This window comes from Kitasatospora sp. NPDC028961 (assembly GCF_055564815.1).
Genome location: NZ_JBVHVO010000008.1, coordinates 128,854 through 186,524 on the forward strand (window position 1 = coordinate 128,854; position 57,671 = coordinate 186,524).

Here is a 57,671-nt window from a genome sequence, read left to right on the forward strand (position 1 = left end):
CCTCCTCTTCTTATATCCCTCACCCTCTCCTCTTTCCCTCCCCCCCCCCCCCTCCTTCCCCCCCCCCCCCCCCCCCCCCCCCCCCCGCCGGGGGGACTACGGGACCAGGACGGCCTTGCCGAGGGTGGTGCGCTCCTCGAACGCGCGGTGCGCGGCGGCGGCCTCGGCCAGCGGGAACACCTGGCCGACGACCGGCTTCAGCGAGCCGGCCGCGGCGAGGTCGAAGGCCGTCTGGCGCAGCCGGGCCCCGTACTCGGGCTGCAGGAAGACCCGCGGGCCGAAGCCGGAGACCGAGACGCCGCGGACGTACAGCATCTCGGGGTCGAACTGCGGGGCGGTGCCGCCGGCGGTGCCGTAGACGACCAGCCGGCCGAAGCCCATCGCCAGCAGGTCGAACGAGGCCTTGGAGATCTCGCCGCCGACGCCGTCGAAGGCGACCTGGACGCCGCCGGGGGCGAGGTCGCGGACGCGCTGCTCCCAGCCCTCCTCGGTGTAGTCGAGGACGTGGTCCGCCCCGAGCTCCCGGGCCAGGGTGAGCTTCTTCTCGCCGCGGGCCAGCGCGATCACCTCGGCGCCGGCGTTCTTGGCCAGCTGGACCAGCAGGCTGCCGACACCGCCGGCGGCGGACTGGACCAGCACGACGTCCTTGGGCTGGATCGCGGCGACCTCGGCCACGCCGACGGCGACCACGCCCTGGCCGAAGAGCGCCAGCGCCTCGTGCTCCCCCAGCCCGTCGGGGATCGCCTGGACGGCGCCGGCGGGCAGGACGGCCAGCTCGGAGTAGCCACCGGCGGTCGGGGCGGCGCCGACGACCTTCCGGCCGACCCACTCGTCACCGACACCGGCGCCGACCCGCACGACCGTGCCCGCGACCTCGAAGCCGGGGGCGTACGGCAGCGGCGGGTCCGGGAACCAGGCGAACTGCTGCATCAGGCCGGACCGGATCTGGGTCTCGGCGTAGCTGATCCCGGCCGCGCTCACCCGGACCAGCAGCTGGCCCTCGCCCGGCTCCGGGTCCGGGACCTCGTCGACCTTGAGGACCTCGGGCGAACCGTACTCGTGGAACCGAACAGAACGCATGGGTGCGTCTCCTTGACTCAGCTGCCGTGAACTTCACCATAAGCGGACCGGCGGTCCGCTTGGTTGCGATAGCGTAGCCCCGGATCACCGCTGGATGTCAAGGGAGCTCATGTGGCCGTCAGGGAGCGCGCGGACGCCGCGCACAACCGGCGCAAGATCCTGGCCACAGCCCAGCAGTTGTTCCGGGACGGCGGCGTCGAGCACGTCTCGATGGAGGAGATCGCCGAGGCGGCCGGGGTCGGCAAGGGCACCCTGTTCCGGCGCTTCGGGAACCGCGAGGGCCTCATCGGCGCCCTGTTCGACCAGCTCACGGAGGACTGGCAGGACGGCGCGCTCGACCGGCTGGCCGACCCGGAGGTGCCCGCCCGGGAGCGCGTGCTGCGCTTCGTCGGCGAGCTCTTCGACGAGGTCGTGGTGCCCGGCGGCCCCCTGCTGCGCGCCCTGGAGAACGCCTCCCGCTCGCACGCCAACGTGGGCCGGTACCTGCTCTGGCACGACGCCCTCGCCCGGGCGATCGCCGAGGCGCGGCCGGACGTGGACGCCGGGTTCATGGCCCACGCCGTCCTGGGCGTGCCGCGCGCGGAGTTCGTCGACCTGCTGGTCGGCACCGGGATGACCATGGACGCCGTCCGCGCCGGGGTGCTGGCGCTCACCGACTCGGTGCTCACCGCCCCCGGCTGAGACCGCCGGCCGGGCCGGCGGGAACGCGGCCACCGCCCGCGTCACCAGGCCGGCGGGAACGCGTCCACCACCTGGCCGGAGACGTGCGAGGACTCGGCGGAGAGCAGGAAGCGGGCGAGCGGCAGGTTGTCCCGCACCGCCGGCAGCGCGGGGTACGGGGTCTCGCGCCCCAGGGCGTCCGCCTTGCGGGTGAGGAAGTCGCGGGAGAGCGCCGTCTCCGCGACGATGCCCAGCGCGTTGGCCCGCACGCCCGACCCGGTGAGCTCCTTGGCGAGCGTGCGCACGTAGTGCTCCAGCGCCGCCTTGGCCGAGGCGTACGCGCCGAGCATGTCGACCGGCACCCGGGCGCTGTGCGAGCCGAGGGCCAGCACGCTGCCCCGCCCGGCCGCGCGCATCGGCGGCACCGCGTAGCGCAGACAGCGGACGAACCCGAAGAACGTGGCGTCGAAGACCCGGTTCAGCTCGTCGGGGCCGACCTCCCAGCCGTACCCGACCGCCGAGGCGTCGCCCGCGCTGTAGACCAGGCCGTACGGGGCCGGCGAGACCTCCGCCACCTGGGCGAAGAACGCCGCGACGCTCTCCTCCTCGGTCACGTCGACCTGCCGGTACAGCAAGCCGCCACCGGACGGGCGGGCGCTGCGGGCGCCCGCGATCACCGTCCGGCCGGCGCCGGCGAGGTCCTCGGCCAGCGCGGCGCCGAAGCCGCTGCTCGCCCCGACTATGACGACTGCGGACTCTTCCACGTCAGACTCCCGGGCTGCGGTGGTGGTACCCCTGCGGCCATTTCCGTCGAACACGGCCGATCGCTATTCTGCCCACCGCTCCCGTTCCTTTCCGCGGGAAATAGGCCCGGTAGGGGTTGTTTAGGGGCTGCCGGTACCGCGACACCCCGGTTATGCTACTGTCCGCCGCCTTCCGCGCAGGATTTCCGGAAGTCCCGGCATTTCCTCGAATCACCCGTCCGAGCCCGCCGGGAGCAGGTTTCCGTGATATTCGACGACCTTTATCTGGACGGCATCGCCGCCGTCGTCCCGGACTTCGTCACCGTCGCCGACGCGGCCGCCCGGGGGCTCTGCGACGAGGAGCTGGCGACCGGGACGGACTGGCTCTCGGTGGCCGTCGCCGGTGACGTCTCCGCACCCGACATGGCCGCCCGGGCCGGGCGGGACGCGCTGGCGATGTCCCACCACGACGCGGCGGACATCGCCGTGCTGATGCACGCCAGCGCCGGGCACCAGGGCCCCGACATCTGGTCCCCGGCGCACTACGTCCAGCGGCACACCATCGGCGGGTACGGCCCCGCGCTGGAGGTCCGGCAGGGTTGCAGCGGCATGGTCGCCGCCCTGGAACTGGCCGGCTGCTACCTCACCGCCGCCCCGGACCGCGGCGCCGCCCTCGTCACCGCCTCCGACAACTGGGCGCATCCGCTCATGGACCGCTGGCGCGGCACCAAGTGGGCGCTGTTCGGGGACGCCGCCTCGGCCCTCGTCCTCTCCCGCCGGCAGGGCTTCGCCCGGGTGGTGAACGTCTGCGCCTCCTCGCTGCCGGACCTGGAGGAACTGAACCGCGGCGGGGAGGCGCTCTTCCCGCCCGGGGCCACCATCGGACACCGGGTCAGGCTGCGCGAGCGGGTCGAGGCGTTCCAGGGCGACCAGGCCGAGATGGCGAGGCTCATCGGGCAGGCCGAGGCCGGGCTGATCCGCCGCACGCTCGACGAGGCCGGTCTGAAGCCCGGCGACATCAGCCGGGTGACCCACCAGAGCGCCGGGCGCAGGAGCATCGTCGAGCACATCCTGGAGCCCTTCGACGGCGATCTGCGGCTCGGCATGTGGGAGTTCGGCCGCCGGCTCGGCCACACCGGCGCCAGCGACCAGGTCTGCGGCCTCTACCAGCTGCTCGCCGGGCGGGAGGTCCACCCGGGCGACCACGTCATGCTGCTGGGCACGGGTGTGGGCATGGCGTTCGCCTGCGCGATCGTGCAGGTCCTGGACGAACTGCCCGCCACGGCGGCCCCGATCCCGCTGCCCTGACGCCACCCGCCGGGAACGCCCGGGGGCCCGTCGTTCGACTGCCGCAGGCAGTGGTCGAACGACGGGCCCCCGCCGCGATCCGGCTCACCCCAGCTTCCTGCGCAGCTCGCTCCGGCCGGCCACCCGCAGCTTGCGGTAGGTACGGGTCAGGTGCTGTTCCACCGTGCTGACCGTGATCGACAGGGAGCGCGCGATCCGCTGGTTGGTCTCGCCCTGGGCGGCCAGCAGGGCCACCCGCTGCTCCGACGGGCTGAGCTGGTCCAGGAACCCCGCGTAGCGGTCCGTCACCTTGTAGCGGGCGACCCGGTGCGGGGCGGCGCCGGGCAGCTCGCCCCACTGCAGGGCCCGCAGCGAGGAGAGGAACCCGGGCCGCCCCGAGGTGTCCTGGAGGGTGGCGAACAGTTCCTCGCGCAGCTCCTGCCGGCGCCGGCCGCGGGCCGTCGCCCGGCCGAACACCCGGGACCGGTCGCCGGCCGGCACCGCCCGGTCCAGCTGGGAGTCGACCATGGTGAGCGCGTTGTCGTGGTCGCCGACGCCCAGGTAGGCCGCGGCGGCCGCGAGCCGCCAGGCGTAGAGGTCCGGGTCCAGCCCCCAGGACGCCAGCAGCCGGCCGCAGCTCATGAAGTCGGCCAGCGCGGACCGGTGCTCGCCGGCGGCGAGGTGGAAGTGCCCGCGGGCGTACAGGTAGCCGAGGCAGTGCCGGGTCTCGTACATCGGCGCGGGCACCGGGCGGCGCACCCACTCCTTCGCGGCGCCGGGCTCCGCGAGGTCGGTGTACCCGGCGACCAGGCAGGCCAGCGGCCCGCCGATCCAGGCACCCCGGCGCTGCGGCGGGACCATGTCCAGCACGGCCTCGGCGCGGGCCAGCCCGACCAGGACGTCGCCCCGGTGCAGCGAGGCCTCCGCGCGGGCCGCCAGCAGCCGGGGCGCCCAGGTGTCGGCGGCGAGCCGGACGGCGTCCGGCAGCACCGCGTCGCACCAGGAGATCGCCGCCTCCGGCCGGTTGCTGTGCACCAGGGCCGTGACCGCCGCGAGCACCGCCGAGGCGGTGTCCTCGCGGAAGGCGCAGGCGGAGAGCGCGGAGGCCGCGCCGTCCGCCGGATCCGGCAGGCCCGGGTCGCCGAGCAGCCGGCTCGCCAGGGCCCAGGCCGCCCGGTGCCGGACCGGGCCGCTGTCCTCCTCCCCGCCCGCACCGGCCGCCGGGCCGCCGGGCGGGACGCGCTCCGCGTCCGCGGCCACCGCACGCAGTAGGCTCGGGAACTCACAGGCGACGAGCAGCCGGTCGGCCGCCGCGTCGAGGCGCCGCTGGTCGTTCCGGGCGCCGCCGCCCGCGTCGCGCCGCCGCTCCAGCACCGCCAGCAGGTCCTTCGCCTGCCAGAGCAACTCGGGGGCCGTCTCGGGTCGTTCGACAAGATTCATCGGTGGTTCGCATCCCTCCGGGACCACGGGCCGCATGGTCCGGTCATGGCGCGGGCACGGCCGGAGCACAGGCTCGGCCCGGCGCGCAGGGGCAGGCATGGGTGACGTACGGGCGGGGGCGGGGTGCGGCACGGAGCCCGCCGTCCGGCGCGAAGGCGTCCGGAAGCGGCGGTCGTCCGGCGGTCGGCCCGCCGATCGGGGTGAAGGGACGAGGGAGGACGCTCCCAGGACGGCCCCAGGACGCCCCGGGACGGCGCCTCGGGTGCCGCGACGCGGACGTCGGGCCGCCGGGCCGGGCCACGGGTGGCCGGGAGCGGAAGGAAGGACGGCCGCGGACGGACCGGGCGGGCGCGGCCGACGGACGCCGGGCGCACGGGCACCGGGCCGAACGGGCCGAACGTGCCGGGCGGGCCTGCCGTGCGGTACCGGGCCGGTCAGGCCGGGCGGCGGCGCGCGGTCACGAGGCCTGCGGCCACGGCGGCGGGTTCGCGCCCGGGCGGCCGAACGGCCGGCCTTCCGCGGTGTCGGGCGGTCGTGAAGTCTCGGTCATGTGGCGGCCCCCGTCGTCACTGGTCCCTGTCTACCTCTACGGACGCTCATCATGGCCGATGCCGTCCTCCGGCCGTCCTCCGGCCGTCCCCGCGCGGTCCTCCCCCCGAGCCGGTGCGATCCGATCGTTCGGACGGAAACTCCGGGACCGTCCGGCGCGTTGGTCCGAGGGCCCGGCAGCCCGGCCGCACGCCCGCGCCGGCAGGCCCGAAGCGGGCCGGTGGTGTCCGAACCGGCCCCGCGCCCGTGCCGGAGCCGCGGCTGTCGACCGTGGAATATGGCATTCGAAGATCCGTTTGAATCCAAGTAGCATCGTGGCGAACAGCCCGCGACGGACTTGGTGACGGCGCGTCAGAACGGGGGAGGCTGAGTGAAATTCCGCATTCTCGGACCGCTGGAGGTCGGGGCGAACCACCGCAAGGTGCCCCTGGCGGGCCCCCGGCAACACCTGGTGCTCGCCCTCCTCCTGCTGAAGGCCAATCAGAGCGTGCCGCTCGGCGAGCTCGTCGACGCGCTCTGGGACGATCCGCCCCGGACGGCCGAGAAGCAGGTCCGCAACGCGGTCTCCATGCTGCGCGGCCTGCTCAAGTCCGCCGGGGTCACCACCCTGCCGACCGCCGTCGGCGCCACCGGCTACCGCCTCGACGTCCCCGACGACCAGCTCGACGCGGCCGCGTTCGCCCACGCGCTCGCGGCGGCCCGGCACCACGCCGCCGCCGGGCAGTTCGCCGCGGCGGTCGAGGAGTTCCGGGCCGGGCTCGCCCTGTGGCGCGGACCGGCCCTGGCCGGCCTGGACAACTCGGCCCTGCAGCCGCACACCTCGCGACTGGAGGAGCAGCGGCTCACCGCGATCGAGGAGTGCGTCGACCTCGAACTCGCGCAGGGCCACCACCAGGCCGTCGTCCCCGAGCTGACCGACTGGCTCAGCGCCCACCCGCTGCGCGAGCGGCTGGCCGGCCAGCTCATGCTCGCCCTCTACCTCTCCGGCCGCCAGTCGCACGCGCTCACCGTGTACGAGTCCACCCGGCGGCGGCTCGCGGACGCGCTCGGCCTCGAACCGGTCCCGGAGCTGCGCGAGTTACGCCAGCGCATCCTCACCAACGACGCGGCCCTCGGCCGCCCCCGGACCTTCACGTTCGCGCCGCCCGCCCCGCACAGCCTGCCCAAGGACATCAGCCACTTCACCGGGCGGGAGCAGGAGCTGCACACCCTCGCCGACCGGGTGACCGGCCACCACGACCAGGTGGCGCCCAGCAACGTCCTGCTCGCCGCCGTGGACGGCATGGCCGGGGTCGGCAAGACCTCGCTCGCCGTCCACCTGGCCCACCGGATGACCGGGCGCTACCCCGACGCCCAGCTCTACCTCGACCTGCACGCGCACTCCCCCGGCCTGGCCCCCCTCGATCCGGGGGCGGCACTGGAGAAGCTGCTGCGCTCGGTGGACGTCACGGGAGCCGCCGTCCCCGAGGACCTGGAGGAGCGGGCCGCGCTGTGGCGCACCAGGCTGGCCGGCCTGCGGGCGGTCCTCGTCCTGGACGACGCGGCCAGCTCCGCCCAGATCCGGCCGCTGCTGCCGGGGACGGCCGACTGCCTGATCCTGGTCACCAGCCGAAGCCGGCTCACCGACCTGGACGCCGCCGCGGTGCTCTCGCTGGACCCGCTCCCGCCGGCCGACGCGGGGCGCCTGCTCGACCGGATCGTGGGCGACCGGCGGGTGGCCGCCGAGCCCAAGGGCGTCGCCGAGCTGCTCCGGCTCTGCGGCTACCTGCCGCTGGCCATCCACGTCACGGCGGCCCGGCTGCGCCACCGGCCCGCCTGGACCGTCGCCTACCTCACCTCCCGGCTGCGCAGCCACCGGCGCCGGCTCGGCGAGCTGCAGACCGCCGAGAGCGGCATCGCCGCCGCCTTCGACCTCTCCTACCGCCGGCTCGGACCCGAACCGCGGCACCTCTTCCGCCTGCTGGGCGTGCTCCCGGGGACGGACTTCGACGCCGACGCGGCGGCGGCCGCCGCCGGGATCGACCGACGGGCCGCGGACCGCGTGCTGGAGGAACTGCTCGACGTGCACCTGGTCCAGCAGCCGCGCGAGGAGCAGTACCGGCTGCACCCGCTGCTCCGCGCCTACACGGTGCACCTGGCCGCCACCGAGGCCGGTGAGGCCGAGCGGCAGGCGGCGCTGACCCGGTTGTTCGACCACTACCGCCGCACCGCGGCGGTGGCCATGGACATCGTCTCCCCGCCGTGGCGGTGCGACCGCCCGCCGCTGCTCCTCCCCGGCGGGCCCGCGGCCTCGCCGGCCGGACTCGACCAGGCCACCGAGTGGTTGGAGGCGCAGTGGCCGAACCTGCTGTCGGCGGCGGAGACGGCCCGGCGCGGCTGGCCGGAGCAGAGCGCCGACCTGTTCTGCGTGCTGCGCCACTACCTGCACCTGCGCGGCCAGCACGCCGAGGCGCTCTCGTTGCACAGCCGCACCGTCGCCCTGGCCCGCGACACCGACGACCGGGAGCTGGAGAACCTCGCCCGGTACGGTCTGGGCCTGGCCAACCAGCGGCTCGGCCGCTACGACACCGCCCTCACGCACTTCCGCCAGGCCCTCGACGTCGCCCGCGAGCTCGGCGACCACGTGACGCACGCCCGCACGCTCAGCAACATGGGCCTGGTGCTCCACCGGCTCGGCCGCTACGAGAGCGCCCTCACGCACTTCGCCCAGGCCCTCGACCTGGCCCGCGACACCGGCACCCCGAGCGCGGAGTGCTACGCGCTGTGCGGTCTGGGCCTCGTCCACGAGCGCCTGGGCCGCTCGACCACCGCCGTCATCCACCTGCGCCAGGCCCTGGTGATCGCCCAGCGGATCGACGACCGCGACATCCAGGGCTACGCGCTGAGCAACCTCGGCCGGGTGCAGTGCGGCCCCGGCCACTACGAGCAGGCCTGCGACGACCTGCGCAGGGCCCTGGCCCTGGCCCGCGAGACCGGCGCCCGCGACCTCGAAGGCCACACCCTCTGCGGGCTCGGACTCGTGCACCAGCGCCTCGGCGACTTCGACACCGCCCTGACCCACCTCCACCAGGCGCTCGCGCTCGCCCGCGAGACCGGCACCCGCGACCTCGAAGGCCACGCGCTCTGCGGCCTCGGGCTCGTCCACGAACGCCTCGGCCACCACGCCCTCGCGCTGGCCCACCTGCACGAGGCGCTCGGCCTCGCCCGCGACACCAGCACCCGCGACCTCGAAGGCCACGCGCTCTGCGGCCTCGGGCTCGTCCACGAACGCCTCGGCGACCACGACACCGCCCTGACCCACCTCCACCAGGCGCTCGCGCTCGCCCGCGAGACCGGCACCCGCGACCTCGAAGGGCAGGCGCTCGGCGGGCTCGGCGAGGTCGCCTGCCGGCGGGGCGACCCGGCCGCGGCGCTGGACCTGCACGGCCGGGCCCTGGCCATCAGTCAGGAGACCGGCGACCGCCACCGCCAGGGCCGGGCGCACCGCGGCCTCGCCGCGGCCCACCGGGCGCTCGGCGCGCCGGACGCCGCCCATGAGCACGACCGGCTGGCCGACCAGCTCCAGCGGCACTCCGGCGGGTGGCGCCCGGCCGGGCCGGACCGACGGCGCGGCCCGGCCGAGCGCCCGGCCCCGAGGGACCTGGGGCGGGTCTGAGCGGGCCCGGGGCCGGTCCGACCGTTCGCGTCACATCGTCGCGCGGCGGGAACGGCCGGACCGGCGGACCTTAGGGAGTGCGTGGAAAGTCCCGCCGGGTCCGCGACGCAGCGTTGCGAACACCGCCCCTAGAGCGGGCGGACCGACAGTGCGTGGTGGAAGATGTCGCGCGGGTCCCGGGCGGCCTTGATCTGCTGCAGCCGCGCGTAGTTGTCCTTGTAGTAGATCGTCGACCAGGGGGCGGACGAGGTGTTCCAGGCCGGGTCGGCGAGGTCGACGTCGGGCCAGTTGACGTAGTTCCCGTCGGTGACGCCGTTGGGCACCGGCACGCCGCCGGTGGTCGCGTAGACGTCCCGGTAGAGCTCCCGGACCCACTGCAGCTGGCGGGTCTCGTCCGCGGCGTCGGACCAGTAGTTGGAGAAGGAGGCGAGCATCACCGAATCGCGGTGCGGCACCGCGGTCGTGGTCGGGGAGAAGGAGTTGACCTTCCCGCCGAAGGAGAAGAGGCCCATCAGACCGGAGGCGTACGGGTAGGAGGGGCTGGTCAGGTAGCGGTAGACGGTGCGCAGCTGGTCGGGGGTGTACCCCTTCTTGTGGTAGGCGCCCTTGGTCTTCGAGCGCAGCAGCAGGCTCGGGATGCCGAACACGCCGGCCACCTCGGAGGCGCTGGTGGTCGTGGTGTAGAGCCACGGCAGGTTGCCCGTGGTGCTCGCCGCCGGGGCCGCGGCGACGTTCCTCGTCATCGCGGCGGCGAAGTCGGTCAGCATCTGCTGGGTGCCGGTGACGGTCGGGTCGACCTGGGCCCGGACGATGACGCCGCCCTTGCCCTGGCGGATCGCGATGAGCGAGGCCCAGAGCTGGTTGGCGGCGGCGCCCGGTGCGCTGTTCTGCTCGTGCCAGGTGCCGAAGTTGGTGACGAGCGTGGTGAACGCCGCCTCGTCCAGCTGGGACCAGTCCCAGAACAGCGTGGTGATCATGATGCCGCCCGGGGTCGGGGGCAGCAGCTTGGTCGGATCGGTGCCGGTCGCGCCGGGCGAGCGCAGCCAGAACCGGGTGACGATGCCGAAGTTCCCGCCGCCGCCGCCCGCGTGGGCCCACCAGAGGTCCCGGTTGGGGTCGTTCGCCGAGGAGGTGGCGATCACCGAGCGGGCCATGCCGAAGGCGTCCACCACGACGACCTCGACGGCGTAGAGGTTGTCCGCGACCAGGCCGTAGAGGCGGGACAGCACGCCGTAGCCGCCCCCGGTGATGTGGCCGCCGACGCCGACGCTGGGGCAGGAGCCGCCGGGTATCGTCACGCCCCAGCCGAGGTCGAGGGTGCGGTAGACCTGCGAGAGGATCGCGCCGCCCTCGACCGCGAAGGCGTTCATCGTCGCGTCGAAGTACACCGCGCGCATCTCGGACAGGTCGATGACCACCCGGACGTCCGGGTCGTCGACGAAGTTCTCCAGGCAGTGGCCGCCGCCCCGCACGGTGACCCGCTTGCCCGCCGCCACGGCCTCGTTGACGGCCTGCACGACCTGGCTCGTGGAGCCGACCAGCTTCACCGCGTCGGGGTTGCCGGTGAAGCGGCGGTTGTACCCGCGCAGCAGCAGGTCCGGGTAGCGCCGGTCGCCGGGCGCGACACTGACCGGGCCGAAGCCCGGGGTCAGGAACGGCCACGACTGGTCGGCGCCGGCGTCCGGCACCGGCGCGGCCGCCGCGACCCCGCCGCCCACGACGAGATCCGTCGCGGCGATCCCGAGTCCGGCCGCCCCGAGTCCGGCCAATGTAAAGCGTCGACGAGACAACTCCGCCATGAAATCCCCCTGCTGGCACCAGCACGCATCCGAATGTCACGAGAAGGCCCGAAGTCGAATTCCGGCCACCTCGTTCGGCCAAATGATGCTACGTCCGGCGGACCCGTCAACCGGCCCCCTAAGAACCCCCTATCCCGCCCCCGCGAAGGCGTCCGGAACACCACCCTTCTGGGAGGCTGACCTCACGGTATGTCCGCGCGTGGCAAGAGAGTTGGATTGACATGACCACTTACCTCATCACCGTGCTGAGCAACGTGCACGAGGGTCGGGAGAAGGACTTCCACGACTGGTACGAGAACACCCACATTCCGGAGATTCTCGAAGTTCCGGGAGTTCTTTCGATCCGCCGGCTGGTGCTCAACGACGAACAGATCGGCGCCGACAAAGGGCACTCGCAGGCCCACTACCGCCATCTGACGCTGATCGAGATCGAGACCGACGACTTCGACGCCTCGCTCGCCGCCATCAGCACCCTGGACGGCAGCCGGGCCGAGGAGCTCCTGGTCCCGGGCCAGGTACTGGCCTCGCTGTACCGGGACCCGAAGGTGTACACCCGGCCCTGACCCGGCGCGGGGCCTCGGCGGGGGCGGGCGCCCCGCCCGGCCGGGTCCGCCCGCGCCGGCCGTGACCACCGCGCCCCGCCCCGCCCCGCCCCGCCGTGACACCCCACCGCGCCGTGACGCCTCCGGCGCGACGCCCTCGACGTGACGCCCCCGTCGAGCGGCCCGCCGACGCCCCGCGCGCACCCTCCCCCGCCCTCCCCCGCCCGCCGGCCGCCCGCCGGCCGGAGGCCGTCCGACGCCCGTGGGGCCCGCCTCCCCCGGGCTCCGCAGCGGCCGCGGACTCCGCCGGGGAGCGGGCTTGAGATGCCCTTGACACGTTTATAGGTCTATACCATGCTGCGAGCGGCGCCCCGGCGGCGGGGCGAACTCCGCTTCCGCAGCGGGACTTCGGCACAGGTGACAGCTTCATACGGGGGAGATCGTTGTGCTCGTGCATGTCCTGGGACCGCTTCGTGTCGACGTCGACGGAACCGCCGTGGCCCTCGGTGGCAGGCGGTCGCAGATCGTCCTGGCGACCCTCGCCCTGACCCCGAACTGGGTCGTGCCGCTCGACCGGCTGGTGGACACCGTCTGGGGCCCCGCGCCACCCGCCAGCGCCCGGACCCAGATCCGGATCTGCGTCTCCCAGCTGCGCCGGGCCTTCGCCGAGGCGGGTGCGCCGACCGTGATCGAGACCCATCCGAACGGGTACCGACTCCGGGTCGGCCCGGGCGAGTTGGACGCCTCGGCGTTCAACGAGGAGGTCGCCCGGGCCCGGCTGCTGGCCGCCCAGGGCGCGCCGGAGGAGGCCGTCACCGGCCTGCGCCGGGCCCTCGCCCGGTGGACCGGCCCGGCGATGGCCGGCCTCGCCTGCCCGCCCGTGGAGGCCTGGGCCCGCCGGCTGGAGGAGAGCCGGCTGCGCGCCGTCGAGGAGCGGATCCGGCTGGAGCTCGGGCTGGGCCGGCACCAGGACCTGGTCGGCGAGCTGGAGCAGCTGGTCTGCGCGCACCCGTTCCGCGAGCACCTGCACGGCCGGCTGATGCTCGCCCTGCACCGGTCGGGCCGCACGGCCGAGGCGCTGGCGGTGTACCGCAGGCTCCGGACCGCCCTGATCGAGGAGCTGGGCATCGAGCCGGGGCCCGAACTGCGTTCGCTGGAACGGGAGATCCTGCTCGGCGTGGCCGCGGCGCCGCCCCCCGGGGAGCCGGCGGTGCGGCGCCGGACCAGGGCGGGCGACGCCGTCCACTCCTCCTGGTGCCCGGTGTAGCCGCACCGCCGCGCGGGCCGGACGGGGGCTCAGCCCCGGTGGCGCCACCAGAACGAGCCCGGCTCGTAGTGGTCCCGGACGCCGAGGGCGCGCCAGAGCGGTTCGGCGATCCTCCGCAGCTCCGGGTCGGCGTGCACGAAGGCGTCGGGCAGCTCCAGGTCGAAGCGGTCCGGGGCGGCCGTCAGCAGGGCGGCGAGCAGGTACTGCTCGGAGTAGTGCCGCCAGCGCCAGGAGTACGGGTAGTCCGCGGGCAGCATGATGTCGTGGACGTGCACGATCACCCCGGGCTTGAGCCTGGGCAGCACCTCGAAGAAGAACACCGCCACGTCCGACCCCATGTGCAGCCGGTGCGAACCGTCGAAGAAGACGATGTCGCCGGGCTCCAGATCGGCGAAGACCCCGAGGTCCGCGTGTTGCAGCGGGGTGCGGATGACCTCGTCGCAGAGCCGGTCCACGGTGGCGCGCGGCGCGGGGTCGATCGAGGTGATCCGGGTCGCCAGCCCGAGGTCCTCGATCGCCCGGCGGGCGAACTTGGTGGAGTTGCCGGAGCCGATCTCCAGGTACCGGGCCGGGCGCTCCTCGGCCAGGAAGCCGTAGAGCGAGAGCGCGTCCAGCGGAGGCAGCCAACCGTTGTTCCAGTACGGGGTGGAGCCTGCGGCGGTGCCGCTCAGCGGGATCCCCCGGAGCAGCTCGGTCAGCTCCAGGAAGCCGGTCAGCCGCTGCGCGTAGCGCTCCCGGTTCTTCTCCACCAGGGCACGCACCTCGGTGAGTTCGGCGCGCGGCTCGGGGGTGACGACGTGGTCCCAGAAGAGCGGCTTGCGCAGCCCGAACGCCCAGAGCGTCAGGCCGTGCAGGACGGGCCGCTCCGCCAGCCAGTCGACCGGCCGGCGCAGCACGGGCAGCCGCTCCAGCAGTTCGACGCCGGAGGCGGTCCGGACGGCGGTCCGCAGATCCTTGAGCACCATCGTTGTTCCTTTCAGAGGGAGAGCCACAGGTCCTGCAGCCGGTGTTCGGAGATGCCGTCGGTCGGCCGGAAGTCGTAGCGGTGCACCCGGACCGGGCCGGCGGTGAAGCTCCAGTCCAGCCGCCAGAACGGGAAGGAGCGGTTGACCGCGCTGTCCCAGTCGAAGCCGGCCGGCGCGGAGAACTTCCAACTCAGCGGCAGGAAGTCGTTGTTGGCCCGGATCGCGTCGTCCGCCCGGTCGCGCAGGCCGTCCAGGTCGCGCATCGACGCGCTGGCGTTGAAGTCGCCCGACACGAGCACCTGGTGGGGGTTGCCGGCGAGGTCCCGCTCCAGGCCGCGGATCTCCGCCCGGCGCCAGTCGAACTTGCGCCGGAAGTAGGACTCGAAGTCGAAGTCCGAGAACGGGTCGAGGTCGGGCGCGAGCGGCACGGTGACGTGCACGTTGTAGACGCTGAACACCTTCGACCCGACCTGGAGGTCGGTGCGCAGCACCTTGTCCCGGGCGAAGACCGTGCCGAACGGGGCGTCCGGTGCCAGCTCGGCGCCGGTCCCGACGGCCGGCTGGGCGACGATCGGGTACCGGGAGACGGTGAGCAGCTCGCCCCGCCGGGCGATGTGGTAGCCGGGGAACTCGGCGGCCAGCCGCGCGTCGTCGTCCAGCCGCAGATAGCCGTCCTCGCCGCGGCCGGCCTGCCAGACCACGTGCTCCTGGAACAGGTAGACGTCCGCGTCCTGGCGGTGGACCAGGTCGTACAGCCGGTTCACATCGGTGGCGGCGGCCCAGTACTGGGTGTTGAAGGAGACCACGTGCAGGGCGCCGGGCGGCACCGGGCGCCCGCCGTGCCAGAGGGCGGGCCAGTTCAGCCCGGAGCCGGTGAGGAGGGCGAGCAGCAGCGGGGGCAGCGCGAGGGCGGCGGCCCAGCGGCGGCGCGGGCCGCAGGCGGCGGCACTGGCGGCCAGGAGCACCAGCGGGACCGCCACCAGGAACACCGGCGGGGTGGCGTCCAGCAGGATGGCCCAGTGCCAGCGGCCGCTGACCGACCGGCGCAGCACGGCGTAGCAGAGCCAGAGCCCGGCCAGGGCGATCAGGGCCCACCCGTACCAGGTGCGCAGCCGCCGGGCGATCCGGCGGGCCCGGCTCGGCGGGTCCGGGTCCGTCGCCCCCCGGTCGCCGTCGGCGCTCCCGCCGGCTCCGTCGTCGCGGTCCGGCGCGGCGGCCACGGCGTCCGCGGCGGCCACGGCGTACATCCGGCGGAACCGGCGGCTGACGGCGAACTGGGCCAGCCCGGCAACCAGTCCGGCCAGCACGACGGCGTTCACCAGCAGGTGCGCCAGGGTGAAGAAGGCCAGGAAGCCGAGCCCGCGCTCCTGCCGGACGAACCGGTACTGGCCGAGGTCGGTCAGCACGAAGCCGGCCACCGCCAGGGCCGTGACCAGCGCCGTCAGCGGCTGCCAGGCGATCAGCGGCAGGCTCGCCACCGCCAGCCCGGCCAGCGCCGAGGCGACCGCCCGGCCGGGGGTCTCCATCCCCTGCATCGCCCGGCCCCGGCCCAGGTAGAACGGCACCCGCAGCCGGCTGCGGACGAAGGCCTTCCGGAGCAGCGGCCGCATCCGGCTCTCGTCGGAGAGCCGGCCCCGGACCCGGGAGGTGAGCACCATCGGGTGGAGCGCGGCGAGCCGCTCGGCGTGGTCGATCTCCTCGGTCTGCCGGAGCGCGCCGTTGAACCAGCCGGCCTCCAGGAAGGCCGACCGGCGGACCGCCCCGAGCGCGTAGAAGCCGCCGCTGACCAGGCCCTCGGCGCTCTTGCGCCAGTAGTGGTACTGGAGGATCCGGTACTGCCCGACGGCGCCCTCGGGGAACAGCGGCTCCTTGTCGGGAACGCCGAACACCGCGCCGTACTCGGGGTGTTCGGTGAAGATCCGCACCGCCTCGGCGACGGCGTCCGGGTGCATGGTCAGATCGGCGTCCAGGAAGAAGAGGATCTCGCCGGCGGCGTGCCGGACGCCGAGGTTGCGCGAGCCGCCCGGGCCGCCGTTGCGCTCGGCCCGCACCAGGGTGACGGGGTGGGCGGCGGCCAGGTCGGCGGAGCCGTCGGTGCTGGCGTCGTCCACGACGATCACTTCGACGGCCGGGTAGCTCTGCTCCAGGATCGAGCGCAGACAGAGGTCGACGGTGCGGCTGTCGTTGTACATCGGGACGACCACCGACACGAGAGGTGGGGGTGTGGGCATGGGACCTCGTTCGGAGTTCGGGGTTCGGGGTTCGCACGTCGGGATCCGGCGGCCGCTGCCTGATGGCGCGTCAGAGCAGCTGGAAGGCGAGCAGCAGGCCGGCCCAGAGCGAGGAGTTGGTGAGCATCACGCCATCCCTCAGCAGGGTCCGGACGGGGTTGCCGCCCTCGCTCTGCACCACCACGATCTGCAGGTAGCGGAAGAGCGCGAGCAGGGCGCAGGGCGCGGTGAGCAGCGCCCCGGTCGCGTAGCCGGACTCGGTGCGCAGGAAGAGCAGATAGCCGACCACGGTCAGCCCGGAGCAGAGCACCAGGACGAGGTCCAGGAAGTGCGCCGAGTAGCCGACCAGGGCAGGCCGGTGGCCGCTGCCGGAGACGCCCAGTTCGTGCCGCCGCTTGCCCACGATCAGGACCAGGCAGAGCGTCAGCACGGTGAACACCAGCCAGGCGGCGACCGGGCGGCCGCCGGCGCCGTAGCCGCCGAACAGCCGCAGGACGAACCCGGTGGCGACGATGAACACGTCCAGCAGCGGCAGGTGCTTGAGCTTCCAGCTGTAGGCGGCGTTCACCACCAGGTAGAGCAGGACCGGCCAGACCGCGGCGGGCCGGGAGAGCAGCAGGACGGGGGCGAGCAGCCCGGCCAGCAGCAGGATCAGCGCCACGGCCGTGCGCCGACCCACCCGGCCGGCGGCCAGGGGGCGGTGGCGCTTGACCGGGTGGCGCCGGTCCCGTTCGATGTCGGCGATGTCGTTGACCACGTACACCAGCGACGAGGCGAGCACGAAGGCGCAGGTGGTGACGGCGACCCGGGCCACCATGCCCCAGTCCAGGTCGGCGCCGAGCAGGGAAAGCGGCACCACCAGGAGGTTCTTCGGCCACTGGCCCGGGCGGAGCAGCTCCAGCGATGCCGGCAGCCGGGAGGTGGGGCCGCGCCGGAGCGGCTCCGTCTGTTCACTCAGGAAGGTCATCGCGCACTCCCTCAGAAGAAGATCTTCACGGCGGACAACAGGCCCTGGCTCCACGGGTCCCGGCTGGTCCGGCCGGTCGGGCTGCCCGCCGGACGGTCGTGGCGGGCGGTGCGCCACCAGTCGTAGGTGCGCAGGATCGCGTCCCGGTTGGACAGCCTGGGCGCGAAGCCGAGCCGCTCCCCGGCCTTGTCGATGCTGACGTAGGAGTCCTCCATCAGCTTGTGCAACAGCCGCCCGTAGACCGGCGAGAGCCTGGCCTTCTGCAGGGTGCTCAGCACGGTCAGGGCGGGCCGGGCGGGCAGTGCGACGACCCGCTTGCCGTGGCCGGCCGCGTCCAGGACGGCCTGGAAGTCCTGACGCAGGGTGCCGAACTCGGCGGCCGCCAGGTTGTAGGTGTCGTTGGCGACGTCCTCGGGCGCGGTGAGCACGGTGACCACGGCGTCCACCAGGTCGTCGATGCCGAACATCTGGATCCGTACGTCGCCGCGGCCGAGCACGGGGAAGTTCCGGCCCTCCTCCGCCCACTCGAACAGCATCGAGAACAGGCCCATCCGGCCCGGGCCGACGAAGGTCTTGGGCCGCAGGATCGGCACGCACATCCCGGCGGCGCGGTGGCGCTCGGCGATCTCCTCGGCGGCGGCCTTGGCCCGGCTGTAGGTGTCGACCGGCTCGCGCGGGTACGTCTCCGGCGTCGGGACGACCTTGGGCAGGCCGTACACGGCGGTCGAGGAGATGTGCACCACCCGGGGGGTGCCGGCGGCGCGCGCGGCGGCGAACACGTTCTCGGTGCCGCCGACGATGATCGAGCGGATCTGCTCGTCCGGGTAGCTGGGCAGCGCGGCCGCCGCGTGGACCAGCACCTCGGCGCCGTCCAGCGCCCGGGCCATCACGGCCGGGTCGCGGATGTCGCCGACCACCGCCACGCCGGGGCCGGGCCGCAGGTCGACCCCGCGGACGTCCTTGCCGTCCGCGAGCAGCCGTTCGGCGAGCCGCGAGCCGAGCATGCCCGCGGCGCCGGTGATCGCGATCACCACTGGGACCCCACCTTCTGCTTGATGAAGCGCGTCACCAGGTGCCCGAGCCCCTTGCCGAGCACCTCGCCGAGCGCCTCGACCGTGCGCTCCACGTCGGCCGGGTCGGTGACCAGCGAGGGGCCGATGACCAGCGGGTTGAGCCCGTTGAGGGTGTAGTAGGCGAAGATGTCGTGGTCCTGGTACAGGGCGTTGATCACCGCGCAGGTGACCAGCTTGGTCTTGAACCTCGGGTCGCGGGCCATCCCGCCCGGCGCCAGCCTGGCGACCAGGTCGAGGATCTTCGGCCCGCCCTCGATGAAGACTCCCCAGAGCGCCCCGGCGCCCGTCACCCGGCCGACCGCCTCCGGGTACTCCTTGGCCAGCCGGGCCAGCCCGGGCTCCAGGACGGCGCCGATCGCCCGGGCCCGCGCCGGGTAGTCGTCCTCGATGGCGATGTTGACGGCCTCCAGCGCGGTGGCGCACTCCTCGCCGAAGCCGTAGTACGTCGTCGAGGTGGACTGCAGCAGCGCGTCGCCGAGGTTGTCGTAGGCCTTGCGGAAGACCGGTTCGCGGGCGACGAACGCCGAGATCGAGGACTTGCCGCCGCCGAAGGACTTGGATGTGGTGAGGACGTCCGGGATCAGGCCCGGGTAGCGCATGAAGTGGAACAGGGTGCCGGTCTTGCCCCAGCCGGTGTAGATCTCGTCGAAGATCAGCACGATCTTCTTCCGGGTGCACAGCTCGCGCAGCCCGCGCAGGAACTCCTCGGAGCAGGCCTGCACGGTGGAGGCGCTGAACGGCTCGATCAGGATCGCGTAGACGTCGTCCGGGTGGGCGTCGACGGCGCGGCGGACCGAGTCGAGGTCGTTGTAGGCGAAGGTGTCGATGCCCGGGATGGTGGGGAAGGCGAACTGGCTCTGGCCGGTCAGGCCGCCGGAGCCGAGCAGCTTGCCGTGGAAGGCGCAGTCGGCGCGCAGCACCGTCCCGCGCCTGCCGCCGTGGTACTTGTACGCCAGCTTGACGGCCCCTTCCACCGCCTCGGCGCCGGAGTTGGGCAGGAAGGACATCGAGAGGTCGCCGGGCAGCACCTCGGCCAGGTTGTGGCCGAGCGCGGCGAGGTAGGGCGAGAAGTACGTCTTGTGGACCTCCATCCGGCCGGCCCGGGCGAACCGCTCGCGGGCGGCCAGGATCCGCGGGTGGTTGTGGCCGTGGTTGAGCACGCCGACCCCGCCGGTGACGTCCAGGATCCGGCGGCCGTCGGTGAGGGTCAGATGGGCGCCCCGGGCCTCGGCGACCAGCTCCCGGCCGAAGCCGAAGGAGGTCATCAGCGAGACCTGGCTCTTGTTCACGTACCGCCGGTACAGGTCGTGCACCTCACGGACCTGGAACCGTTCGGCGTCGTCAAGGGTGTACACGGGCTTCCTCTCGCATCGGGGTGGACCTGAGCCGGGCCCAGGTCAGGACGACGGCCGAGCTTCCGAGCTCGGCCAGCACGCAGACGACCCGGCTGGCGATCGCCGCGGTGGCCGCGACGCCTCCGGGCAGCACGGTGGCGAGCGCGGCCGTGATGGTCAGCTCGCGCACCCCCCAGCCGTCCGGCACGATCACGGCCAGGCTGCTGACCACGGTGGCGAGCGCGAAGGCGCCGACCGCCGGGCCGAGCGAGGCCCCGGCCGACCCGCCCAACGCCAGGGCCAGGAACCAGAGGTGCAGTCCGGAGACCAGCCAGGAGGCGATCGCCAGCAGGACGGCCCGGCGGACGGCGGCGTCCGGCGGCGCCTCGACCGGCCGCCGCAGCAGCCGGGCCGCGGCCGCGACCGGCCGGGTGGCCAGGGCCGGGCGGACGACGCAGGCCAGGAAGGCCGCGGCCGGCAGGCAGAGCCAGACCCACTGCCCCGGCAGCGCGGCCGGCGCCGCCAGCAGCCCGACGCCCGCGCCGGTGAGGAGGGTCAGCGCCAGGCTGAGCAGGTAGGCGGAGGTCATCTGGGCGGCCGGCACCCCGGCCGCCCGGCCGTGCGTGACATGGGTGAGCACGCCCCAGACCCGGCCCGGCAGGTACTTGCTGAGCTGCCCGAGGAAGTAGATCCGGGCGGCGTGGACCCCCCGGACCGCGTGGTCGCCGGGGATCAGTACCCGCCAGGCGTGCACCGCGAGCACCAGGCCGGCCACGTTGGCGGCGAGCGAGGCGGCGAGCGGCGGCAGGGCGTCCGCCCGGGCGAACGCCCGTACGGCGACCGGGCCTTCGTGGCGGAGCAGCAGGCCGAGGCCGACCAGGGCGGCGAGCACGATCAGCGGGGTGAGCACCTTGCGCAGCCGGTCCAGCATCACCGGGCCGCCCCGGTTCCGGGTGCGGTGCCGGGCTCGGCCGCCGTCGCCGGGGCCGCCCCGGCGCCGTCGGCACGGTCCGGGAGCAGCATCCGGACCGTGCCGACGGCGGCGCCGCTCACCAGGGCGGTGATGACCAGGAAGTGGACGCCGGTGAAGAACGGCACGAAACCCGGGCCCCGGTGGCCCGCGACGAACCGCAGCAACCGGCCGTTGGCGGCGCAGAACCCGAGCGCCCCGAGGGCCGGCAGCACCGGGTACCAGGGCGCCAGCGGCAGGGTGGCCAGGGTGAGGGCGGCGGCGGCGACCGACGCCGGACTGTTGGCGGTCAGGTTGCGCCGTCCGCCCCGGCGCGCCGAGGCCAGTGCGGGCACCAGCACCAGCGCCCGCCGGAAGGTCTCGGCCAGCAGTGGCCGGAGCCGGTGCTCCTCGTCGTGCAGGGCGACCACCCGGTCGGTGAGGACGATCCGGTGGTGCGGCGCCAGTCGGTCGCTGAACTCCAGGTCCTCGGAGTCCCGCAGCCGCTCGTCGAAGCCGCCGAGGCGCTCGAAGACCTCGCGGCGCACGGCCGCCTGGGCGAAGAAGGCGGTCTCCACGACGCCCGCGCCGCGCACCCGCCACCAGTGCGCGTGCAGCACCCGGTAGCGCTCCACCGGACCGTCGTCGAACAGCGGATCCGGTGCGATCACTCCGTGTACGCAGCCGCACTCCGGGTCGGCCGCCAGGATTTCCAGCGCGTTGGCCACCGAATCGGGCGTCAGCGCCTCGTCGGAATCGAGGAAGAACAGAATGTCACCGGTCGCCGCGGCGATTCCGGCATTTCGCGCGGCGGACACTCCGCGGTTCGGAGTGCGCCGGATCAGGGTGCACGGATAGCCCTCGGCCACCTCGGCGGTCCGGTCGGTGGAGCCGTCGTCCACCACGATGACCTCGTGGACGGGGGCGGTCTGGGCGTACACCGAGTCGAGACAGGCACCCAGGGTACGAGCGGAGTTGTGGGCCGGTATGACGACCGATACGGAAAACGTCATGCCGCCATTTCAGGCGGGCCGCGTATCGGCCGGGTATCGTCTCGGTATTGGAATGCGGCCGGGTGAAATCCGGGGCGCCGCCGCCCTGCTACTCTCCGCGCCATGGATTCCGCTCGCCCGCGTTCGCTCGGGCCCCGGTCGCTGGTCGCCGTCACGGCCTGCTGGGGTGTTTTCCTCCTCCTCGACCGCCTGCTGAGCGGCCGCTGGTGGTTCTGGCTGATACCGGACCTCGCGCCGCCGCTGCTCTTCCTGGCGGTGCCGGTGCTGCTGCTGGCCCTGGCGGTGGTCACCCGGCCGTCGCGGCGGTGGCTCGTGCCGGTGGTGGTCGCCCTGCTGCTGGCCGGCCTGCCGCGCACCGGGCTCAACCCCGCGGCGCTGCTGCCCGGCCGGGACCGCGCGCCCGGCCCGGCGTTCACGGTGTTCTCCTGGAACACCGAGTACTGGGACACCACCGACGACCCGGACGCCTTCTACCGCTACCTCCGGAGCAGGGACGCGGACGTCTACCTGCTCCAGGAGTACCTGGCCTGGGTCCAGGAGACGCCGACCCGGATCGACCGGCTCGACCGGATCCGGCAGGAGTTCCCCGGCTACCGGGTGGCGGTGCTCGGCGAGTTGGTCACGCTCTCGCGGTTCCCGGTGCTCGCCACCCCGGCGGTCGGCGCGGCGCTGCCGGCCGGTACGCCGTGGGAGGTGACCTTCGCCAGGAAGAAGGTCCTCCGCACCGATGTGGACGTCCACGGCCGGGCGGTGTCCCTCTACAACGTGCACATCCCGGTCCAGGTGGACACCCGGCAGTCGGTGTTCGGCGGCGACTTCTACCGCACCGTCCGCGCGGCCGACGCCGCACGCCGGGAGCAGTACACGGCACTGGAGTCGGACGCCGCCGCCAACCACCACCCGCTGCTGATCGCCGGGGACTTCAACACCACCCCGGCGATGGGCGACCTGAGCGGCCTGCGCGCCCGCTTCCGCGACGCCCGCTCGGCCTCCGGGGACCTCTACCCGGGCAGTTGGGGCGGCCTGCTGGGCAGCGACCTGTGGCGGCTGGACTGGGCGTTCACCGACCGCCGGGTCGCGGTGGAGCGGTACTCCTTCGCGGACCAGCGGGGGATGTCGGACCACCGGGGGCAGCAGCTGCGTGTGGCGCTGCGGCCGTGACACCGGCCGGGCGGGACGGCCGCCCGGCCGTCAGTCCTTCGGCGCCGGGCCGGAACGGCTCAGGGTGAAGGTGAGGTTGGGCCGCTCGGCCTTCGGTGCGGAGATCCGCATCGTCGTGTAGTCGCCGCCGGTCAGACCGCCCAGGGTCACCGTCGCGGGGACGGCGGCCACGCCGCCGGCCGCGTTCTTCTCCCAGAGCCGGCCCGTGGCGGTGGGGCTCAGCCCGCCCCACGCCGTCCAGACCAGCCCGTCCAGCATCGACGCGCCCTTGTCGCAGGCCAGTTCCAGGGACTTCGGCGAGATGAGCGGCTGCCCGTCGCACCCGTAGACGGAGCCGGGTGCCTCGGACGGCTCCGGCGGCGTCCCGGGGGCCGAGGCGGACGGCACGGCGGCGGGCGGGGACGGGACCGCGGACGTGGCCGTCGGCGTCGGCGTGGGCGTGGCGGGCTCCGTGGGCCGGACCGACGGCGCGGCGGCGGACGGCGCGGCGGCCGTCCCGCTGCTCGAACAGCCGGCGACCGCGAGCAGCAGCGCGAGCGCTCCGACGGCGAGGCCCGCCGTACCGCGCCGCCGCCCCGCGGCCGTTCGTCTGGCCTGACCTGCCATGGTCCCCCCATTTGCCCGGTGCCGGTCGATCCGCACGTCCGGAAGTCCGCCCAGGCTACCGGTCCCTGAACCCCTGTCAGTACCCCGGGGGCGGAACGGCCGCCGCGGGGCCCGTGTCGAAATTCGCTTGCCCCGGCCGCGGGTCGGCGTTCCAATGTGGCCGGGCACCACGAGCCGTGGTGCCGGTGCGCGAGGAGGCGGCGGCGACCATGGAGATCCGTTCCACGACCGACGAGGACCACGACGTCTTCGTCGACACCCTGCTCGCCCCGTTCGGGCTCTTCCGGGAGACCACGGCCGAGGACGGCGGCGGGGCCTGGTGGTCGGCGCTCGAAATGGACCGCGGCCTGCTCGCCGTGTCGGACGACGGGAGGCCCGTCGGCACCGCCGGTGCGTACTCCTTCGAGCTCACCCTGCCCGGCGGGGCGCTCGTCCCGGTCCCCGGGGTGACGGCCGTCGGCGTCCTGCCCTCCCACCGGCGCCGGGGCGTGCTGACCGCGCTGATGCGCCACCAGCTCGCCGGGTTCCGGGCCCGCGGGGAGTTCCTCGCCGTCCTGCTCGCCTCCGAGGCCACGATCTACGGCAGGTTCGGCTACGGACCGGCGACGTACACGGCGCGGCTGACGGTGCCGCACCACCGGGCCGCCCTCGCCGCCCCCCGGGCCCGCCGGGCCGAGGCCGCCACGGCCGACGTGACCGCCCCGGACAGCGGCACGGTCGAGGTGCTGCGGCACGCCGACTGCGGCGAGCTCCTGGAGCAGGTCTACGACCGGTACCGCCGCACCCAGCCCGGCGCGCTGTCCCGGCCGCACCGCTGGTGGGCCCTGCGCGCCGGACAGCCCCCGATCGCGCCGACACCGCGCTACATCGCCCTGCACCGCGACGCCGACGGCGTCCCGGACGGGTACGCCTGCTATGCCAAGGACAAGCCCGACAGCCTGACGGTCGACGAGGTCATCGCCGCCGACGACCTCGTCTTCACCGCCCTGGCCCGCTTCGTCCTCGAACACGACCTGGTCGACCGGGTCGTCTTCAAGCACGTCCCGCCCGACCACCCGCTGCGCTGGCGGCTCACCGACTTCCGTGCCGGCGAGGTGCACCAGGACACCGACTGGCTCTGGGTGCGGCTGCTGGACGTGCCGCGGGCGCTGACCGCGCGCGGCTGGTGCGCGGACGGCGAGCTCGTCCTCGACGTCGAGGACCCGTTCCTCGGCGAGCACGACCGCTATCTGCTGACCGTGCGGAACGGCAGGGCCGACTGCGTCCCGACGGACCGGGAGCCCGACCTGTCCCTGGACGTCCGCGACCTGGGCTCGCTCTACCTCGGCGGCACCGCCCCGAGCACGCTCGTCCGGGCCGGCCACGTCCTCGCCCACCATCCGGGGGCGGCCGCCCGCGCCGACGCCCTCTTCCGGGGCGAGCGCTCCCCGCACTGCCTGCACTGGTTCTGACCGCGCGCCCGCCGGGCGGCCGTACCGCGAACGGCACGGCCACCCGGCGGCCCCGACTGCCCTACCGGCGCCGCCGGGTCCGGCCGGTGGTCAGCGCACGGCCGGTGGTCAGTGCACCGCCGGTGGTCAGAGCGCGGCCTCGTCGAGGCGCCGGCGCTGCTCGGCGGAGAGGGTGACGGCCAGGGCACCCAGCGCCTCGTCCAGTTGGGCGATCCTGCTGACGCCGACCAGCGGCACGATCTGCGGGTCGTGGTCCAGCAGCCAGCTGAGCGCGACCTGGTTCTTGGTCACCCCCAGCTCCTCGGCCACCGCGCCGAGCGCCGCCAGCCGCCTGGGCGTGCCCGGGTGGTCGTAGGCGGCCGGGATCTCGACGTCCTCGCGGGTGTAGCCGCCGGAGAGGATCGGGCTGTAGACCCAGAGCCGGATGTCCCCCTCGGAGCGTACGTAGTCCAGCAGTTCACCGGTCACGTGGACGTGGGCCGAGGAGGGCAGCGGGATGTCGAAGCGGGGCTGGAGGTAGGAGTAGCGGTACTGCATGTGGGTGTACCGGGCCCGGTCCCCCGCGAGCGCCCGGGCCCGCTCGACCCGCCAGACGGCGTGGTTGCTGGCCCCGACCTCGCCGGCCTTCCCGGCGGCCACCAGGTCGGCCAGGGTGTCGACCGTCTCGGCGAGCGGCACCGACCGGTCCTCGATGTGCGTCCAGTAGACCTCGACCCGGTCGGTGCCGAGCCGGCGCAGGCTGCCCTCCAGCGCCGTCCGGACGGCCTTGTCCGAGAGGCCCTCGGCGGTCTCCAGGCCGGTCCCCGGGACGGTCGGTCGGGCCCCGACCTTGGTGCTGATCACCACGCGGTCGCGGGCACCCCGGCTGGCCAGCCAGCGTCCGATCACCTCCTCGCTCTCGTCGCCGGTGGCGCCGTCCAGCCAGAACGCGTAGTTGTTCGCGGTGTCGAGCACGGTGCCGCCCGACTCCACGAAGTGGTCCAGGATCTCGAACGAAGTCCGCTCGTCGACGATCGTGCCGAAGCCCAAGGTGCCGAGGGCGATGGTGCGTTGTGGAATGGCCATAGGTCTTCCCCTCCCGTGTGGTCTGGACCATTCAAGTCGCATCCCGCCCCGCACGCAACAGAGCGCCACCGGATCACCACCCGCCGTCGGCGCGACCGTGGCCCACCCGCGCGACCGGACCGGCGGACGACCAGCTGCGCGGGCGACCGGCCTCAGACGGTCAACGGCTTGGCCCAGCGGGTCCACTGCGGCTGCGGCCGGTAGCCGGCCGTCCGCCAGGTGCGCTGCCCCTCGGCGTTGTCGTCGAGCACCATCGCGTCGGCCCGGCGGCCGCCGAGGGCGGTGAAGCGGTCCTCCGCCGCCGCCAGCAGGGCCGCGCCGATCCCCCGGCGGCGGTACCGCGGGTCGACGGCGAGGCGGTAGAGGTGACAGCGCCACCCGTCCCAGCCGGCGATCACGGTGCCGACGAGGGCCGCCGGATCGCCGGCCGGGGTGGCGACGATCAGGCACTCCGGGTCGCGCGCGAGCAGGGCCGCCACCCCGTCGGCGTCGTCCGTGATGCTCGTCCCCTTGGCGGCGCGCGCCCAGAGCGCGAGCAGGGCGGGGATCTCGTCGGGGGTGGCGGTGCGCAGCACGATGTCGGCGGTCATGCCGGTCTGTCTACCAGGACCTCCGGCCGCGCCGCCGGGAATTCCGCACCGCGGGACCGGCCCCGGCCCCGCCTCAGCGGGCCGGTGCGGCGAGCTCCCAGACGGTGGTGGTCTTGAGCGCGGCGTCCTCCAGGTCCGCCACCACCGGCACCCGGTACGCGGCCAGCTCCGTGAAGTGCCCGCGCGGCAGGTACGCCCGCCCCGGGTCGCCGACGATCACCACCGCGCCGCGCGCCCGGGCCCGCTCCAGGAAGGGCAGGAACCGCGCGGCCATCGCCCGCTCGTAGAAGACGTCCCCGGCCAGCACCACGTCGGCCGGAGCGCCGTCCCCGTCCAGCAGGTCCTCCACCGCGGCCGCCACCCGGACGCCGTTGGCCTCCGCGTTGAGGCCGATGGCCGCCACCGCGTACGCGTCGATCTCGGCGGCGCGCACCGACTCCGCCCCGCGCATCGCCGCCGCGATCGCCACCAGCCCGGACCCGGCCGCCAGGTCCAGCACCGTCCGCCCGGCCACCACCTCGGGGTGGTCGAGCACATAGCGCGCCACCCCGACCCCGCCCGCCCAGGCGAACGCCCAGAACGGCGGCGCCAGCCCCACCTCGCCGCGCGCCGACTCGGTGGTCTCCCAGAGTTCGATGGCGTCGTCGGCCATCCGCAGGCTGATCTCGGGGACGAAGGGCACGGGCGCCGGGCTGGTCGCGTTCCGCACGAACTCCCGGTCGGACAGTGCCGTCGCAGCCGGGCGAGCGTCGTGCGTCTCGTTCAACATGCCCGCAGCATAGAGGCTCCCCGACCGCCCGGAGCGCCACCGGAGCACGCTCCCCGACCGCCCGGCCGGCCCCGGGAGCGGGCCCGCGCGAGCGCCCCGGGACGCGAGGCAACCCCGGGTCACGCACCGCCACCCGATGCGTACCATTTCGATACCGAAGCCGGGATGAGCTGCGGAGATGCTCGCCCGCCGGCCCCGGGCCCGGGTAGCATCCGGCACGTGCCCTCCGGGCCCGGCGCAGGCTGCCCAGCGCTGCCGCGCCGCGTTCCGGGTGGCGGACTCTCGCGGGACATTCGGTGGTCTCCGCGCACTCGGCACCGCGCGCCAGAGCTGTCGCGCGAACGGCGAAGGGCAGCATCTTGGCGGATCGGCTCACCGGAGGAGACTCCTCGCTGCTGCGGCGCATCAATGCGGCGGTCACGCTTCGGGCGCTGCGGGCCGGCCACTCGGTGACCCTCACTCAGCTGGTCGGGGACACCGGGCTGTCCCGGCCCACGGTGGAGGGCGTGATCGAGGGCCTGGTCGAGACCGGCCTGGTCGCCGAGGTGGACCAGCCCCAGAACGGCGGCCAGCCGGGCGGCGGGCGGCGCGGGCGACCGGCCCGCTGGTTCCGGTTCCGCGCCGAGGCCGGACACATCCTCGGCGTCGAGATCGGCGTGCACGACCTGCGGGTCGTGCTGGCCGACCTCACCGGCCAGGTGGTGGGCAGTCACTTCCGCCCGATCGAGGAGACCCTGGACGCGGAGGAGCGGCTGAGCGCCGTCCGCACCGCGGTCGCGGAGGTGCTGCGCAAGGCCGGCGTCTCCCGCGACAACCTGTGGGCGGTCGGCGTCGGCACCCCCGGCATCGTCGACCGCGACGGCACCATCCAGCTCGGCACCGCCATGCCCGGCTGGACCGGCCTGGACCTGGGCGCCCGGCTCCGCCGGTCCTTCCGCTGCCCGGTCATGATCGAGAACGATGCCAACCTGGCCGCCATCGCCGAGCACTGGCAGGGCGCGGCGGTCGGCGCGGACGACGTCGTCTTCGTGATGGCCGGTCTGAGCCCGGGCGCCGGCTCGCTCATCAACGGCCGGCTGCACCGCGGGTACGGCGGCGCGGCCGGCGAGATCGGCGCGCTGCACCTGCTCGGCCAGGAGGTCACCCCCGAGCGGCTGCTCTCCACCACCGGCAAGCCGCTCAATCCGCTGGACGAGGCGGCCGTGGCCCGGGTGCTGAGGCTCGCCCGCGAGGGCGACGAGGTGGCGAAGGTCGCCATGGACCGCTTCCTGACCCGCCTGGTGCAGAGCGTGGCCGCCCTGGTGCTGGCGATCGACCCCCAACTGGTGGTCGTCGGCGGCTGGGCCGCCGGCCTCGACGGCGTGCTGGAGCCACTGCGCGAGCGCCTCGCCCAGTTCACCCTGCGCGCGCCCGAGGTGGCGCTGGCGGCGCTCGGCTCGGAGGTCGTCGCGATGGGTGCCCTGCGGGTGGCGCTGGACCAGGTGGAGGAGCAGCTCTTCGCCGTCGACCCGCCGACCGGCGCCGCCGCCCGGGCCTGAGACACCCGGACTTGGCTCCCGGGCGTGGCTCCCGGTCCTGGCACCTCGGCGTGACACCCGGCCCGGGTGCGGAGCCGGGCGGATCCGCACCCGGCGCCCAGGTCCGACCGGGGGCCGGCGTCGCCGGGAACGACTCAGGCCCGGCTGCCTGCGGGGGCGTCCGGGCCTGGGCCTGAGGGTGTGCGACAGGTGGTTCAGGAGGCGGTGCGCACCTCGGTGCCGGCGCTGACGGGGGTGACCTCCACCAGACCGGTCTCGCCGAAGGTGAGCTTGCAGGTGTCCGCGCGGTAGGTGGAGACGGCCAGCGCGACCAGCCGGCCGGCGGCCGCGTACTGGGTGGTCATCACCAGCACCGGCGAGCCCGGCGGGCGCTCCAGCAGGGCGGCCTGCTCGGCCTCGGCGACGCCCAGCTCGACCGAGCGGGACTCGCCGTCGACCTCCAGGCGCTCCAGCTGGCGCAGCACCGAGCGGGCCCGGTCGCTCTCGGCGCGGAAGCCGGGCAGGTGCGGCAGGGCGGAGGCCGGCACGTGCAGCGACTCGGTGGCGACGTTCTTGCCCTGGACCATCCGGACCCGGCGCACGGTGTGCACGGTGGCGCCCTCGGCGATGCCGAGGCCCTTGGCGAGCTGCGCGGTGGCGGGGGCGGTGGTGCAGTCGACGGTGCGCCAGGCCTGGCTGCGGGCGGTACCCGGCCAGCCCTCCTCGTGGCGGTTGACCGGAACGCCGACCCGGGGGGCGGCGATCAGGGTGCCGATGCCCCGGCGGCGGACCAGCCGGCCCTCCAGCTCCAGCTGGTCGAGCGCCTGGCGCAGGGTGGCCCGGGCGACGCCGAAGCGGGCCGAGAGCTCACGCTCGTTGGGGAGGACCTGCCCGGTGGAGAACTCCGTGTCGATCGCGCGGAGCAGCACCGTGCGCAGGTGCCAGTACTTCGGTTCCGGTACCGCCGTGAGCTGCCCTGTCGTTCCCACCGTGGCCTCCACCCTGCTCTGTCCGCCCTGCCGAAAGGAGGGCGGACCCGGCCCGCTGTCCGCTGTTGCGGCAGGTGGGAGAGCGGGCTTTATCCGTCCTTCTTTATTAAAGGTCTTTGCAGTAAGTGACCCTAGGGGCTGTGTCGGGAGATGGTCAAGACCAATGACGGCGGTTGGTGCCGATGTCGCGCGGATTCATGCCGCGTTCACGACAGGCCGACAAACGGACGGCGCCCCACCGCGTCGGGCGCCGGGCCGGGCACCGGGCTCGGTAGGCTGCCCGGGTGATCGTGGTGACGAGTGTGAACGTGAACGGAATCCGGGCGGCGGCCAAGAAGGGCTTCATCGAGTGGCTGGCGGCCACCGAGGCGGACGTGATCTGCCTGCAGGAGGTGCGCTCCGAGCCCGGGCAGCTGCCCGTGGAACTGCGCGACCTGGAGGGGTGGCACGCGGTCTGGGCACCGTCCTCCGCCAAGGGCCGCGCGGGAGTGGCCGTGCTGTCGCGGCAGCAGCCGGAGCGCACGGTGGTCGGATTCGAATCGGCGGAATTCGACAATTCGGGCAGGTATGTAGAAATCGACCTGCCGGGGCTCACCCTGGCCAGTCTCTATCTCCCCTCCGGTGAAGTCGGCACCGAACGCCAGGAGGAGAAGGAACGCTTCATGGCGGAGTTCCTGGTGCACCTCGGCAAACTCCGCACCCGCGCCGCCGCCGAGGGCCGTGAGGTCGTGGTGTGCGGCGACTGGAACATCGCCCACCGCCCCGAGGACCTCAAGAACTGGAAGGCCAACCAGAAGTCGGCCGGATTCCTCCCCGAGGAGCGCGCCTGGCTCACCCGGGTCTACGAGGAGGCCGGCTACGTCGACGTCGTCCGCCGCCTCCACCCCGACCGCACCGGCCCCTACTCCTGGTGGTCCTACCGCGGCCGCGCCTTCGACAACGACTCGGGCTGGAGGATCGACCTCATCGTGACGACCCCGGGCCTGGCGGAGAAGTGCGTCGAGGCCCGCGTCGAACGAGCGGCCACCCACGCCGAGCGGTGGAGCGACCACGCACCCGTCACCGCGGCGTTCGCCTTCGGCGACGACTGACCCGCGGAGACGGACGGCCGGCGGGTCCGCGTACCCGCCGGCCCGGCGCCGGCGCCGTGACCGCGCGGCCTCCTCAGGGGCCCGCCTCCGCGGCCGCCGGGCCGACCGGTCCGGCCCCGCTGTCGGCCGTGACGAGACGGGCGAGCTCGTCGCCGACCGGCGTGAGCTCGTAGTACACCGCCCGGCCGCTCCGCCGGGTGGTCACGACCCCGGCCTCGCGCAGCGCCGCCAGGTGGGCGGAGACCGTGCCGAGCGAGACACCGAGCACGACCGCCAGTTGGGACGGGGTCGCCGACATCCGCAACTCGGCGACGACACTGGCCCGGCCCCGGCCGAGCAGCCGGGCCACCCCGCCGTCTCCCCGCGAGTCCGCGGCCAGGGCGCCCTTGGCCGGGTACACGAACGCGATCCGCGAGGGCGACTCACAGGTCCACTGGCCGGACAGCCCGGTGTGCGGGACGAAGACGAGGCCGTCGCTCCCGATGTGGCGGTCGGCGTAGTTCTGCGTGGAGAACTGGATCGCGTCGTGACCGACCCACTGGACGCCGGGCGCCATGCCCTCCAGCGCGTGCCGCCACCCGCTGACCGCGATCACGCCCGCCCGGTGGCGGATGTCGCGTTCCATGACGGCCCGGCGCCGCTGCCAGTCCGGCTCCACGAACTGCGCCCAGAGGTCGGTGAAGACGTCCGCGGTGCGGCGGGTGATCCCGTCGACCTCGGCCCAGGCGATCCCGTCGCTGGTCCAGGCGAACCGCTGCGCCTCGGCGAGCATGGCGCGTGCCGCCGGGTCGTCGATCGCGCGCATGGCCGCCAGTTCGTCGGCCAGGCTGCCGGTGAGCCCCCCGGGCGGTGGAATGGCCACGAAGTCGGGCAGGTACTTGGTGGCCGTCACCAGCCGCAGCAGACCGCCGACGAACGGGCCCGCGGTCAGCCAGCGGCCGAACGCCTCGACGCGGGGGCCCGTGACCCTGCGGTCCCACGCCTGCCGCAGCAGGGTGATCTCGCTGAGCGTCTCGGCGAGCGGGGACACGGCGAACCGGCTCGCCTGCAACGCGTCCGGTCCGAAGCGCAAGAGGGTCACGGCGTGACAGCCTACGACGACCGCCGCGATCAAGGGAATCATGCGGCCCCGGGCCGGCTACCCGACGCGCCGCCCGCCGTACCGGCCGCCCTCGGCGATCCTGTTGTGGGCGAAGGTGTCCTCGCCGCTCACCAGCACGGCCGACCACTTCTCCAGGGAGATGGCACCGCCGTACTCCTCGATGTGATCCGTATCCGGGTAGATCCGCACCTTCGTCGGAACGTACCGACAGGCGAACCCCATCCGGTAGCTGTCCTCGGTGCTGTTCGGCAGCGAGGCGTGCATCAGCGTCGACCAGAAGATGACGCTCTGGCCCTTCTTCATCACCAGGGGGACGGCGTCCTCCTCGCTCGGCCGCCAGTCGGGATCGACCTGGAGCTGGCGGTAGTCGTACCCGAAGAACCCGCGCCTGACGCCGTTCTTGACCTCGGAGTTGATGCGCTGCGCGTCGTACTCCATGCGCCGCGTCTCGTCGTAGTTCCGCTCGTGCTGGGTGCCGGGAATGATCTGCAGGCAGCCGTTCTCACGGGTCGAGTCCGTGAAGGCGGTCCACACCGTGAGCGTGCCCGCCCCGAACTCGGTCTCGGACTCTCCGGGCCACAGCAGTTGGGGCTTGCCGCTGGCGTTCGCGAAGGTGTCCGCCTGGTGCCAGTCGGTGCCCTCGTCGCCGGGGTACTTGGGGAAGAACTCGGTGCGCCAGCAGAGCACGTCCGGGCCGAGGATGGACGTCACCCGGTCCACGATCTTCCGGTTCAGCACGTGCCGGGCCAGCACGTCGATGTCGAGGTGGCGGTCGTAGTTGACGATGTTCCCGGCCCCGCTGCCCGCGGCCTCGGGGTACGCGGCCCGCGACCGGTCCAGCGACTCGCGCTGGACCGTCCTCCAGATCCGGTCCATCTCGTCCTCGCCGTAGACGGTCACCGGTCCGAGGAAGCCGCTCCGGTGGAACGACGCCAACTCGTCGGGTGTGAGCGAGAAATCCGTGCGCTCGGAGCTGCTCATGTCCTTCCCCTCCATCGTCTCTACCGCTTCTCCGCCGGCTGCATCTTCGTCACGGCCACGTCGAGCGGCTCGGTGTAGGTCGTCCGGATGTCGAGGGCCACGCCGTAGGTCGCGCCGAGGAACCTGTTCAGCTTCGAGAACAACAGCGAGTAGCCGCCGACGTCGAGGAAGTTGTCCGAGGCCGAGATGGTCCCGTCGTTGAGTTCGCCGCGCAGCCAGTCGACGAGCGCCTCCGCGACGTCCGCGGGGTCCGCCGCGCCGGCCTTGCCGTTGTCCGCTGGGGTTTCCATGGACGCTCCGTCCTGTCGCTGCACTCCGTCACCTGCTGGGAATCGACCTCACCTGCTGGAGATCGACTCGGTCCTGACGCGGCTCAGCGTCGGAAGCACCTCACGGAACCGCAGGACGATGCCCTGGCAGTAGTTCGCGTTGTGCTCCAGACTGCGGCGCGCCATGTAGGGCACCTTCTGCCGGCCCCGGTGGTCGATCCGCACGGTCGTCCCGCCGGCGCCCTCGTCGTTCCCCACCGCCGGTGTCCCGCCGTCCTCGAACACCGCCACCAGCTCGGTCAGGCCCTGCGGCAGGCGCACCTGCACCGCGTAGTCGTCCACGGCCTCCGGCTCGACCTCCCGGAATCCGACGGATGGCAGCCGGAACGGCTCCCGGTAGACGTACGGCCGGACCAGCAGATCCATCTCGAATGCCGTGCGTGCCACCGGATCGGCCCACCACTCCTGGCCGCTCACGAAATCGAAGAGCAACCGGTCGAACTCGTCGCGGTGCGAACTCAGGATCATGTGGGCGGTGATACCGGTGTTCATGAGGTCATAGTTCGCGAGGTTCTCGATCGACCGGGAGATGAAGTCGCATATCTCGCCGTCGCCCTTCTTGAGGTATTCGGCGAACGAGGCGAAGAGGTCCCCGAAGGACACCACGCCCTGCCGGTCGAGGTACCTGGAGACCAGCAGCAGGCCCCGCATGTTGTACAGGCAGTGAATCGCGTAGTAGAGCCAGAACCCGTCCTCGCACTCACGACGGGAAACCCATTTGGTGGCGACCACCACGTCCGCCTCGGCGATCTCGCTGGGCGCGGACTCCACCTGGAGCCCGAACTCCTCCTGCCGGCCGAACATGGGGGTGTTGTTGAGGAGCAGCTGCGGATAGATGATGAGGGTGTCCGCATCGGACCGGCACAGTTTCGTGACGCCCTCCTTGAACGAGGCGTACGATTCCCCCGGGAGCGGCCAGATCAGCTCGACGTACGAGCTGATTCCCTTCTCGCGCAGCGTCCGCTGCAGACTGGTGTACGTCTCCTGCCGGATGTTCTGGCGCTCGACCATCTTGAGGGCTTCGGGGCTCAGGCTCTGCAGGGAGATCGGCTGGGCGGCCATCAGCCCGCCGCGCACGAAGATCTCCGTGATCTCGGCCATGCGGTCCGGCTTGTTCTTCGCCGCCGCCATGTTCACCATCAACGGGAATCCGGTCAGGTTCTTGCGTTCCACCAGGTACTCGCTCAGTTCGACGTCCCGCGGGGCGAGGCCCCAGTTGGCGTCGGCGATGAAGAGCCCGGCGAACCCGTGATCGGTGATCCAGTCGAGCTCGGCCTTGATGCGGTCCACCTCGAACTTGTGCACCTTGTCGTTGGTGGCGGCCCCCCAGTAGCAGAAGCTGCAACGGAACGGGCAGCCCCGGTTCGTCTCCATGATCGCGAAGCTGAATTCGTGCCCGTCGAAGACGCCGGTGAGGAACGGTGACGGGATCTCGGTCAGGCTCTTGACGCGCGGAGCCGCCTCCGTCGTCACCAGCTCGCCGGCCTCCCAGTACGACAGGCCGGGGACGAGGCTCAGGTCGGCCCGGTCGGCCGCCAGTTGGGTGAGCAGCCCGTGGACCGTCAGCTCTCCCTCGCCGTTGCAGACGTAGACCCGGTCGACGGGTTCGGGCAGGTAACGCAGGGCGTTCTTCATCACCTGGGGACCGCCGAGCAGGAAGTGCGCGTCGGGGCGCTTCGAGATCAGTTCACGCAGCAGCCACTGCACCAGCTTCGAGTTCCAGATGTAGCACCCGATGGCGTAGACGTCCGCTTCCCGGGAGAGGAGCTCGCCCAGGATGCGCCCACGGTCCATGGCGGCCGGGAACGAGGCGATCTCGAAGCGGTAGGAAGCCCTGAGCTTCGGGTCGTTCTGCGCGTACGCCTGCATGTATCCGGCGGCAAGCGGAAGCATGTTCTCGTAGGTCGGCAGGTCGACAAACACGACCGACTTCATCGTAGGACCTTTCGCTCGGCGTGCCTCGGGGTCGTTCCCTGTCTCCGCGCGGGCGCCCAGGCCGTGGGGCCGAAGGCCCGCCTGCCGCCCGGTCCGGGTCAGTCGCGCTCGGCGTGCGAGGCCGCGGGGACGTCCGCCGCCCGCTGGTCGACCCAGTGGGCGAGTTCGGAGAGCACCGGGCGCTCGATGAGGTCCCGAAGATTGATCTCGATGAGCCAGGTCCGCCGAATGTGGCCGACGGCCTTGGCCATCAGCAGGGAGTCACCGCCGATGGCGAAGAAGTCGTCCTCGCGACCCACTTCGGATATTCCCAGTACGGTACGCCAGATCTCTGCCAGCCTGGCTTCGGTCGGATTCAAGGTGTCCCTTTTCGCCGGAAGTCTCGCTGTCCACGGGCGGTCCGAGGGAACGCCTTGCCATGACCCTGTGTGGCACCAGGGGAAACCGCCCTGAGCGGTGCGACCTGCCGGAGTGCGGCGGATATGTCCATACCGGACATGCGCCGTGAACCCCCGCAACGCGCGCGTTCTCCTGAGCGGCAGTCGGCCGTGCGACAGCTGGAAACGCACCAATATGTTGCTCCGGTGATCAGAGTCCCCGGTCTTCACTTCGGTGTCAAGAGACGCCCACGGAGCAGAAATTGCCAGTTCTGTACTGGCGTACAAGTCCGGCGGCCGCCGAGATCGGTCCGGATTCGCCGCAATTCGGTGGTCCGCCGGGATCCGGAGCGGTGGCGGCAGTTCCGCTCACGATTCGTCGCGGACGTGGTTTCGTGGCTGGTGACGGGCCTTTCCGGTGGAGCGCCGGCGCCGCCGCCGACCGGTCCGGCGCAGAACGCGTCCGCGGTCGCGGACGGGCGCCGGCCGGACGACGGCGCATCGGGGGTCATGAGTTCCGGACAGGTCGGCGCCATGGGCCGGGCCGGTCCGGCAGCGCCGCCGGCGCGGCCTTCCCGTCGTCGGCTTCCCCCACCGCCGGGACACCGGGCGGTTGTTGCGACTGTTGTCGCAAGGATTCACCCGGCCCCCCACCGGGCTCGATATTGTCCGCGTGACAGATACCGTGACATCAGTTCCAACCCCGACGAAACGCCTCCTGAAGGGCCGGTTCGGCTGGTTCTTCGTGGGCCGGACCGTCGACCTGGCCGGCTCGTCCATGACCACCGTCGCGCTCGCCCTCTCCGTGCTCCAGGCATCCGGCAGGGCGGCCGATCTGGGCATCGTCCTGGCCGCCAACATGATCCCCACTCTCGTGCTCCTGCTCCTGGGCGGCGCGGTCGCCGACCGGGTGAGCCGGCGGACCGTGCTCCTCCTGTCCAACCTCTGCACCGCGGCCGTGATGACCACGATGGCCGTCCTGCTGATCACGGATCGCTACCACCTCGTCGCGTTCGTCGGCCTCGCCCTCGTCGGCGGCGTCGTGAACGCGTTCTCGCAGCCCGCGCTCCGCGGCATCGTGCCCGAACTCGTCGAGCGGCAGGACCTCCAGCGCGCCAACGCGCTCCTGGCCAGCAGCCAGAACACCGTGCGCATCATCGGTCCCATGCTCGCCAGCGTCCTGGTGGCCACGGTCGGCGGCGGGTGGGCCCTCGCGGCCGACGCGGCCTCCTACCTCCTGGCCGCCGCGGCCTTCACGCGCATCCCGGCAGAGAGCCGGCCGCCCGCGGCGCGCGAGCCGCTCTGGCACGACCTCCTCGACGGCTGGGCCACCTTCCGGTCGATGCGCTGGGTGGTGATCATGACCATCTCGTTCGCCCTGGTCAACGCCGCCAACGTCGGGCCGTGGAACGTGCTGGGGGCACAGGTGGTGTCGGGGAACGACGGCGCCATGGGCTGGGGCACCGTGCAGACCGTACGCGCGATCGGGCTCCTGGTGATGAGCGTCGTGGCCGTCAAGGTGGTCCTGCGCCGGCCGCTGCGTGACGGCGCGGTCTGGGGGACCCTGGCGGGCTTACCGCTGCTGGCGGTCGGTCTGACCGGGAACGCGTGGATCGTGTCGGCGGCCGCCTTCGTCGGTGGGCTCGGCCTCACCGTGGCGTCCATCGGCTGGGAGACGACGCTCCAGGCCGCCGTCCCCGCGGAGTCGTTGTCGCGGGTCGCGGCCTACGACGAGCTGCTGTCCTTCGTGGCGATCCCGCTCTCGCAGCTCGCCGTGGGGCCGCTCGCCGCGGCGTACGGGGCGCGGGAGGTCGTACTCGCCTGCGGAGTCGCCTACATCGCCCTGTGCCTGCTGCCGCTGCTGAGCCGGGAAGTCCGTGCCATGCGGGCGGAGGGACAGCCGGCGGCCCCGGCCTCGTAGCGTCCCGGACGCACGGGGACGAGTGGCCCGACCACCCGTCAACCGCCCTCCTGCGCGCGGACATCGACCCGCAGGAGGGCGCCCGGACGGTCCGGGGAGGATCCGGCGCCGCCGGACACCGCCTCGACCGACTCCTGTGTCACAGAGGCGGGTTCACCGCTTGACGGTGCCTTCGTGGAGCCGGTCGATCATCCGGTGGGTGGCGTCGAGCGGCGTCTCCGGATCGGCGGCTTCGTCGGAGTTCCTGGCGTTGCGGGCCGCGATCTCCTCGCCCCAGCTCTCCATGCCCGCGAACGGGATCGTCTCCTCCGCGACATAGGAGGGATACCGCCGGTAGCTGTTGATTCCGGCGACGGGCTCGCCCCGCACCAGGAGCGGATTCAGATAGAGGCCGTCGCTGGTGATCCTGGTGGTCGCCGGAATGTATCCGATGTCCAGCCCGCAGCGGCGGCGCGGCGAGGTGTTCGGCCCCGAGCAGTGCAGGATGTTCGGGTGGTGGATCTCGACGTCGCCCGGGTCGAGTTCGATGTCCACGACACCGTTGCGCTCCGACCACTCCCGCACCAGCTCCTCCTCGGAGACCGAGAACAGCATGTTCGGCGAGTCGACCGAGCGGACCGGCGCGTGGAGCGGCATGCGATGGCTGCCGGGGATGACCCGCAGACAGCCGTTCTCGGTGGTGCACCGGTCGACGGCCAGCCAGACGGTGAGTGCGCGCATCGGGTCGAGGTTCCAGTAGGAACCGTCCTGGTGCCAGAGCACCGGCTGGCCGTCCTGGGGGGGCTTGCAGATGTAGTGCGCCGTGAAGCACGCGACGTCCGGGCCGAGGAAGAATTCGGCGATATCCACCAGACGGGGGTCGGAGACGAGTCTCACCCAGAATGCGTCATTGCGTATCAGCGGATGGTGGAGATGTTCCGGGCGGAGGTCCGGATAGCGATCGGTGAGCCAGCCGACATGGGCCCTGATCTCCTCCAGCAAATCCTTCGGAATGACGTCGCGGATAATGCTGAAGCCCTGCTCCTCGTACTCCGCGCGGACGCTCTCTGGGACGTTCAATGCGACCCCCTAATCGCGACTTCCGTGGCCGCGCCAGTCTCGCACCAAGCCAGGGCGTGTACAAGCTCCCGACGGGTCCGGGCTGCGCGCAGAGCGCTTCCGGGCTTTCGCTTCGGGGTGACGCCACGGCACGGCCGGGGCATTCGCCGGGCCCGGCGATGAGGTCGTCGATCAACGTCGGGCCGGTGATGGATCTTCTTCGGCCGGGGGCGGCGACTACGGCGGGAGTTCGGGCGGTGACGCCGGCGGGGCCACCCGGCCCGTCCGCCGAACGATCCACGCACGCTTCGTCAATTTGTCATGGTGCGAGGACAGTTGGGCGGGAGTGTGACCGCGGCCGCGCGACCGTCATCGCGGCGGGATCGTGCCTGGTGACCGTAGCAGTGGGGGGCCGTATCACCATGTGATGGAAGGTCCGAGGGGGGGATAGGAGAACGGATGCCGGTCGACAACGAATCTCGGCCAGTATGAGGCCGGACAAGTCCCGTTCGCGTTCCCCCTTTCGTGTTCCTGACCGGCCAGCACAGCGGGGAGCGCGTGGCGGGCGTGACTGCGGTGACAGCCCGGAACTCGAGCAAAGCCGCTGGCACCAGGCTGGTGGAGTGTTCCGTGTGTTCTCCTGACCGGAATCATTCGTTGACCACTCGAACCGATCGTCATCGTGTGCGACTCTCCAACGGCGGGCGATCCGCCCGGTGGGGACACGGGGAACCGCTGACGGTGTCCGAGAACGCACCGAAGAGGAGCAGTATTGAACGACATCGCGCCGTTGGCCGAGCCGGAGCAGTCAGGACCCCTGCGACGGCCGGATCCGCTGCCGGTCTCCTCCGGCCAGTTCCGCCTCTGGTTCCTCGACCGGGTGCACGGCACCACGTCGACCCACCAGATCCCGCTCGTCCTGCGGCTCCACGGCGCCCTGGACCGGGCCGCGCTCGAAGCGGCCCTGACCGACGTCGTCCTGCGTCACGAGAGCCTGCGCACCGTGATCGTGCCCGTGGCGGGGGTGCCGGTCCAACGCGTGCTTGCGGACGCCCGCCCGGTCTTCGACACCCGCACCGTCGCACCCTCCGCCCTGGAGCGGGAGGTCGCCGCCGCGGCGGCGCACACCTTCGACCTCGCGACGGAGATACCCGTCCGCGCCGGCCTGTTCCGGATCGCCGCGGACGACCACGTCCTGGTGCTGACACTGCACCGCACGGCCTGCGACGGCGGGTCGATGGCCCCGCTCGGCCGCGATCTCACCCTGGCGTACGAGGCACGGTGCCGGGGCACCGCCCCGGTCTGGGCGAAGCCGCCCGTGCAGTACGCCGACCACGTGCTGCGGCAACTGCGGCGCCTCGGTGACGCGTCGGATCCGCACAGCCTCGCGGCGCGGCAACTGGCCTTCTGGCGGACGACGTTGTCAGGGCTGGGCGGCGAGATCGGGCTGCCGTTCGACCGCCCGCGTCCGGCGACGCCGAGTCGCGGCGAGGACTCGGTGCGCTTCGAGGTCTCCCCCGAGGAGCACGCACGGCTGGTCGAGCTGTCGCACCGTACCGGGACGACGATGTTCATGATCGTCCAGGCCGCGCTGGCCGTGCTCCTCAGCCGGCTCACCGGCGACGTGGACGTGCCGATCGGCACGCTCACCCCGGGGCGCCCCGACGAGGCGTCGGAAGGCGTCGTCGGACTCGTGGCGAACACGGTCGTGCTGCGCACCGGTCTCGCGGGAAACCCCACCTTCGCGGAGTTGCTCGACCGGGTTCGTGAGGTCGACCTGGCCGCCTTCGCGCACCAGGACGTGCCGTTCGAGCACGTCGTGCGGGCCGTCGATCCGGCACGGGTCCCGGGCCGGAACCCGCTGTGCCAGGTCCTCGTGACCGCCGGAGCCCGCGCGGTCGAGTGGCGGCCGGCCGGGCTGCGCACGACCGCGGACGTGCCCGACCTCGGAGCGCCCGGGTTCGGAGCGTCCGGGTTCGACCTGCACCTGAACGTCGACGCACGCCACGGGCCGGACGGGACGGCGGCAGGCCTCGTCTGCGACCTGCGGTTCGACACCGACCTGTTCGACCGCGCGAGCGCCGAGACGATCGCGGCCCGGCTGGTCCGCGTGCTCACGGCCATGGCGGCCGACGCCAACCGGACCATCGGCGCCGTCACCATCCTCTCCGCGACCGAGCTCTCGAACGTCCTCACCGCCTGGAACGACACGGCGAGGGACGTGGCGCAGAGCGCGCTGCCCGAACTGCTGGAGGCGCGGGCCGCCGCGACCCCGGACGCGGTGGCGGTGCGGTGCGGGGATTCGGCACTGACCTACGGCGAGCTGAACGCGCGGGCGAACCGGGTCGCCCGTCACCTGGCCGGCCGCGGCATCGGGCCGGAGTCGGTCGTCGCGTTGTCGATGGCCCGGTCGGTGGACCTGATCGTCGCGGTGTGGGGCACGCTGAAGGCCGGCGCGGCCTACTGTCCCGTCGATCCGGAGTACCCGCCGGAGCGGGTGGCGTTCATGCTCAAGGACAGCGATCCCCAACTCGTGCTGACCGGACCGGTCGACGAGCAGGGCATGGCCGACGGCAACCTGACGGACGCGGACCGGGTCACGCCGTTGCTGCCGGCCCACCCCTGCTACATGATCTACACCTCGGGGTCGACCGGGCTGCCGAAGGCGGTGGTGATGCCCGGCTCCGCCCTGGTGAACCTCATCAGGTGGTACGAGCGGGTGTCCGCGACGTCGGACGGCGCGGCCACCCACCGGATCGCCAACTTCTCGTCGATCAGCTTCGACGTGGCGCTGGTGGAGATCCTGATCGCCACGGTGCGCGGCGGCTGCGTCGAGCTCCCGGACGAGGAGACCCGCCGGGACCTCGACAAGCTGGTGACGTGGCTGGAGAAGAGCGAGGTCGACGAGGTCTTCGTGCCCAACCTCGTCCTCGCCGCGATCGTCGACATCAGTCAGGCCGCCGGGACCGAACTGCCCCGGTTGCGGCACGTGATCCAGGGCGGTGAGAGCCTGGCGCTGACCCCCGAACTGGCGGCGTTCCACCGCGCCGTGCCGGACCGCCGGCTGGCCAACTACTACGGCCCCACCGAAACCCATGTGGCCACCTCGTTCGCCCTGCCCGCCGACCCCGACGACTGGCCGGACGAGGCGCCGATCGGCCGACCGGTCGACAACATGCGGACCTACGTCCTCGACCGGTGGCTCCAGCCGGTACCGCCGGGCGTCGCCGGCGAGTTGTACATCGCGGGGGTGCAGCTGGCCCGCGGGTACCTCAACCGGCCCGGCCTCACCGCCGACCGGTACGTCGCCGATCCCTTCGGCCCGCCGGGCAGCCGGATGTACCGGACCGGGGACGTGGTGCGCTGGCGCGCCGACGGGCAGCTCGTGTTCATGGGCCGGGTGGACGACCAGCTGAAGGTCCGGGGCTTCCGCATCGAGCTCGGCGAGATCGAGGCCGTGCTGCGCGGCCACGACGAGGTGGTCCAGGTCGCCGTGCTCGCGGTCAACAAGCACACCCCGGCCACCCGCCTGGTCGCCTACGTCGTGCCCGCGACCGAGGCGCTGACGCCGACCGCCCTGCGTCGACACGCGGCCGAGTCGCTGCCGCTCCACATGGTGCCCACCGGATTCCGGATGGTCGAGGCCCTGCCGTTGACTCCCAACGGCAAGCTCGACCGGAAGGCGCTGCCGGCGCTGACCGAGGAGTCCGCCGGCCGGCCGCCGGCCGAAGGGGCGGAGCAGACCGTCTGCGACGTGTTCGCCGAGGTGCTGGGAGTGCCGGTGGCCGACGTCCACCAGAACTTCTTCGCACGGGGCGGCCATTCACTCGGCATGGTACGGGTCGCGCACGACATTCACGGGCGGCTCGGTGTCGACCTGCCGCTCCGTGACGTGTTCGAGCACCCGACGCCTGCCGGACTTGTGCAACTGCTCGCCGAACGGGGGTGACGTCCATGTCCTACAACCACTGAGACACCGCGGCGCTCGGTGCGGACCTGCCACGCGGGGCCGCGTCCGAGCACCCGCCACCTGCCCGGCTCGTGCCACTGCTCGCGGAACGGGGGTGACGTCCATGTCGTACAACCACTGAGACACGGCGGAGGACCGGTGAGCTACGCCCGGTCCCCGGGTCGAGTGATCCCGCAGTGAGAACAAGGAATTCGTGAAAGACACCGGACGCACGCCGCCCCGCGTCGAACGCGCGGCGGCGTGCGTTCTCCACCCCGATGACACGAAGGCGGAGCCTGGTGACCCCCACCCCGACCTACGATCCGCTGTCCCCGGCCATGCTCAGGGATCCCTATCCGACCTACACCAGGATGCTTGAGGAGCAGCCCGTCCACTGGCATGCCGGCATGCGCGCGTGGGTGGTCGTCCGGCACGCGGACTGCGTGCGCGTGCTCCGCGAGCACGCGACCTTCGCGCGGGACCCCAGCCGGGTCGGGGAGAAGATCCCGGACTTCCGCCAGAACGTGCAGATGATGGACCCGCCGGAGCAGAACCCGCTGCGCCAGCTCCTGGTGAGCGCGATGCGCTCGCAGGACAAGGACCGGCTGTTCCGCGAGGCGGTCGACTTCGTGCGCGGGCGACTGGCCGCCCAGCGGCCGGGCGAGCCGTTCGACCTGATGGCGGACGTGTCCGCGCCCTTCGCCCTGCACATCTCCGCGGCCCTGCTCGGCGTCCCCGAACCCGACGACGCGGACTACGCGGAGATCTCGCACGGCATCGCGCTCCGGATGGATTCGGGCCTCGCGCCGGAGAACATCCCGCAGGGAGATGCCGCGCGCAAGCGCCTGAACGACCTCGGCGAGAGCTGGTTCCCGCGCCCCGAGGGCGACAACGGCCTGATCGCGAACCTCATCCGGCGGGCGGACAAGGAGTTCTCCGGCAGCCACTACATCCGGAACTCGGCCGCCATGATGTTCAACGCCAGCTACGGGACGATCTTCGCCATGGTCGGCAACGCGGCACACCTGCTGGCGACCGTGCCCGACCTGCTGGCGGAGCTGTCCCGCCCGTCCCGCTCGGCGACCGGCGTCGACGAGCTGATCCGGTACGACGGGCCGGCGCAGGGAACCAGCAGGATCGCGGTCGCGGACACCCTGATCGAGGGCACCCGCATCGCGGCGGGCGACAACGTGGTGACGCTGCTCGCCGCCGCCAACCGCGACCCCCGGGTCTTCGCCGACCCGCAGGACATCGACCTGGACCGCCGGCCGAACCCGCACCTGGGCTTCGGCTCGGGGCCGCACGCCTGCTTCGGCTCCGAGTTCGGCAAGCTGAGCGTCACCGCGGTGATCAACGCGCTGAGCGACGAGGGCGTACGGCTGCGCCTCGCGGCGGAGCCCACCCGCCGCACCACCGCCACCGTGCGGAGCCTGGACACCCTTCCGGTGTACCTCGATCGCTGAGCAGCGCAGGCAGCACAGCGCAGGCAGCACAGCGCAGGCAGCGCAGGCAGCGCAGAGCAGCGCAGCGCCGGACAGACCAGCACCGCGCAGCACCGCGCAGCACCGGGCAGCGCGGACCGGAGCTGAGCAGACACATCCGTCGAACCGAGGGATCTGGTACAAGGTGAACGTCGTTCTTCTAGGTGCGGAACAAGAAGCGATCGAGGAGCTGGCCCGCCTCGGCCACACCGTCACGGTGCTGTACGTGGCGCACGACCGCGTGGTGATGGAGGCCTGCCGGGACCTGATCGCGCACCGCGCGTTCCTCCCCTCCTTCGACCGGCCGGAACTCGCCTGGGCCGCCCTGATCCACCTCGGTGTCGCCGACCAGGTCGACGTCGTCGTCTCGGGCCACGAGTTCGCGGTGACCACCGCCGCCATCCTGAACGACATCCTCGGGTGCCGGAAGCCGATGGACGCCCGGGTGGCGCTCGCCGGTCGCGACAAGCCGCTGCAGAAGACCCTCTGGCAGCGGCACGGCGTACCGACGGCGCGGTTCGTGGTGTTCCCCGAGCGGCCGACCTCGGTGGCCGGGTTCCGCGACGCGCTCGGCGAGCTCGCTCCCCCCTACATCGTCAAGCCGACGGCCGACGGCGGCGCCCATCTCGTCTTCCGGGCGGAAACCGCCGAGGAGTTGTTCGACCGGCTGACCGCCACACCGGAACTCGACGCGTTCATGGTGGAGGAGTGGCAGGCGGGGGACGAGTGGCACTTCGACGGCGTCGTCGTCGACGGCCGGATCGAGACCTTCATGGTGTCGCGCGACGTGAACCCGTGCATCGAGGCGAAGAACGGGAACCCGTTCCGTTCGATCGCCCTCCCACCCAAGGCGTACCCGGAACTTTACGAGGAGGCCCGTGCCTTCGCCGAACGCTGCCGGTCGGCGCTCGGCGGCCGCAACACCGTCTTCCACCTCGAAGTGTTCGGTGGCCCGGGCCGGTTCGTCGCCGGCGAGCTCGCCTGGCGCCCGGCCGGCGGCCTGGTCAGCATCAGCGCACAGCACACCGTCGGGGTCAGCCTGTGGGCGGCACACGCCCTCGTCCACATCGACGCGCCCGTGCCGGCGCCCGCGTTCGAACCCACCGGCGTCATGGGCTTCGTGTGCCTGCCGGTCAAGTCCGGTTTCCGCAACGGTGTGACGCAGGAGGACCTGGAGAGCCTGCCCGGGGTGCGTCACGTCCGGATGAAGGCGCCGGTGGGCGAGGTCATGAAGGAGCTCAAGACCACTTCGATCGCCGTCGCCTGGGCCCTCGTCGAGGGGGACGACGTCGATCACTGCGCGAAGCGCATGGACGAGGCCATCCGGCTGGTCACCGAGCTGCACGAGGCGAAGAGCCTGCCGTAGGCCGGCGCCATGACGACCGCTGCCCCGACCACCGCTGCCCCGACCACCGCTCGGCCGACCACCGCTGCCACGACCACCGCTGCCCCGGCGACCGCTCCGACGACCACCGCTCCGACCAGCCGAAAGTGTCAGGCGCCTTGAGTATTCACCTCAACCTGTTCATGCTGCTGCCCGGGCACCATGACTCCGCGTGGCTGCATCCCGGGTGCGACTCGGCCCGTGTCACCGACATCCACTACTACCTCGAACTCGCCCGACTCGCGGAACGAGGGCTGCTGGACTCCGTGTTCATCGCCGACGCGCTCTGGCACAAGCCGCGCAGCAACTACTGCGGCGGGCTCGAACCGCTCACCGTGTTGAGCGGCCTCGCCCTGGGCACCGAGCACATCGGACTGATCGCGACCGCGTCGACCTCGTACTACGAGCCGTTCCACCTCGCCCGGATGTTCTCCTCGCTCGACCACATCTCGGGCGGCCGCGTCGGCTGGAACATCGTCGTGTCCAACAGCGTCAACGAGGCCAGGAACTTCAACCGGCCGGCGATGCTCCCGCACCAGCAACGGTACGACCGCGCCGACGAGTTCCTGGCCGTCGCCCACCGGCTCTGGGAGTCGTGGGACGAGGACGCCGTGGTCCGCGACCGCGCCAACGGGCACTACACCGACCCGGACCGGATCCACCGGATCGACCACCAGGGGGAGTACTTCGCCGTCCGCGGGCCGCTCAACATCCAGCGCAGTCCCCAGTCCCGCCCGTTCCTGGTCCAGGCCGGCGCGTCGGAGGCGGGCAGGTCGTTCGCCGCCCGGCACGCCGACGCGGTGTTCACCGTGCAGGAGAACGTCCGCGACGGCGCGCGGTTCCGCACCGAGATGCGCCGCCGCGCCGCCGCGAACGGGCGAACGGTGAAGGTGCTGCCGGGGCTGATCCCGATCGTCGGTGCCACGCAGGCCGAGGCGGACGAGAAGAAGCGCGAACTCACCGGCCTGCAGGCCGTCGACTACGCCCTGGAACACATCTCGATGATGCTGAACGTGGACATCACCGACTGCGCCGTCGACGCGCCCTTCCCCGTGGAGCGCCTCCCCCCGGCCGACAGCATCCAGGGCAACCGCACCACCTACGAGCTGATCACCGGGATGGCCCGGCGGCCGGGCACCACCGTCGGCGACATCATCGCGCACCAGGGTTTCGGGCGAGGCCACCTGGTGGTCGCGGGCACCCCGGAGCGGATCGCGGACGTCATCGGGACCTGGGTCGGGGAGGGCGCGGCGGACGGGTTCAACCTCATGCCCGCGGTGTTCCCGGCCGGCCTCGCCGACTTCGTGGACGAGGTGGTGCCGTTGCTGCAGGAACGCGGGCTGTTCCGCACCAAGTACGACGAGACCCTGCTGCGGCGCCGCTATGAGTGAGCGGACCGAGCGGGACACCACGGCGGACGTGACCGCCCGGCTGCGGGCACACCTCGGGGCCGCCCTGCCGCCCGAGGCGGTTCCGACCCGGTTCGTGTTCGTCGACACGCTTCCGGTGCTGCCCAACGGGAAGACGGACCGGGCCGCGCTCGAACGGCTGGCCGCCGAGACGGCACCCGCGCCGTCGTCCCCGGAGACCGGGGCGGCGCCCGGCGGCGAACCGGCCGGCCACGAACCGATCGGCGACCTCGACTTCCTGCTGCGGCTGTTCACGGCGGAGCTGGCCCGGGCCGACCTCGATCCCGACGAGGACCTCACCCACCTGGGGGTGACGTCGCTGCTCCTGACGACGGCCTGCGCGGCGTGGACGGACCGCACGGGCAGGCGCGTCGACGGCCACCGGCTGCGCCGGAACCCCACGGTCCGCAACATCCTGGCCTTCTCCGCGCCGACCGGTGCGGACCGGGAGCACGACGAGGTCGTGGTCGAGGACCACCGCTTCGAGGTCCCGGTCGACCACGACGACCCGGCCGGCCCGTCGATCGAGCTGTTCGCCAGGACGGTGGTGCGCCGCGCCGCGGTGGACCGTGACCTGCCGTACCTGCTCTTCCTCCAGGGCGGCCCCGGCGGACAGTGCCCCGATCCGCGCACCAGGATCCCCGCCTGGCTGGACGCCGCCCTGGACCGGTACCGGGTGGTGCTGCTGGACCAGCGCGGCGGCGGCCGCAGCTCGCCGGTGACCGCCGCCACCATCGCGGGCATGACGCCGGCCGAGGCGCTGGAGCGGCTCCGGTGCTACCGCGCGGACGCCGTCGTCCGGGACGCGGAGTTCCTGCGCGAGCGGGTGCTGCGGGTCCCGGCCTGGACGCTGTTCGGGGAGAGCTACGGCGGCTCCATCGCCCTGACCTACCTCTCCCACTCCCCGGAGTGCGTCGACCGGGTGTTCATCTCCAGCGGGCTCCTGGGCCCGGTCAGCACGGCCGAGGACCTGCTGCGAGACACCTTGGTGATGAGCAGGAGGAAGAACGCCGAGTACTACCGGCGGTATCCCGGGGACGCGGGGCTCGTCGACCGGATCGTCGACCACCTCGGCGACCACGAGGTGCTGCTGCCGACGGGAGAGCGGCTGTCGCCCGAGCGGTTCCGGTTCCTCGGTCTGAAGTTCGGCTTCGCCGGCGGGATGGCCGCGGTCCACGACCTCCTCCAGGGCGCCTGGGACGGCGACCACCTCACCGAGGACTTCCTGGCCGCGGTGGCGGCGGCGACGTACCTGGTCGACTCCCCGCTCTTCTACCTGCAGGAGTACACCTACGGACACCCCGGACGCGCCACCGGGTGGGCCGCCGACCGGCTCTACGCGGACGAGCCGGCGTTCGCCGCCGGGGCCCGTCCGTTCCACTTCTACGGCGAGGTGTTCTTCCCGTGGATGTTCCGTCAGTTCGCGGCGCTGGCGCCGTTCGCCGAGGTGGCCGACGAACTCGCCCGGTACACCGGATGGACCAGTCTCTACGACCTCGACCAGTTGGGGAGGAACACCGTGCCCGTCTACGCCGTGGCAGCCGCGGACGACCTGTACTTCCCGGGGACGCAACAGGTCCGCACCGCGCGGCGGATCGGCTCCTGCTGGCTGATGCTCTCCTCGGACTACAGCCACGAGGGGCTGATGAACGACCGCGAAGGCGTGTCCCGGCTGCTCGCGTTCGGAGCGGCACGGTGACGCCCGCCCTGTTCGGCCGGGTCAGGGCGGTGGCGCTGGACCATCCGACGAGGCCCGCCGTGTCCGACCGGACGACCACGCTCACCTTCGCGGAACTGGCGCTGGCGGCCGAGGCCCTGGGACGCCGGCTCGTCGCCCGGGGGGCCGGGCCGGGCGACCGGGTCGGCGTCATGGTCGAGCGGGGCGCCGACCTGGTGGTGGCCCTGCTCGGCGTGTCCGCCGCCGGGGCCGCCTACGTCCCCCTCGATCCGGGCTATCCGGCCGAGCGCCGGCGGACCGTCGTCGAGGACGCCGACCTCGCGCTCCTCGTCACGGACGGCGGGGGGCGGGAGTTCGACGTCCACGCGGTCGAGGTCACGCCGCGCCGGGCCGAACCGGGCCTCGCCGAGATCGTGCTGCCCTCGCCCTCCCCCCAGGACCCCGCCTACGTCATCCACACGTCCGGGTCCACCGGTCGGCCCAAGGGCGTCGTGGTCACCCACGCCAACGTGGCCGCGCTGTTCGACGCGCTCGACACGGCCTACGGCAGCCCGTTCGACGACACCTTCCTCGCCGTGACGAGTGTCGCGTTCGACATCGCGGTCATGGAGCTGCTCTGGCCGCTCACCCGCGGCGGAGCCACCGTCGTGAGCCCGGCCAGGATGGTGGACCGACTCGACTCGCCCGGTGACGACGGCCTGCCTAGCCTGGTGCGGCGCTTTCGGCCGACGCTGTTCCAGGCGACCCCCTCGCTCCTGTCGGCGATCGCGTCGTCCGAGGAGGCCCTGCTGTCCCTGCGGCACCTGCGCGCGCTCCACGTCGGCGGTGAGGTGCTCCCGGTGGGACTCGCCCGGCGCCTGGTGACCGCCCTCCCGGGCGTCCGGGTCCACAACATGTACGGCCCGACGGAGGCGACGGTCTGGGCCGCCACGCACGAGGTGACACCGGAGGAGGCCCGGTCCACCGCGATCCCGATCGGGCGGCCCCTGCGCCACGCGTCCGTCCGGGTCGTCGGCGACGACGGCTCCGCGGTGGCACCGGGCGAGGTCGGCGAACTGTGGGTCGGCGGTCCCTGCGTCGCCGCGGGTTACTTCCGCCTGCCGGAGCAGACCGGGGAGCGGTTCGTCGAGGAGGCCGGTGCCGTGCCGCGGCGGTGGTACCGGACCGGCGACAGGGTGCGGACCCGACCGGACGGCGCGCTCGAATTCGTCGGCCGGTTCGACCGGCAGGTCAAGATCTCGGGCGTCCGGATCGAACTCGACGAGATCGAGTCGGTGCTGTCCGCCGCGCCGGACGTCCGGGCGGCCGCCGTCGTCGCGAAGCGGGGAGCGGACGGGAGGCACCAGCTCGTCGCCTACGTCCTGACCGACGCCGAGCCGGTCACGCCGACCGGGTCCGCCGACGGGTAGCGGTCCGTCCCACGGCGGCCGTGGCGCGGCCACGCCCGGCGGTGCCCCGGGCGGCGCCGCCCCGAAGCGCGCCGGTCCCGGCGGCCGGTCCGCTCCTGTCAGTCCGGATGGTTCCGGGTACTGCGGCGCGCGGCGCGCGGCTACCGTCCCAACCGCTCCACACCCGGCGGTCCGGACCGGCCGCCGTCACGCGCCCTCAGGAGGTCACCTTGACCGCGCACCACCTCACCCGCAGGAACACCCTCGCCTCCGGCGGCGTCCTCGGTCGCCGGCGCACGGCGTGAGGGGCGTTCCGGTGCTCCCCTCCCTCTCCCGCCGCACCGCGCGCCTGGCCCTGGCCGCGCTCGCCCTGCTGCTGCCGGTCGCGGTACCGGCCGCCCCCGCCGAGGCCGCCGGGTTCACGGCGTCCTGCCCGGCCTCCGGGTACATCTCCCAGGGCTACACCGAGGAGCACAACGGCATCGACATCGCCAACGACTACGGCACCCCGATCTACGCGGTCGGCGACGGCCGGGTGCTGGTCTCCGGCCCGGCGCAGGGCTACGGCCAGTGGATCCGCGTCCTGCACCCGGACGGGACGATCACCGAGTACGGCCACATGCGGGAGCGGGAGGTGGCCACCGGTGACCAGGTGACGGCCGGGCAACTGATCGCGCGGATGGGCAGCGAGGGCACCTCCAGCGGCCCGCACCTGCACCTGCGGGTCTGGGCCGACGCGAACGCGACCGTGCGCACCGACCCGGTCCCCTACCTCGCGGATCGCGGCATCGCCATGCCCTGCACCCCGGGCACCGGCCCCGGTCCGGCGCCGTTGGTGTACCCGGCGCAGTCCGGCCGGGTGGTGTCCGCGCGTTCGGCGGACGGCCGGCTGGAGGTCTTCGCCGCCGGCGCGAACGGCGTCTCGCACGCCTGGCAGACCGCCGTCAGCGGCGCCTGGTCGGAATGGGAGACCCTCGGCGGACCGAGCGGCGCCGAACTGGCCATCGCCCCCAACGCGGACGGCCGCCTGGAGGTGTTCGCCATCAACGGCACCACCTTCCAGCACCGCTACCAACTCCAGCCCTCCGGCAACTGGTCGAACTGGGAGGAGTTCGGCGGCGGCGGCCACGACATCGCCGTCGGCCCCAACCAGGACGGCCGCCTCGAAGTCTTCGCCTCCGGCCCCGTCGGCGTCTTCCACCGCTACCAGAACGCACCCAACAGCGGCTGGTCCGGCTGGGAACCCACCGGCGGCGGCCCCGCCGACAGCCAACTCGCCCTCGGCAAAGCCCCCGACGGCCGCCTCGAAGCCTTCGCCCTCAACGGCACCACCTTCCAACACCAATGGCAGACCGCCGTCAACGGCACCTGGTCCAGCTGGGACACCTTCGGCGACGGCGGCCACGACCTCACCGTCGACCACAACCAGGACGGCCGCCTCGAAGTCTTCGCCTCCGGCCCCGTCGGCGTCTTCCACCGCTACCAGACCGACCCCACCACCTGGTCCGGCTGGGAACCCACCGGCGGACCCGCCGACGCACAGCTCACCAGCCAGCCCACCGCGGACGGCCGCGTCGAGGTGTTCGCCATCAACGGCAGCACCGCGCAGCACACCTGGCAGTCCGGCCTGAACGCCCGGTACACCGCGTGGGACCGCTTCGGCGACGCCGGCACCGAGATCGTCGCGACCGCCAACGCCGACGGCCGCATCGAGGTCTTCGGCACCAGCGCCGCCGGCGTCCACCACCGCTGGCAGACCGGCTTCGCCACCTGGTCCGAATGGACCTGGCTGAACACCACCCCCGGCCCCGCCGTCACCTGAGGAGTCGTCACGTGATCAGCACGCAGCCCTGCCGCGTCCTGCTGGCCGCCCTCGTCTCGTTGGGCGTGGCGGCGGGCCTGATGGTCGGCGCCACACCCGCGCCGGCCGCCACCGGCAGCGATCTCTGTGCCGAGGTCGGCTACCGCGCGGGATTCCGGGGCGACGCCCTGGTGACCGCGATCGCCGTCGGCCTCGCCGAGTCCAGTTGCAACCCGCTGGCCTCCAACGTCCAGAACAACACCCCGCCGTCCACCGACCGCGGCCTGTGGGAGATCAACAGCTACTGGCACCCCGAGGTCGACGACGCCTGCGCCTACGACGCCCAGTGCAACGCCGACGCGGCCTTCAGGATCTCCAACGGCGGCACCGACTGGCAGCCCTGGTCGACCTACAACGCGCGGGTCCACCTGCGGTACCTGGGCGAGGCCCAGGCCGCCGCGGACCGGCTCGGCCACCACGGCCCCGGTCCGGCGCCGTTGGTGTACCCGGCGCAGTCCGGCCGGGTGGTGTCCGCGCGTTCGGCGGACGGCCGGCTGGAGGTCTTCGCCGCCGGCGCGAGCGGCGTCTCGCACGCCTGGCAGACCGCCGTCAGCGGCGCCTGGTCGGAATGGGAGACCCTCGGCGGACCGGGCGGCGCCGAACTGGCCATCGCCCCCAACGCGGACGGCCGCCTGGAGGTGTTCGCCATCAACGGCACCACCTTCCAGCACCGCTACCAACTCCAGCCCTCCGGCAACTGGTCCAACTGGGAGGAGTTCGGCGGCGGCGGCCACGACATCGCCGTCGGCCCCAACCAGGACGGCCGCCTCGAAGTCTTCGCCTCCGGCCCCGTCGGCATCTTCCACCGCTACCAGAACGCACCCAACAGCGGCTGGTCCGGCTGGGAACCCACCGGCGGCGGCCCCGCCGACAGCCAACTCGCCCTCGGCAAAGCCCCCGACGGCCGCCTCGAAGCCTTCGCCCTCAACGGCACCACCTTCCAACACCAATGGCAGACCGCCGTCAACGGCACCTGGTCCAGCTGGGACACCTTCGGCGACGGCGGCCACGACCTCACCGTCGACCACAACCAGGACGGCCGCCTCGAAGTCTTCGCCTCCGGCCCCGTCGGCATCTTCCACCGCTACCAGACCGACCCCACCACCTGGTCCGGCTGGGAACCCACCGGCGGACCCGCCGACGCACAGCTCACCAGCGAACGGTCGCCGGACGGCCGGGTGGAGGTGTTCGCCATCAACGGGAGTACGGCGGAACACCTCTGGCAGACCGGTGTCAACGCGCCCTACGGGCCGTGGACGGCCTTCGGCGGCGCCGGCACCGAGATCGTCGCGACCGCCAACGCCGACGGCCGCATCGAGGTCTTCGGCACCAGCGCCGCCGGCGTCCACCACCGCTGGCAGACCGGCTTCGCCACCTGGTCCGAATGGACCTGGCTGAACACCACCCCCGGCCCCGCCGTCACCTGAGGGGACAGGTGCCGCGGGCGGGAGCGCGAGCGCTCCCGCCCGCGAGCCGTCCACCCCCTCGACGACCACCCACCGCTCCCGGCCCGCCGCTCCCCGGCCCCGGCGCTTCCCGACCCTCCGTCACGTGGCCTGCGCCACCATACGGTTTATTGTCATGCGCAAGGAGGTAACGTTCGTCCGTCTGGCAATGGTCGGCATGCGAAACGGGGGAACGGTGAGCGGGATTCTCGTCCACCTGCCGGCGGGGAACGGCGACGACGCGGTGACCCTGCGGCTCGGTCCGGGAGAGCGGGCGCGCTTCGGCCGCGGCTCCGCCGGCACGCCGGTGGAGCTCCGGCTCGGCGACGAGACGGTCTCCCGGCTCGCCGGTGAGATCCACGCGACCGACGACCACTGGCAGTTGAGCAACCTCAGCAGCACCCACGCCTACCTGGTGGAGAACCCGGAGGGCGCCGGCGAGTACCTGCGGGTGCCGCCGCGGCGGATCGGCGCACCGATCCCGTTCGAGTTCGCCCGGGTGGTGCTGCCCTCGCGGCGTGAGACCCCGCTGTCCTTCCAGGTGTTCGCGCCCGACCACGTCTACCTGGACCCGCACGCCCGCGGCGGCGGCTCCTGGGAGAGCCGCACCATGACGGCGTACTCGCTGGACGAGACCGCCACCTACTTCCTGGTGCTGGTCGCGCTCTGCGAACCGTGGCTCCGCGACCGCTCCCCCGCGGCCGTGCCCACCACCCCCCAGGTGGTCGCCCGGCTGCGCGGCCACCCGGCCTGCGCCCGGCTCACCGCCCGCGCGGTCAGCTCGCACCTGGACTACCTCGCCGACGAGAAGCTCCGCGTCGACCTGCCCGACGACACCGACCGCTCGGACCGCCGCAGCGGCAAGCGCGAGGCCGTCGTCGGCGTGGCCCTGAAGTTCGGCATCGTTCGCGAGGAGCACCTCGCGCTCCTGCCGCGCCCCGAGACCGCCGAGCCGGCACGCTAGGGAGGGGCGCCGTGGTGCGCGACCAGGCCTTCGGCGGAGACGACGGGGAACTGCTGCGGCCCGGCCACCGGGTCGGCGACTGGACCGTCACCGGCGTCATCGGCGAGGGCGGCTGGGCGACCGTCTACGCCGCCCGCCGCACCGGGGACCCGGCCGGCCCGCCCGACTCCGACGACATCGACACCGGCACCGGCACCGGCACCGACGCCGACGCCGACGCCGACGCCGACGACACGGTCGCCCTCAAGGTGCTGCCGGTCGCCGGGCTCGCCCCCCGCCAGGCCCGCCAGGTCGCCGAAGCCGCCCGCCGGGAGGCCGAGTTGGCCCGGACCGCCCCGCACCCCCGGCTGATCCGGCTGCTCGACACCCTCACTCTGGCCGCCCCCGGCCACCCGGCGCTCGACGGTGCGATCGTCCTGGTCATGGAACGCGCCCGGGGCACCTTGCGCGACCTGCTCGCCACCGGCGTCGACGAGGCTCGGGGCGCCGGGATCGTCGCCGGCGTCTGCGAGGGCCTCGCCCATCTGCACCGCTCCGGCTGGGTCCACATGGACCTCAAGCCCGAGAACGTCCTGATCGGCCGGGACGGCGAGGTCCGCCTCTCCGACTTCGGCCTCGCCATCGAACTCACCGGCACCCACGGCCACTCGGCCCCCATGGGCACCCCCGACTACCTCCCGCCGGAACGCTGGAAGGAACCGCTCGGCGAACACGGCGTCAAGATCCGTACCACGGCGGACATCTGGGCGCTCGGCGTGGTGATCCACGAGGTGTTCGCCGCCGGGGTCCCGCCCTTCCCCGGCGCGACGCCGACCACCCGCAGCGCCGCCGCCCAGCAGTACGCCGAGGGCCGCGCCCCGCTGCGCCTGTCCCCCGCCGTCCCGCCGTTCTGGCGCGCCCTCGCTGCCGACTGCCTCGCCCCCACCCACGCCGCCCGTGCCCCGCACACCGCCGAGAGCCTGCTCGCCCGCGTCCGCGCCCACCGGTCCGGCCGCCGTCCGCGCCGCCCACGACCGCGCACCGCCCTGCTCGCCCTCGCCACCTGCGCCACGGCCGCCGTCACCGCCGCCGCCCTCTGGCCGCACCCGCGGCCGGCCGCGCACCCCTCCCAGATCCGGGTCTTCAACGCCGAACGCGGCTGCCAGGACCGCACCGACCGCGACCCCCAGTGCAGCCTGGGCCTGGCCGTCGACCCCCGGCACCCCTACACCGCCGAGAACGTCGTCCCCACCCGCGTCTGGCACGACGAAGTCCTCGACGTCGACTGCCAGCTCCCCACCGGCCTCCCCGTCATCGACGAGGAGGACCGCACCTCCACGCTCTGGTACCGCATCCGCCTCCCCGGACCCACCACCGGCTGGCTCCCGGCCGTCCGCACCAGGGACCGCCCCGCGCTCCTCCCCTGTCCCTGACCCGCCGGTCCGCCGATCCACCGATCCGCCGATCCGCCGATCCGCCGATCCGCCGATCCGCCGATCCGCCGGGGGCAGCACCCCGGATCGTTCCGGATTCCCGGCCGGCGCCGCTCCTTCTACCGTTTCGAGGGCGTCCGCCAGTCCGGCCGGCCCAGCGTCCAGGGAGCAGCGATGCCGACCACCGCCACCACCCGCCGGCCGAGCTCCGCCGTCCTCGGGCACGAGGAGCGCGAGGTGCTCCACGCGGTCGGCTGCGGCCTGCGGGACGACGAGATCGCCGCCGCCCTGGCCGTCTCCGAGGCAGCCGTGGCCGGGCGCATCGCGCGGATCCTCGGGAAGCTCGGGCTGCGCGACCGGGCCGCCGCCATCGTCCACGCCTTCGACTGCGGACTGGTCGCCCCGGGCCGCGGCCCCCGCCCGCCGGTGGCGGGCCCGGTGCCACGGAACTCCGCCGGGCGGGCGGCCGGAGCGAAGGTGCAGATCTCCGTGCTCGGGCCGCTGCGGGCCCGGTACGACGGGCGGTCCCTGGACCTGGGGCACCTGCGCCAGCAGGCCGTCCTGGCGGCGCTGGCGCTGCGCGGCGGGCGGACGGTCAGTCAGCAGGAGCTGCTCGACGGCGTGTGGGGGTCGGAGCCGCCGTTCTCGAACGTGGTGCCGGTCCATGTCTACCGGTTGCGCAAGACCCTGCGCGTCGGGGGCGGCCCGGACACGGTGATCGAGCACGACCGGTGCGGCTACCGCCTCGCCCCCGGCGCCGCCGAGGTGGACCTGGCGCGGATGGAGGGCCTGGTCACCGAGGCCGGGACGGCCCATCGGGCGGGTGACCGGGCCGAGGCGGTCCGGCTCTGTTCCCAGGCGCTGGACCTGTTCCGCGGGGAGCTGCTGGCCGGCCTGCCGGGCCCGCTCGCCGAACTGGAGCGGCTGCGCCTCACCGAGCGCAGGATCACCGTCGCGCAGCGGAAGTTGGAGTGGCAGCTGCGGCTGGGCCGGCACTGCGAGGCGATCGCCGAGCTGTTCGCGCTGTCCGCGGAGCACCCCCTGAACGAGCTGGTGGCCGCGATGCTGATGCGCGCGCTGTACGGGAGCGGCCGGCAGGCCGACGCCCTGGCCGTGTTCGACCGCGCCCGCCGCCGGCTGGCCGGCGACCTGGGGGTGCCGCCGAGCCGGATGCTGCGCCGGACGTTCCAGATGGTCCTGCGCGGGGACGAGGCCGGTCTCGGCCTCACCAGGCGCTGAGCCCGGTGGGCCGTCGGCCCCCGGTGGCCGGGGAGTCCCGGCCACCGGGGGCCGACGGAGGGCCCGCGCGAGCGCCCCTCGGCTACCAGGGGTACCAGGCGCCGTTGTACCACTGCTCGCTGGCGCTGTCGTTGTGATGGTCCATGTTGAAGTCTTCGGGGTAGTTCTTGACGTGGTTGTTCGGGTAGGTCCAGATGCCGGCGGACTCGTCGCAGACGTAGTCCCAGTGGCAGATCGTCTTGACGGGCACGTTGCCGAAGTTCCGGTCGGCACCGGCGAGCGGCGGGCCGATCAGGCCGCCGAAGGGCACGGCGCCGCCGTTGGCACCGGGCGGGCCCTGGCGCTTGGGGTCGGCGACGAGGATGGCGTTGACGTTGTCGAACGTGTTCCAGTTCTCGCTCACCCAGGTGTGCACCACGCCGGCTCCCAGCGAGTACCCGGCCATCTTGACGTGCTGGCCCGGACACGCGGCGCGCTGGTCGCGGACCAGCCGGTTCAGCTCGTTGACGCCCGCCCGGGCGCTCGCACCGTTGGGGATCTGGGTGGGATACCCGACGTGCTGCTGGATGTTGCCGTAGAACCCGTCGTTGTTCCACGAGCTGCCGGTGCCCCCGACAACGATCGTGTAGGTGCCCTCGCACGGGGCGGTCACCCGCGTGGTGGCCGCCTGTGCCGTGGCGCCCTGTGCCGCCGTGAGCCCGACGGTCAGCAGGATTCCGGCCGACGCGGCCGCGATCCTTCGTGCTCGCATTCGATCCTCCTACGCAGTTGGCGCCGACGCGTCCGCACTCCGGTGCGGTCCGCGGTCGGCCCAGGTCACCGGACCACCGTGGCAGCGACCGATGACATCCCGATGACGCCCCCGGTCACCGGGCGGCCACGGCCCGCGACGCGGCGGTCACGGCCCGGTGCCGTGGTGTCCGAAGCGGGATTCCGCACCCGCTTCCGCTCCGCCGACCGGGGTAAAGTCCTACGTTGTCGAGAG

At 73.1% G+C, this 57,671-nt stretch carries 44 protein-coding genes; 21 read left to right on the top strand and 23 right to left on the bottom strand.

Translation table 11 applies throughout. The features are described from left to right. Positions 1–96: 96 nt before the first annotated feature. Positions 97–1,080: a quinone oxidoreductase family protein gene (locus ACZ4UX_RS17475; RefSeq protein WP_329486224.1), complete on the bottom strand. Its 984-nt coding sequence runs from the start codon at positions 1,078–1,080 to the stop codon at positions 97–99. 111 nt (positions 1,081–1,191) lie between these two features. Here ACZ4UX_RS17475 and ACZ4UX_RS17480 point away from each other — a divergent pair, with 111 nt between their 5' ends. Beyond that, on the top strand, positions 1,192–1,761 hold the full coding sequence (locus tag ACZ4UX_RS17480) for a TetR/AcrR family transcriptional regulator (protein WP_465707285.1): 570 nt from the start codon (positions 1,192–1,194) through the stop codon (positions 1,759–1,761). A 41-nt stretch (positions 1,762–1,802) separates the two neighbouring features. Here ACZ4UX_RS17480 and ACZ4UX_RS17485 read toward each other — a convergent pair whose 3' ends face one another. Further along, positions 1,803–2,504 carry an SDR family NAD(P)-dependent oxidoreductase gene (locus ACZ4UX_RS17485; protein ID WP_465707286.1) on the bottom strand — a complete coding sequence of 234 codons (702 nt, stop codon included), beginning with the start codon at positions 2,502–2,504 and terminating at the stop codon, positions 1,803–1,805. Positions 2,505–2,747: 243 nt separating this feature from the next. Between ACZ4UX_RS17485 and ACZ4UX_RS17490 the strand changes: the two genes are divergently transcribed. Then, entirely contained in the window at positions 2,748–3,791 is a 1,044-nt protein-coding gene (locus tag ACZ4UX_RS17490; protein WP_465707287.1) for a ketoacyl-ACP synthase III family protein, read from the top strand. Positions 3,792–3,875: 84 nt separating this feature from the next. On the opposite strand, the gene ACZ4UX_RS17495 is transcribed toward ACZ4UX_RS17490, so the two are convergent. Further along, entirely contained in the window at positions 3,876–5,210 is a 1,335-nt protein-coding gene (locus tag ACZ4UX_RS17495; protein ID WP_465707288.1) for a LuxR C-terminal-related transcriptional regulator, read from the bottom strand. Positions 5,211–6,129: 919 nt separating this feature from the next. Between ACZ4UX_RS17495 and ACZ4UX_RS17500 the strand changes: the two genes are divergently transcribed. Beyond that, positions 6,130–9,414: an AfsR/SARP family transcriptional regulator gene (locus ACZ4UX_RS17500; protein WP_465707289.1), complete on the top strand. Its 3,285-nt coding sequence runs from the start codon at positions 6,130–6,132 to the stop codon at positions 9,412–9,414. 128 nt (positions 9,415–9,542) lie between these two features. Here ACZ4UX_RS17500 and ACZ4UX_RS17505 read toward each other — a convergent pair whose 3' ends face one another. Further along, a complete protein-coding gene (locus ACZ4UX_RS17505) occupies positions 9,543–11,213 on the bottom strand; it encodes an FAD-binding oxidoreductase (RefSeq protein WP_465707290.1) in 1,671 nt (556 codons plus the stop codon). A gap of 221 nt (positions 11,214–11,434) precedes the next feature. Between ACZ4UX_RS17505 and ACZ4UX_RS17510 the strand changes: the two genes are divergently transcribed. Both ACZ4UX_RS17510 and ACZ4UX_RS17515 read left to right on the top strand, forming a co-directional pair. Then, on the top strand, positions 11,435–11,776 hold the full coding sequence (locus tag ACZ4UX_RS17510) for a hypothetical protein (RefSeq protein WP_465707291.1): 342 nt from the start codon (positions 11,435–11,437) through the stop codon (positions 11,774–11,776). 424 nt (positions 11,777–12,200) lie between these two features. After that, positions 12,201–13,022 (top strand): AfsR/SARP family transcriptional regulator, encoded by an 822-nt coding sequence (locus tag ACZ4UX_RS17515; protein WP_352294813.1) that lies wholly within the window; start codon positions 12,201–12,203, stop codon positions 13,020–13,022. A gap of 29 nt (positions 13,023–13,051) precedes the next feature. Here the strand turns inward: ACZ4UX_RS17515 and ACZ4UX_RS17520 are convergent, their stop codons facing one another. From ACZ4UX_RS17520 to ACZ4UX_RS17550, 7 genes are all read right to left on the bottom strand, one after another. Further along, entirely contained in the window at positions 13,052–13,987 is a 936-nt protein-coding gene (locus ACZ4UX_RS17520; protein WP_465707292.1) for a class I SAM-dependent methyltransferase, read from the bottom strand. 11 nt (positions 13,988–13,998) lie between these two features. Beyond that, a complete protein-coding gene (locus ACZ4UX_RS17525) occupies positions 13,999–16,218 on the bottom strand; it encodes a glycosyltransferase (RefSeq protein ID WP_465707293.1) in 2,220 nt (739 codons plus the stop codon). A 70-nt stretch (positions 16,219–16,288) separates the two neighbouring features. Continuing rightward, complete coding sequence (locus ACZ4UX_RS17530; RefSeq protein ID WP_465707294.1) at positions 16,289–17,185, bottom strand: UbiA prenyltransferase family protein; 897 nt, start codon at positions 17,183–17,185, stop codon at positions 16,289–16,291. Between the two features lie 11 nt (positions 17,186–17,196). After that, positions 17,197–18,219: an NAD-dependent epimerase/dehydratase family protein gene (locus ACZ4UX_RS17535; protein WP_329486236.1), complete on the bottom strand. Its 1,023-nt coding sequence runs from the start codon at positions 18,217–18,219 to the stop codon at positions 17,197–17,199. Beyond that, positions 18,213–19,613 carry an aspartate aminotransferase family protein gene (locus ACZ4UX_RS17540; protein ID WP_465707295.1) on the bottom strand — a complete coding sequence of 467 codons (1,401 nt, stop codon included), beginning with the start codon at positions 19,611–19,613 and terminating at the stop codon, positions 18,213–18,215. Before ACZ4UX_RS17540 ends, ACZ4UX_RS17535 begins: the two co-directional genes overlap by 7 nt. Continuing rightward, positions 19,600–20,523, bottom strand: a complete 924-nt coding sequence (locus tag ACZ4UX_RS17545) for a lysylphosphatidylglycerol synthase domain-containing protein (protein ID WP_465707392.1) — start codon at positions 20,521–20,523, stop codon at positions 19,600–19,602. Before ACZ4UX_RS17545 ends, ACZ4UX_RS17540 begins: the two co-directional genes overlap by 14 nt. Beyond that, on the bottom strand, positions 20,523–21,554 hold the full coding sequence (locus tag ACZ4UX_RS17550) for a glycosyltransferase family 2 protein (RefSeq protein ID WP_465707296.1): 1,032 nt from the start codon (positions 21,552–21,554) through the stop codon (positions 20,523–20,525). The genes ACZ4UX_RS17545 and ACZ4UX_RS17550 overlap by 1 nt, the downstream gene beginning before the upstream one ends. 102 nt (positions 21,555–21,656) lie before the next feature. Here ACZ4UX_RS17550 and ACZ4UX_RS17555 point away from each other — a divergent pair, with 102 nt between their 5' ends. Next, a complete protein-coding gene (locus ACZ4UX_RS17555; protein ID WP_465707297.1) occupies positions 21,657–22,715 on the top strand; it encodes an endonuclease/exonuclease/phosphatase family protein in 1,059 nt (352 codons plus the stop codon). A 30-nt stretch (positions 22,716–22,745) separates the two neighbouring features. Here ACZ4UX_RS17555 and ACZ4UX_RS17560 read toward each other — a convergent pair whose 3' ends face one another. Further along, a complete protein-coding gene (locus ACZ4UX_RS17560; RefSeq protein WP_465707298.1) occupies positions 22,746–23,321 on the bottom strand; it encodes a hypothetical protein in 576 nt (191 codons plus the stop codon). Between the two features lie 209 nt (positions 23,322–23,530). Between ACZ4UX_RS17560 and ACZ4UX_RS17565 the strand changes: the two genes are divergently transcribed. Next, the gene (locus ACZ4UX_RS17565) at positions 23,531–24,772 is read left to right on the top strand and encodes a GNAT family N-acetyltransferase (RefSeq protein ID WP_465707299.1); all 1,242 of its coding nucleotides are present in this window, start codon (positions 23,531–23,533) and stop codon (positions 24,770–24,772) included. 126 nt (positions 24,773–24,898) lie between these two features. On the opposite strand, the gene ACZ4UX_RS17570 is transcribed toward ACZ4UX_RS17565, so the two are convergent. The 3 genes from ACZ4UX_RS17570 to ACZ4UX_RS17580 form a co-directional block, all read right to left on the bottom strand. Next, positions 24,899–25,837, bottom strand: a complete 939-nt coding sequence (locus ACZ4UX_RS17570) for an aldo/keto reductase (protein ID WP_380391478.1) — start codon at positions 25,835–25,837, stop codon at positions 24,899–24,901. Positions 25,838–25,989: 152 nt separating this feature from the next. Further along, a complete protein-coding gene (locus ACZ4UX_RS17575; protein WP_465707300.1) occupies positions 25,990–26,427 on the bottom strand; it encodes a GNAT family N-acetyltransferase in 438 nt (145 codons plus the stop codon). 73 nt (positions 26,428–26,500) lie between these two features. After that, positions 26,501–27,196, bottom strand: a complete 696-nt coding sequence (locus ACZ4UX_RS17580; RefSeq protein ID WP_352294792.1) for a class I SAM-dependent methyltransferase — start codon at positions 27,194–27,196, stop codon at positions 26,501–26,503. A 359-nt stretch (positions 27,197–27,555) separates the two neighbouring features. Between ACZ4UX_RS17580 and ACZ4UX_RS17585 the strand changes: the two genes are divergently transcribed. Further along, positions 27,556–28,734 (top strand): ROK family protein, encoded by a 1,179-nt coding sequence (locus ACZ4UX_RS17585; RefSeq protein WP_465707301.1) that lies wholly within the window; start codon positions 27,556–27,558, stop codon positions 28,732–28,734. A 194-nt stretch (positions 28,735–28,928) separates the two neighbouring features. Here ACZ4UX_RS17585 and ACZ4UX_RS17590 read toward each other — a convergent pair whose 3' ends face one another. Then, positions 28,929–29,702, bottom strand: a complete 774-nt coding sequence (locus ACZ4UX_RS17590) for a GntR family transcriptional regulator (protein WP_465707302.1) — start codon at positions 29,700–29,702, stop codon at positions 28,929–28,931. Between the two features lie 284 nt (positions 29,703–29,986). Between ACZ4UX_RS17590 and ACZ4UX_RS17595 the strand changes: the two genes are divergently transcribed. Continuing rightward, positions 29,987–30,793 carry an exodeoxyribonuclease III gene (locus ACZ4UX_RS17595; RefSeq protein WP_465707303.1) on the top strand — a complete coding sequence of 269 codons (807 nt, stop codon included), beginning with the start codon at positions 29,987–29,989 and terminating at the stop codon, positions 30,791–30,793. A 73-nt stretch (positions 30,794–30,866) separates the two neighbouring features. Here the strand turns inward: ACZ4UX_RS17595 and ACZ4UX_RS17600 are convergent, their stop codons facing one another. The 5 genes from ACZ4UX_RS17600 to ACZ4UX_RS17620 all read right to left on the bottom strand — a co-directional run bounded on the left by ACZ4UX_RS17600 (position 30,867) and on the right by ACZ4UX_RS17620 (position 35,748). Further along, positions 30,867–31,874 (bottom strand): ArsR/SmtB family transcription factor, encoded by a 1,008-nt coding sequence (locus ACZ4UX_RS17600; RefSeq protein WP_465707304.1) that lies wholly within the window; start codon positions 31,872–31,874, stop codon positions 30,867–30,869. Between the two features lie 57 nt (positions 31,875–31,931). Continuing rightward, a complete protein-coding gene (locus tag ACZ4UX_RS17605; protein WP_465707305.1) occupies positions 31,932–32,876 on the bottom strand; it encodes a chlorinating enzyme in 945 nt (314 codons plus the stop codon). 20 nt (positions 32,877–32,896) lie between these two features. After that, positions 32,897–33,166 carry a hypothetical protein gene (locus tag ACZ4UX_RS17610; protein WP_396486531.1) on the bottom strand — a complete coding sequence of 90 codons (270 nt, stop codon included), beginning with the start codon at positions 33,164–33,166 and terminating at the stop codon, positions 32,897–32,899. A 48-nt stretch (positions 33,167–33,214) separates the two neighbouring features. Continuing rightward, complete coding sequence (locus tag ACZ4UX_RS17615) at positions 33,215–35,140, bottom strand: B12-binding domain-containing radical SAM protein (protein ID WP_465707306.1); 1,926 nt, start codon at positions 35,138–35,140, stop codon at positions 33,215–33,217. Between the two features lie 98 nt (positions 35,141–35,238). Continuing rightward, the gene (locus ACZ4UX_RS17620) at positions 35,239–35,748 is read right to left on the bottom strand and encodes a phosphopantetheine-binding protein (RefSeq protein WP_329486257.1); all 510 of its coding nucleotides are present in this window, start codon (positions 35,746–35,748) and stop codon (positions 35,239–35,241) included. A 454-nt stretch (positions 35,749–36,202) separates the two neighbouring features. On the opposite strand from ACZ4UX_RS17620, the gene ACZ4UX_RS17625 reads away from it, so the two are divergent. After that, entirely contained in the window at positions 36,203–37,438 is a 1,236-nt protein-coding gene (locus ACZ4UX_RS17625) for an MFS transporter (RefSeq protein WP_465707307.1), read from the top strand. Between the two features lie 153 nt (positions 37,439–37,591). Here the strand turns inward: ACZ4UX_RS17625 and ACZ4UX_RS17630 are convergent, their stop codons facing one another. Beyond that, positions 37,592–38,497, bottom strand: coding sequence for a phytanoyl-CoA dioxygenase family protein (locus ACZ4UX_RS17630; protein WP_465707308.1), 906 nt, complete (start codon positions 38,495–38,497; stop codon positions 37,592–37,594). A gap of 751 nt (positions 38,498–39,248) precedes the next feature. Here ACZ4UX_RS17630 and ACZ4UX_RS17635 point away from each other — a divergent pair. The 11 genes from ACZ4UX_RS17635 (at position 39,249) to ACZ4UX_RS17685 (ending at position 56,686) form a co-directional block, all read left to right on the top strand. After that, complete coding sequence (locus tag ACZ4UX_RS17635; RefSeq protein WP_465707309.1) at positions 39,249–42,425, top strand: non-ribosomal peptide synthetase; 3,177 nt, start codon at positions 39,249–39,251, stop codon at positions 42,423–42,425. Between the two features lie 299 nt (positions 42,426–42,724). Further along, complete coding sequence (locus ACZ4UX_RS17640) at positions 42,725–43,888, top strand: cytochrome P450 (protein WP_465707310.1); 1,164 nt, start codon at positions 42,725–42,727, stop codon at positions 43,886–43,888. 163 nt (positions 43,889–44,051) lie between these two features. Further along, on the top strand, positions 44,052–45,272 hold the full coding sequence (locus ACZ4UX_RS17645) for an ATP-grasp domain-containing protein (protein ID WP_465707311.1): 1,221 nt from the start codon (positions 44,052–44,054) through the stop codon (positions 45,270–45,272). Between the two features lie 137 nt (positions 45,273–45,409). Beyond that, positions 45,410–46,681 carry an LLM class flavin-dependent oxidoreductase gene (locus tag ACZ4UX_RS17650; protein ID WP_352294768.1) on the top strand — a complete coding sequence of 424 codons (1,272 nt, stop codon included), beginning with the start codon at positions 45,410–45,412 and terminating at the stop codon, positions 46,679–46,681. Then, entirely contained in the window at positions 46,674–48,398 is a 1,725-nt protein-coding gene (locus tag ACZ4UX_RS17655) for an alpha/beta fold hydrolase (RefSeq protein WP_465707312.1), read from the top strand. Before ACZ4UX_RS17650 ends, ACZ4UX_RS17655 begins: the two co-directional genes overlap by 8 nt. Further along, a complete protein-coding gene (locus ACZ4UX_RS17660) occupies positions 48,395–49,786 on the top strand; it encodes an amino acid adenylation domain-containing protein (RefSeq protein WP_465707313.1) in 1,392 nt (463 codons plus the stop codon). The genes ACZ4UX_RS17655 and ACZ4UX_RS17660 overlap by 4 nt, the downstream gene beginning before the upstream one ends. A gap of 295 nt (positions 49,787–50,081) precedes the next feature. After that, positions 50,082–51,587, top strand: coding sequence for a DUF8189 domain-containing protein (locus ACZ4UX_RS17665; RefSeq protein ID WP_465707314.1), 1,506 nt, complete (start codon positions 50,082–50,084; stop codon positions 51,585–51,587). An 80-nt stretch (positions 51,588–51,667) separates the two neighbouring features. Beyond that, positions 51,668–53,053 (top strand): DUF8189 domain-containing protein, encoded by a 1,386-nt coding sequence (locus tag ACZ4UX_RS17670; RefSeq protein ID WP_465707393.1) that lies wholly within the window; start codon positions 51,668–51,670, stop codon positions 53,051–53,053. A 214-nt stretch (positions 53,054–53,267) separates the two neighbouring features. Then, positions 53,268–54,035 carry an FHA domain-containing protein gene (locus ACZ4UX_RS17675; protein WP_465707315.1) on the top strand — a complete coding sequence of 256 codons (768 nt, stop codon included), beginning with the start codon at positions 53,268–53,270 and terminating at the stop codon, positions 54,033–54,035. A gap of 11 nt (positions 54,036–54,046) precedes the next feature. Next, positions 54,047–55,447: a serine/threonine-protein kinase gene (locus ACZ4UX_RS17680; protein WP_465707316.1), complete on the top strand. Its 1,401-nt coding sequence runs from the start codon at positions 54,047–54,049 to the stop codon at positions 55,445–55,447. Between the two features lie 174 nt (positions 55,448–55,621). Next, positions 55,622–56,686: a BTAD domain-containing putative transcriptional regulator gene (locus ACZ4UX_RS17685; RefSeq protein WP_465707317.1), complete on the top strand. Its 1,065-nt coding sequence runs from the start codon at positions 55,622–55,624 to the stop codon at positions 56,684–56,686. A gap of 82 nt (positions 56,687–56,768) precedes the next feature. Here ACZ4UX_RS17685 and ACZ4UX_RS17690 read toward each other — a convergent pair whose 3' ends face one another. Then, a complete protein-coding gene (locus ACZ4UX_RS17690; protein ID WP_329486270.1) occupies positions 56,769–57,437 on the bottom strand; it encodes a cutinase family protein in 669 nt (222 codons plus the stop codon). Positions 57,438–57,671: the final 234 nt, after the last annotated feature.

Excerpts from the sequence above, each read along its gene's own strand:
- ACZ4UX_RS17555 (WP_465707297.1), top strand. The coding sequence starts at position 21,657 with ATGGATTCCGCTCGCCCGCGTTCGCTCGGGCCCCGGTCGCTGGTCGCC.
- ACZ4UX_RS17495 (WP_465707288.1), bottom strand. The coding sequence starts at position 5,210 with ATGAATCTTGTCGAACGACCCGAGACGGCCCCCGAGTTGCTCTGGCAG.
- ACZ4UX_RS17475 (WP_329486224.1), bottom strand. The coding sequence starts at position 1,080 with ATGCGTTCTGTTCGGTTCCACGAGTACGGTTCGCCCGAGGTCCTCAAG.
- ACZ4UX_RS17520 (WP_465707292.1), bottom strand. The coding sequence starts at position 13,987 with ATGGTGCTCAAGGATCTGCGGACCGCCGTCCGGACCGCCTCCGGCGTC.
- ACZ4UX_RS17610 (WP_396486531.1), bottom strand. The coding sequence starts at position 33,166 with ATGGAAACCCCAGCGGACAACGGCAAGGCCGGCGCGGCGGACCCCGCG.
- ACZ4UX_RS17525 (WP_465707293.1), bottom strand. The coding sequence starts at position 16,218 with ATGCCCACACCCCCACCTCTCGTGTCGGTGGTCGTCCCGATGTACAAC.
- ACZ4UX_RS17690 (WP_329486270.1), bottom strand. The coding sequence starts at position 57,437 with ATGCGAGCACGAAGGATCGCGGCCGCGTCGGCCGGAATCCTGCTGACC.
- ACZ4UX_RS17655 (WP_465707312.1), top strand. The coding sequence starts at position 46,674 with ATGAGTGAGCGGACCGAGCGGGACACCACGGCGGACGTGACCGCCCGG.
- ACZ4UX_RS17560 (WP_465707298.1), bottom strand. The coding sequence starts at position 23,321 with ATGGCAGGTCAGGCCAGACGAACGGCCGCGGGGCGGCGGCGCGGTACG.
- ACZ4UX_RS17545 (WP_465707392.1), bottom strand. The coding sequence starts at position 20,523 with ATGCTGGACCGGCTGCGCAAGGTGCTCACCCCGCTGATCGTGCTCGCC.
- ACZ4UX_RS17510 (WP_465707291.1), top strand. The coding sequence starts at position 11,435 with ATGACCACTTACCTCATCACCGTGCTGAGCAACGTGCACGAGGGTCGG.
- ACZ4UX_RS17670 (WP_465707393.1), top strand. The coding sequence starts at position 51,668 with ATGGTCGGCGCCACACCCGCGCCGGCCGCCACCGGCAGCGATCTCTGT.
- ACZ4UX_RS17615 (WP_465707306.1), bottom strand. The coding sequence starts at position 35,140 with ATGAAGTCGGTCGTGTTTGTCGACCTGCCGACCTACGAGAACATGCTT.
- ACZ4UX_RS17580 (WP_352294792.1), bottom strand. The coding sequence starts at position 27,196 with ATGTTGAACGAGACGCACGACGCTCGCCCGGCTGCGACGGCACTGTCC.
- ACZ4UX_RS17575 (WP_465707300.1), bottom strand. The coding sequence starts at position 26,427 with ATGACCGCCGACATCGTGCTGCGCACCGCCACCCCCGACGAGATCCCC.
- ACZ4UX_RS17570 (WP_380391478.1), bottom strand. The coding sequence starts at position 25,837 with ATGGCCATTCCACAACGCACCATCGCCCTCGGCACCTTGGGCTTCGGC.
- ACZ4UX_RS17530 (WP_465707294.1), bottom strand. The coding sequence starts at position 17,185 with ATGACCTTCCTGAGTGAACAGACGGAGCCGCTCCGGCGCGGCCCCACC.
- ACZ4UX_RS17605 (WP_465707305.1), bottom strand. The coding sequence starts at position 32,876 with ATGAGCAGCTCCGAGCGCACGGATTTCTCGCTCACACCCGACGAGTTG.
- ACZ4UX_RS17550 (WP_465707296.1), bottom strand. The coding sequence starts at position 21,554 with ATGACGTTTTCCGTATCGGTCGTCATACCGGCCCACAACTCCGCTCGT.
- ACZ4UX_RS17685 (WP_465707317.1), top strand. The coding sequence starts at position 55,622 with ATGCCGACCACCGCCACCACCCGCCGGCCGAGCTCCGCCGTCCTCGGG.
- ACZ4UX_RS17505 (WP_465707290.1), bottom strand. The coding sequence starts at position 11,213 with ATGGCGGAGTTGTCTCGTCGACGCTTTACATTGGCCGGACTCGGGGCG.
- ACZ4UX_RS17565 (WP_465707299.1), top strand. The coding sequence starts at position 23,531 with ATGGAGATCCGTTCCACGACCGACGAGGACCACGACGTCTTCGTCGAC.